Source organism: Paenibacillus sp. Paensp111 (assembly GCF_059492195.1).
Genome location: NZ_CP168527.1, coordinates 3,156,807 through 3,213,808 on the forward strand (window position 1 = coordinate 3,156,807; position 57,002 = coordinate 3,213,808).

The window sequence follows — 57,002 nt, forward strand, 5'->3', positions numbered from 1 at the left end:
CATCTTCATTCATCTGCTAAGTTCTATTGACCGAAAAATACGGAGATTTCCCGTTCTGCACTCTCCGGGCAGTCTGAACCGTGAATCACATTGGCCTCAACAGAGGTACCGAAGTCTCCCCTAATCGTGCCCGGTGAGGCTTCAGCTGGATTAGTAGGTCCGATCATACTTCTCGAGAGCTGCACAGCATTCTCAGCTTCCCAGACCATAGCGAACACCGGCCCTGATGTTATATAGTCGACCAGTTCCTGAAAGAACGGCTTTGCACTCAAGTGGGAGTAATGCTGTTCAGCCATAGCACCGCTCATTACCAACTGCTTCGCATGAATTAGCTTGAATCCTCTGTGCTCGAACCGGCTCATAATATCGCCCACGATTCCCCGCTTGGTACCATCCGGCTTCACCATTACAAATGTCTGTGTTACTGCCATATGCTCATCTCCTTCGGATACTTTCTCATTTTAGTTCGTCTAAAACCCCTCATCTGTGCGCTAGGTCACAGCTTCTTCAGCATTCGGCTGGGGTGCCAGCGCACGGCAAGCTGACGCCCCATTCGAGTGAATCCGCCCAGATCCGGCTCAATTAACCACTTCGTTAATCGCCGGGTCTGTGGCATAGCAAGAATGACCGTTATGGACAGAATTGCTATGGCTAAAATGACGAGATCAGCTGGCTGACGAACATATTCATAAAGCCCTAAACGGATCCCGCTTCGTACGAACAAGCCGTGAAGCAGGAAGACATAGAGGGTTCTGGAACCCAAATTTGTAACTATCGAACGCTTCTGTGGAATGAGAGCAAGGAAAGTCAGGCTTCCAGCGGCTTGGAGCAAATACCAGCCGATTCTGGATAGAGCAGCAGCCGGGCCTCCTATGCCCATCTCGGCATAGGTGAATTTCCCGTACAGCCAGTCCGGTGTTCCATGCCATGCCAGCAGGGAGACCACGACAAGGAGAAAGATAGACAGTCCCCCCTGTATAAGACGGCTGGATCCGCTGCAGAAGGCCAGCAGCTTTCTTGGATGCACGGCATAACCGGCAGCGAAGAAAGGCAGAAATACAAACAAACGGGATAAACTGAGCCAGGAACCGTCACCGCCCAAATAACCGGCCAACACTCCCAGGGCTAAGGACATTAGAACAGGATGCTTGATCTTCAAAGCACACATAATCCGAAGCAGAACCCGCCAGCCGATATGGGCAACAAGGAACCACAGCATCAGGTAAGGGATAAAAAAGGAATGCTTCTGCTGAGGAACCTGAAAGAATACAACATCAAGCGTAGAGTATAAAGTCTGAAATATTACGTACTGGACGGCAATAGAGCATAGGGAAGCCCATCCATTTCGTCCAAGCAAATTATGCCTAGAGAAATACCCTGTCACAAACGCGAAGAGCGGGATATGGAAGATAAAAATCCAGGCATGCAGGTTCTCCATCATGCCAAACCGCCCCATAACAGGTTCAATTCCTGTGGCAATCACGACCAATAGAATCAGAATAAATCTTAGATTGAGCATCCAGGTATCATAATGGACCTCTGATAAGCTGCTGTCTTTCTCTTCTTGAATATCCATTTGGCATGTCTCCGTTTCTCTTCCTGGAAGAGGATTATCTCTGTATCTCTTCTTCCAAGCCTCCTATACCCGGAGTGTAACAAACGCCGAAGACCCGCAATATGATTGAAGTCACAGCCCGCCTGTGACCAACCTCATAGCTTTATCAGGGGATTTCTGAATAAAGATCAGTGGTTTCCCTGATAACGTTAAATTGATGATCAGGATATGATGTATTCAGACGAAACACAAGGAGGACGAACGGATGATGACCAAACAATTAGGAAGAGAAGCAGCAAGCCAAGATCAGGCGCAGGGGATTCGGCAGTTTTTTTCGGAGGAGAATTTCGCTAGATTGACAGGCATCATGTATCCCAAGAATGTTCACAAAGGTTCCAATCTTTTCTGGGAAGGGGATGCTGCAGATTACCTGTATTATGTTCGCAGCGGCCGTATCAAAGTAACCAAATCGGCGGACGACGGTAAAGAATTCACACTGTACCTTCATAACAAAGGTGATCTCATCGGTTATGGGGATGTATTGTCGGAATCCGTACATCTGCTCAGCGCGGAAGCTCTTGAGAATTGTGAACTCGGTGTTATTCAGCGCAAAGACCTTGAAGTACTGCTCTGGCAGCACGGGGATCTGGCAGTGGAATTCATGCGCTGGCAGGGGATGACTCACCTGCTCACCCAGACGAAGATGCGCGACCTTCTGATGTTCGGAAAGACTGGAGCTCTGTGCTCCCTGCTCATCCGTCTGAACAACTCGTATGGCCAAGCTCACGGCAAGCACCGCCGCCTGTCCATCAAGATCAACAACACCGAAATGTCGGATATGATTGGGGCTACTCGTGAGAGTGTGAACCGTATGCTTAGCGATCTGAAGAAAGACGGTATCATCGATATCGAGGAAGGCCATATCGTAATCTACGACCTAGAACATCTTCGTGACGTGTGTCACTGTGATAACTGTCCGGCACATATCTGCCGGGTGTAGTCCAGATCCGCCCTAACCTGGAAGTTCGGTCTCATCCAAAGTTCGTTCGTCTGCGAATACCTGTTCATAGCTATACCAAAAAGCACCTTCAACTTCGAGTTGGAGGTGCTTTTTGGTATTTGGTAGGGTATCACTCAGGCTACGCCCTGATATTCAGGTGCCGCAAAAGGTCCGGTAAGGCCGGTTCGAGGGCTCCGGCAGAGTGGTGTAATCAAGCTGTTCAGAAGAATAGGAGTACGGATCCGCAAGAACCTCAAGAAGCCGCTCCATCACACTGTAGTCTCCCCCAGTCACCGCGGCCTGAAGGGCTTCCTCTACCCGGTGGTTGCGCGGAATCACGGCTGGATTGCTGCTGCGCATCAGTGCCTGGGAGGAAGCGCTGTCTCCCGGCTGTCTGCCCAGTCTTGCCTGCCACTTCTCTTCCCATCCGGCATATCCCTCCAACCCGTACAGAGGATTCTCCTCCTGCTTGCCTAGAGTTAAAGCCCGGAATGTATTGGTGTAATCGGCACGATACTGCTTCATCATATCAAGAAGCTCCTGGATTAGTGCTTCATCTCCGGGCTCTTCGTTAGAGATCCCGAGCTTGCCCCTCATTCCAGCCATCCAGTGACCATGATACAACTCTCTAAAATTATATATCTCGGCTTCAGCCATCCGTACCGCTTCCTCCCTGTCGCTGTGCAGCAGCAGGAGCAATGTTTCGGCAAATCTAGCGAGGTTCCAGGCAGCAATCTGCGGCTGGTTACCATAGGCGTAGCGCCCTTGCTGGTCAATCGAACTGAATACGGTCTCCGGGTCATAAGAATCCATGAAGGCACACGGTCCAAAGTCGATGCTTTCGCCGCTGAGTGCCATGTTATCCGTATTCATTACTCCATGAATAAAGCCGACAAGCTGCCACCTTGCAATCAGCTCAGCCTGCCTCTTAACTACTTCCTGGAGCAGGCTCAAATAACGATGATCATCCGAACTCACTTCCGGGTAGTGTCGCTCCAAGGTATAGTCAGCCAAAGCTTGAAGCTCGTCTGATGTTCCCCATGCTGCAGCATACTGAAAGGTACCTACCCGCAGATGACTCGCAGCAACGCGGGTCAAAATGGCACCCGGTTGCTCCGTCTCCCTGAACACAGGCTCACCTGTTGTCACTACCGCAAGGCTTCGGGTAGTTGGAATTCCAAGCGCATGCATGGCCTCACTAATTATGTACTCCCTCAGCATCGGCCCAAGAGCGGCCCGTCCGTCTCCTCGGCGGGAGTAGGGCGTTCTGCCTGAGCCCTTGAGCTGAATATCGTAACGCTCACCGGCTGGGGTGATCTGTTCACCAAGCAGCACGGCCCGCCCATCGCCGAGCTTCGTGAAATGCCCGAATTGATGTCCTGCATAAGCCTCAGCAATCGGCATAGCCCCATCCGGAATCCGGTTACCGGCGAGTACCTCGATCTCTTCTTCTCCCCGAAGGGCTCGAATATTCAGCCCCAAGGCATCAGCAAGCGGGCCATTGACTGCAACTAATTTGGGCGCTTGAACAGGTGTAGGGTTAACTACCGTGAATAGAGATTCCGGCAGACGAGCATAACTGTTATCCAGATTCCATCCTGCTTCCGGTATCGCATTCTTTTCTGTCATGTGTATCTCCTTTTCCAGGCATTCTAATATAGTCGCTCTCTATACTCAAGAATACTAATAGGCCCTTGTAGTGTGATCTTCTGCTTATATATTATACCCGCTACCTTGGTGAAGGCTAACGCCTCCCCTGATTTTTAAATGGGTAATAAGAGATGAACGAACCAGCAATTGACTATAAGGAGGAAGACTTCATGAACAATCGAACCATCCTGCAGCACAACGATCATCGTCCAATTCCGTTCCCTGACGGGCCCTGGGTCATGAAGCAAGTATGGAGGAATCTGTTGTTCGCTCACTGGCCAGTACAGGAAGATGATCTTCTTCCCTTTATTCCATCGGGCCTTAATCTTCAGCTTTTTGAAGGAAGGCCGTGGATAAGTGTATCTCCATTTCTCATAGATCCGCTCCGGTTAAGAGGGCTGCCTCCCATCCCGCTAACCCGCCGCCTGCTTGAGTTAAATGTTCGTACTTATACCGAATATCAAGGCAAACCCGGTGTCTTGTTCTTCACGCTTGAAGCCTCCAACCCCTTAGCCGTCGGCGCCGCTCGTGCTGCCCACCTGCCGTATCACCATGCCAAGATGCATGCCAGCTTTGACGATAGCTCTGTAACTTATCAGAGTAAAAGACAATTATCCGGACATGAGGCTGAATTCAAAGCCCTATATGGTCCGGCTTCTCCTTCTATCTTTCATGCCCAGCCAGGTTCACTTACACACTGGTTAACCGAGAGATACTGCTTATACACTTCTGATGCAAAAGGACAGCTTTACAGCGCAGATATCCACCACCTTCCATGGCCACTACAGGAGGCCCGGCTTGAGCTCCAGACCAATACTTTAACCCCTGCCCTTGGACTTAAGCATGCTTCTGAACCATCTGTGGTTACTTTCACAGAGCGGCTTGATGTCCTTATCTGGCCGATAAGGAAGCTCTAACAGCCTTCTAATGAAGAAGCCCATTAATAGGCCAGAAAGATTATTCTTGAATATACCTATTAGGTATATTACACTTGAATTACTTTCCAATCAGGAGGGAATACAAGATGGTCTATGTCATTCTGGGACTCTTGATGATTCGAAGGCTGTCCCAATATGATATCCGAAATGTGCTTAAGCAGAAGGTGTCGCCTTTTTTCAGCGCTAGTCTTGGAAGCATTCAGGCCGCTCTGAAGAAGCTGGAGGACCAGGATCATATTGAATGCCATGAAGTAACCGAGAATGGGCGAAGAAAGAAGATCTACTCCATCACCGAGTCCGGGACACAGTACTTCATGGAATGGATGTTGTCCGGGGTTGCGCCAAGCCGTCTGGAGCAGGATGTGACTACCCGGCTGTTCTTCCTGGGGTTAATTCCCCATGCAGATCGTCTAATCGTTCTGAACAAAGTCATTGACCAGCTTAAATCGTCTGTTCATGAGTTTGAGGCCGCCTTTGTGGAGGCTAGGCAGAAGGTCATCCCCGTACATCTCGAAGAGATTGCTACCTATCAACTCAAAACATTGGAGCTCGGGCTTTATTATCACCAGAGTATGCTGGCATGGTTCACGAAATTGGCCAAAGAATTGGAGGCTTCGCCAAATGGAGAACACGAAAGAAACACGTAAGCTGAATTTCAAGGATACGGAGTATTCCTATCTTTGGTTCCCGGCCGAGGGAAAAGAAACCATGGTGCTGCTGCATCCAGCCTTTGCCGACCATACGATCTTCGAGCAGCAGATCGCCCATTTCAAGATGAGCTATCAGCTGATTGTTCTTGACCTCCCGGGCCATGGCAGACATTCACTCCCAAGCTCCAAGATCACCATGCAGGATGTGCCGGAGCTTCTGCACCAAATCCTGTCCGCCCATCACATCCGTGATGGCCACCTAATGGGGGTGTCCATGGGATCACTTGTCGCCCAGGCCTTTGCTGATCGTTACCCGGATAAGGTCAAGTCGGTAATTATAGTCGGCGGTTACTCCATACATAAAGCGAACGGGGATATATTAAAGGGACAACGACGAGAAGGCCTAAAGTGGCTGCTCTACATGCTGCAGCCCATGAGGAAGTTCAGGGAATATGTGACTGACGTGTCCTGTTATACCGCTGAATGCAGGGCCTTGTTTGCGCAAGGGAGTCAGCATTTTAACAGGCGGTCTTTCCGGGCCATGGCCGGGATGAACACTTTTTTCGTTAACAAAGATACGCCTGTGCCTTATCCCCTGCTCATTGTCGTTGGTGAACATGATCTCCCCCTTATTCTGAGCGCTTCACAAGAGCTTCACCAATTAGAAATGCATTCCAAGCTCGTGCTTCTTCAGGGAGCAGGACACTGTGCGAATGCGGATACGCCCTATGAATTTAACAAGGCGGTTGAACTCTTCTTATCGGAGCTTCATTAGTCCTATCAGAGTTCCGCTTTCCGCGGCCCCTCTATGGCTTTCCTCATCTTGCGGTCCCTGCGCTTGTCGCTTAGGAGTGCAAATAGAATTCCCGGCACAACCATATAACTTGCGGCTGCAAAAGTACGCTTAAAGGCTTGGACGGATACGTCCTGCATACGGCTTGCGGCTTCCGTTAACACCCTTTCGATCTCCTTCATCTGGCCTTGACGATCACCGTCAAAGGCTTTTTGTTCCTCGGGCTTAAGCTCAGAGATCGCAAGCTTCATATTCTGTTCGGCGGCCTCTTGGACGTCAGTCCTAACCTTACTGGTACCACTCTCCTCCGCGCTGCCTTGGCTCTGAAGCTTGTTCAAGATGCTGAACAGAACCTCACGGCTGGCTGGCAGCAGCTTGTGATCTTCCTGAATGGTTTCACTTATGCGAACTTTGGCGGATTCCGCCTGATCCCTGATATTTTGCTGGAACAAGGTGACTATGATGGCTACGCCAAGTACACTTCCGAATGCCTTGGTCATATTGATGACTCCTGATGCTATCCCGACCTTGTCTTCAGGAACATGGCGGATTGCCGAAGACATCACCGGCGCCATGGTAAGGCCCACCCCAATTCCTGCTGCCGCAAGCCGGATCAGCACATCGCCTACGGTAGAAGCTGCACCAAGATGACCCATAGAATAGACAGATCCGCCTATTACGAGAACCCCTGCGGCTGCGAACCAGCGACTGCCATATTTCCCCGACAGACCTCCCGAGACTGCCGAGCTTACTATAGATCCCACTGCCAGCATAGACAAGACCAGCCCGGCCTTTAGCTCAGTCATTCCAAGTACGCTTGTCAGGTAGAAAGAGGTCAACAGCGCGATATTGGACAAGGCAGCGCCTACGATCAGCAGGGTGAGTGAGGAGCCGTTAAACGCCGAGATTCTAAGCAGCATAAGAGGAAGCATGGGCTCCTTCGCTTTCCACTGGATGTAGATGAACACCAGCAGACAGATCAGTCCGGCACCTATCAAGCTGTAGATCAAGCCGGAATTCCATCCGTAATCCTTTGCCTCAATCAAGGCGTACGTAAGTAAAAGCATCCCCCCGGTTATTCCGAGCATCCCTCCGTAATCGATCGACCTGCCTGCAGAATCATCTCTGGATTCTTTGATGAACAGCAGGGTTAACAGGATACTTAACAACCCCAAAGGCACATTTACGAAGAAAATCCATGCCCAGCTCAGCTTCTCCGTAATCATTCCACCGAGTGAGGGGCCGCATGCGGCAGCCAGTCCAGCAATGGCCCCCCATACGCCGATAATCACCCCATGCGTTTCTTTGGGAAAAGACGTCGTCGTTAAGGGGATGGTTAAGGGGACTATAACAGCGCCGGCCAGCCCCTGGATCACTCTGAAGACGATCAGCATCCCAAGGCTCGTTGAGAGACCAGCAAGCAGAGAGGCAAGCGTAAATAGAGCGACACCGATAATAAATACTTTCTTTCGTCCAAATTGGTCTGCCAGCCTAGATGCAGTCAGAATCAGGGCAGCAAAAGCTAAATTGTACCCGTTCATGACCCAGGAAATCCCTGACACCGTCCCTCCGAAATGCCGAGTCATCTCCGGCAAAGCAATATTAATAATTGTCGTATCCAGCAGAGCCATGAAATATCCGAGCACAATCGCTGTAAAAATAAACACCCTTCTGAGTCCCATACTCATTCGTTAACCCTCCTATAATGTGAACTTCAGTTCATGTTTGTAATTATATGAACTATAGTTCATATTTGTCAATTTAAAAATTGAACTTAAGTTCAGCTTTCGTTGACAGCCAAAAATCTCTCCTCTACAATCGAACTACAGAGGGGGCGCGAACGTAATGAGTGAGGTTGAAGATAAAGTAAGAACTCCGCAGCAGGAGCGGAGTATCAAGACCAAGGAAGCTATTATTCAAGCGGCCATGAAGCTTTTCTCCGAGAAAGGCTATCATAATACGAACACGAAGCAGATCTCGGCCCAGGCCGGTGTATCGACCGGAAGCTTCTATTCCTATTTCACGGATAAACGGGCTGTATTCATAGATTCGTTGAGGCTTTATAACGAGAGTCTGTTAGCGCGGGTGGATGCTTCTCTTGGGGAAGTAGACTTCGCCAGCATAGACAAGCACGCGGCCATTACTCATATGGTGGACAGCCTTCTGGAATCACACCGGGTCTACTCGGAGTTCCATAAGGAACTGGCAGTCATGTACAACTCGGATAAAGAGATTCAGTCGCTTATGGATGAGCAGTTCGACCTCGGCCGCCGCAAGACTTTGACGTACCTCCAGCAGGGGCAGGAGGACCTTAAGGTGGACGATCTGGAGGCTGCCTCCTGGGTCGTATTTGAGGCCCTGAACAGCATTGTCGATATGATAGTGTTCTCCCCGAGGAGTGTATCGTCGGACCGCCTGAAAAATGAGCTCGTCTGCATGATTGTAGGTTATTTGTACAAATAGGAACGACCAGATACACGAAAAGCCGTGCAGTCACAAGGAAACCTTGTATTCTGCACGGCTTTATATTGGACTGCTATTCGGCCTGCTCGTGTTTATGAGCGGCACATCCTGTTCAGCGCAAGATCAGCGGAGAGACTGTCTCGCAAATTCAATGAAGGCGCCAGCCTTCTCCCAGTCCGGGAACCCGGCTTGGGCCAGCTTGTCACTGCCCCCGCCTTTTCCCTCAAATGCTCCCAGGTTCGCTTTGAAGAACGCCCCGCAGGAAGGGTCCTGATTCCCGCTATGGGCAAGTACAACCTTGAAGTCCTGCTTGGAAGCAAGCAGCACATACCGCCCTCCGCCCTCACTCAGCTTGACCGCAAGCGTCTGCATATCTTTCATCGACTTATTCTCAAAGAGATGCACAATTAGATCCCCTTCCGCTTGGGCTAGAAGCTCCTGTATGAAATAGCTGTCATTCTCTGCTTTTACCGCTGCCAGTTCTTGTTGAACCTGCTTATGTTCAAGCTCCCACTTCTCCAACCGATCCAGAATTTCATCCCTGCCCGTATTGAATTTGGAGGATAGACTCGCGAGAATCTGCATGCTTGTATTGAACTCTTCCAGTGCCCGGTACCCACATTTGAAATAGATCCGGGTATTCCCCTTCTGCTTCTCCGACTTCAGCAGCTTGATGATGCCGATCTCACCTGTCGAAGTGACATGGGTCCCTCCGCAGGCGTTATATTCCACACCGGCAATCTCCACAATCCGAATGTTCTCAGTCACTTTAGGCTGCTTCACCAGGGGGAGAAGCGCTGCTTCTTCCTCAGTAATGAAATAATTGGAGATGCTGCGGTTCAGATAAATCAGGCGGTTAGCTTCATGCTCGGCAGCGGTTAACTGTTCATTCGTCAGATCCAGCTTGTCGATATCAATCGTCGCATAGTCATGACCCAAGTGAAAGCTGACAGTCAAGGCCCCAAGCAGCTTAAGGCATACCGCCGAGAGCAAATGCTGACCGCTGTGATGCTGCATATGGTCGAACCTTCGCTTCCAGTCGATCCGGCAGCTAACCCTGTTCCCTTCTGGCCTCCGTTCAAGCTTATGAAGAACCTCATTCCCTTCCAGAATCACGTCCTGAACAGGAATATCGTTAATCCATCCCAGGTCACAGGGCTGTCCGCCGCCATGGGGATAGAAAGCCGTCCCCTCCAAAGTAACATAGAGCCCGTCCTCCCTTTCGAGAACCTGATTGATATCTGTCTGCCATTCGGTCATGTAGGCGGAATCATAGTAAAGCTTCTTGGTCATTATCCAGTTCAGTTCCTTTCCTAGTTCAGAACAATTTCGGGTTATCCTACAAGCTTACTATAACTCCACCTTTAGGCCAATGGCACACTGCTGAATGAGAGAGCAACAAATTGAAACTCCCCTTGTGATAGAACTGTAGATGAGACAATCAAAAGGAGATGAGTATATGAATAAGTTACAAGGTAAAACAGCGCTGGTCACAGGGGCCAGCCGCGGGATTGGGCGTTCCATTGCCCTGCGTCTAGCTCAGGAGGGAGCGCTCGTTGCTGTACATTATGCCAGGAACCAAGCCGCAGCGGATCAGGTCGTTCAGGAGATCAAGAATGGTGGAGGCACAGCATTCGCGATCGGTACAGAATTCAGCACATTTAATAGTATTGAGGAGTTTTTAATTCAGCTGGATGCTCAGCTTACAGAACATACCGGAAGGCCAGAGTTCGATATCCTGGTCAATAATGCCGGGATTGGCCAAGTGTTATCGATTGAAGAATTGACAGAGGAAGCCTTCGATGACGTCCTGAATGTGAATGTTAAGGTTCCCCTCTTCCTAACCCAGCAGGCGCTCCCGCGGCTGAGAGATGGCGGACGAATCATCAATCTATCCTCCGTCGTGACAAGGGCTGCATATCCTGTAGTCTTCGGTTACAGCATGACCAAGGGCGCGATCAACACCTTCACGCTGGCTTTGGCCAAGCATCTCGGTCCGCGAAATATTACGGTTAATGCCATACAGCCGGGAATTACCAACACGGACATGAATGCCGGAACACTACAGGATCCTGATGGAGAAAAGTTCGTAGCGAGCCTCTCCGCCTTCAACCGGGTAGGGCAGCCCGCAGACATTGCGGACATCGCAGCTTTTCTGGCTTCGTCGGACAGCCGGTGGGTAACGGCTCAGCTTATCGATGCTACTGGGGGCGCACACTTGTAAGCCAGGAATGTGTTTATAAAAGGAGAGGTTGATCATGGCGGATCAGCCTCTCTTTGGTGCCTGCGCGCTAATCAATCTGATCGGTGCAGCTTATATTATTTTGTTGCAAATGCAATAAAATTAGGTTACATTCATCGGAGGAAGATTTCACACGACTGCCTCATGTATGGATTAATAGTTCATCTTTATAGAAGGAGATAATATGAAAGAAATTCTTCGTGAAATCGGCATGATCGCAAGGGCATTAGATTCCATTAGCAATATAGAATTCAAGGAATATGACCTCTCAAAAGGGCAGTATTTGTACCTTGTACGGATATGTGAAAGCCCCGGCATCATTCAAGAAAAGTTGGCTGAGATGATAAAAGTAGATCGAACCACAGCAGCTCGTGCTATCCAGAAACTCGAAGTTAATGGATTTATCGAGAAGAAAGAAGATCAACAAAACAAAAAAATCAAATTGCTCTTTCCCACAGAGAAAGGGCAAAAGGTCTATCCTTTTATAAAAAAAGAAAATGACTATTCCAACCTGGTTGCTTTAGAGGGATTATCGGAAGGTGACGCAGACACGCTCTTCCATCTTCTCCAAACCGTAAGAAGCAATGTGGAAAAGGATTGGGAATTTGTAAAAAAGGGAAACAGGAGAACTTATTAATTGCATAAAGGGCGGAAATTTATATGAATATCGAAATAAAAAAGTGTACACTCGAGGATTTACACATGCTTCAGGAAATTAGTTATGAAACATTTAATGAGACCTTCAAGCATCAGAATTCTCCCGAGAATATGAATGCCTATTTGGAAAGAGCGTTTAACTTGGAACAATTAGAGAAAGAATTGTCCCATACTTCTTCGCAATTCTTTCTACTCTATTTGAATCATGAACTCGCTGGTTATTTAAAAGTTAATTACAATGATGCCCAGTCTGAGGAAATGGGTGATGAATCACTTGAAATCGAGAGAATTTATATCAAGCTCCAATTTCAAAAACATGGGCTTGGTAAATATCTTCTCAATAAAGCGATGGAAGTTGCAAGGGAGTGTCACAAGAAGAAAGTCTGGTTGGGTGTTTGGGAAAAGAACGCGAACGCGATCGCCTTTTATGAGAAAATGGGGTTCGTCCACACTGGAACCCACCCCTTTCATATGGGTGATGAAGAACAGGTAGATTTGATCATGACCAGAACCATGATATAGCGTTTATTCCGGCTTAACTTACCTGAATGACTACACTGCCCTTCTTATGGCCTTTCTCGACATATCTATGAGCTTCAGGAATTTGCTCCAGCGGGTAGGCGCGGTCTATGACCGACCTTAAATCCCCCTGCTCCATAAGCTCCTTGATGAACAGAAGATCTCGAGGACGTACCTTGGCAATTCCCTGCCCATCAACGGTAACGTAAGACCCGCCGGGGGTTAGTGCAGTCTTGCATCTGGATTTGGAACATTTCCCGACCGCATCGAAGATCAGATCATAGTGCTCATTTTGACTCGTAAAATCTTGTTTCGTATAATCAATGACCTTGTCGGCTCCCAAGGACTTCACCATTTCCAGATTCGCACCACTGCAGACCCCGGTAACCTCGGCTCCATAGTACTTCGCAAGCTGAACCGCCGCAGTTCCTACGGCCCCAGAAGCACCATAGATCAGAACCTTCTGGCCCTGCTGAATCTTCCCTTTTCCAAGAAAATAGATCGCTGTAGTTGCTCCGAATAGAATAGATCCCGATTCTTCATAGGACATATTACCCGGCATGATCTCCATCAAGCTAGTCTCAGAAAGGCAGGCATACTCGGCGTGGCCGCCGAATTTCATTCCGGTTAATGCAAACACCGAATCGCCTATCTTGAATCTTGTGACACTCTTGCCTGCAGCTTCAACAACACCGGATAACTCGACTCCGAGAACAGGTATTCTTGGCTTGCGAAGACCCAGAACAAGACGCATGGGAATCCACAGCAAGAGAGGGCTTTGAAAAGCACGAACCCGGATGTCTCCCGCGGTTACGGTTGTTGCATGAACCTTGATCCGTACTTCATTATCTTTTGGAATAACCTGATCTACTTCCCTCAGCTTGAGCACATCGGCTGTTCCGTACTGTGTGCATACAATCGCCTTCATAAGTTTGCCTCCAACTCTGATTTTGCAACTAGTATATTCGCAGCACGGTATGATCATATAGCTACTAAAGTATGGTTTTACAAAATAAAGTCCCTCATCCCATTCGTGAGGATCACAACAACCCCAGTGCTCGGGCACGCGCTACCGCTTCGGTGCGCCGGGATACCTGAAGCTTGTCAAATATAATCCGGTTATGTCCCTTAACCGTAGTCAAGGCAATATGCAGCCGCCCGCTGATCTCAAGATTCGAGAGGCCCTCTGCAATGAGGCGAAGAACCTCAAGCTCCCGTCCGCTGAGCGGCTCGATCAGGGTTTCGGCCTGGGCGGCAGGTGCCGGGGAATCTGCAGGAGTGAACGCAATCAGCAGCCTATCGATATAATCCCCCGCTACTCCTTGAGTACGGACTTCGCGAAGCAGGCGTTCGATACAGGCTCCCTCATCGACAAAAGTCCGGATGAAGCCGCTCGGCTCAGCTATCATCAAAGCATCCACCAGCACTTTCACTGCTGCTGATTTATCCCCGTGATTAAACAAGGCTGCAGCTTGTAATATCCTTACCTTGAGGTGTTCATCCTTAAGTTCCTTGGCCTCTGCCTCTTCCCTCAGCGGCGTAAGCACCGATAGGGCCGCGCCCGTATCACCCTGTGCCAGATACGCGCGGGCCAGGTCTAGATGAAGCTCATGCTTCGATGCTAATTCAGCGGCTGCCTCGAGCTCACCTTGGCGCAGCAGGACGGATACATTTGCGGCTGCAATATGGGGAATCTGGTGCTCGAAGTTATGCTGCCTGGTAGACTGCTCGGCCTTGGCCAGTATCAAGGCAGCGCTGCTTACCTCTCCACGCGCGAGCTTTAGCCGGGCCAGGAACACTTCTCCTGCAATCACTCTATCCGCCTGGTCGAACTGCTGTGCCAGTTCTATACTCCGCTGTCCGTACTCCTGAGCACCCTCCAGGTCGTTCCATTCATAACATAACCGGACTAGGCCCAGATACGCTTCACAAGCAGCCGGCAGCGGCGGGTCCCCTGCCAGTTCAAGAACAAGCCGGTAGGTCTCAGCTGCGGCATGAAGCAGATTGTCAGCTTCCTGGATGATTCCAAGGCCCATCGTAGCCATAATTGTGATCATCACATGCCCGATCCTCTGACTATTCGATAACGCTTCAGCGTAAGCTTTACCGGCTGCGGCTCGATTCCCGAGGAGCTGGTACGCATAGCCGAGCGTCCAGACGGTCGCCGTACGGACTGGCAGGTTGTCAGGATGCAGATATTCCAGAGCCCGAAGGGATTCGGCCATAATGACTTCGGCCTTGTGCCTGCTGACGGCCAATGTGGCGCGTATAGAGGCGATATGTCCAATTAAATCACGGACTTTATCGTCCTGTGATGCCGTTAGCAGCATCTTCTCAGCAGCAGTCAGCTTCTGCTCCACACCCGACATCTGGCCCCGCATTAACAATCCGGAGGCATACATCACCAAGAGTGTGGGTCTGGCCTCCACCTCCTCTCTGGGCAGGGATTCAAGCCAGTTCATGACCGGAGCCACCGCTCCGCGGAACAGCAGCGGCATTCCATTCCCCTCTGCCAGGTGAGCGGCCCGGTCTATATCTCGGCCCGCTGCGGCGTGGCGAAACGCTTCAGCAGCAAGCCCCTGGTGTTCATACCAACTGCTCGCTCGAAGATGGTAGGAAATCTGGCTGTGTTCGGGCAGCCGTTGTCTCAGGAAATCGGCAAACAAATGATGATAGCGGTACCAGCAGCGTTCATGGTCCAGCGGAACGAGGAAGAGATTCGCCCGTTCAAGGTACTCGAGGATTTCTTGTCCTGAAGATAGCCCGGCAGGTGCTGCCCCGGCCTCCCTGCTAAGTACAGCATCACACAGAGGTCCGCATAACCGGTCCAGGATAGATGTGCCCAACAGAAAGTCCTGAACATGTTCGGGCGGCTGCGCCAAGACTTCTTCCATAAGGTAGTCCGTAACGAAGCGATGACTTCCGGTGAAGGACTCAATAAAGCTGTCGATGTTGTTAGACCCCTGCATGGAGATCGCAGCTAATTGAAGGCCGGCAGCCCAGCCCTCCGTCCGGTTCTCCAAGGCGGTGATATTCTCAGCTGTAAGAGCCATGCCCGTCTCCCTGCTCAGAAATTCAGCCGCTTCAGAGTAAGTGAAGCGCAAATCCGATGCACGCAGTTCTGTTAATTGTCCCCGGACGCGCAGGCGGGCCAGCGACAGGCGCGGTTCCGCACGAGTAGCCATGACCAGGTGCATGTGCGGGGGCATATGTTCAATCAGATAGCTGAGCACATGATCAATCTGCCTGTCATGAATCACGTGATAGTCGTCCAGAACAAGGACGAACGGGTCTGTAATCATCGTGGTTCCCTGAATCAGAGCGGGTAGAATGGTATCGATCAGGGGCGGCTGCGGGGAGTTAAGCAGTCCGATCAGCCTTTCATCGATGCTCGCCCCGACTGACTGCAGCGCAGCGAAGAGATAAGTCAAAAAGCGGATAGAATCGTTATCCGCTTCATCCAGCGATAACCAGGCGACTTGTCGATCGCAGCTTGTAAGCCAATGGCTGACCAGTGTAGTCTTGCCAAAGCCCGCTGAAGCAGAGATTAACGTCAGCTTGCCGGGCAGCCCCTTATTCAGCCTCTCGATCAGACGTGGCCGGGCAACAAGACTTGGCCGAAGCGGGGGAATATATAGTTTGGTATACAGGATTGGAGTAGTTGTCATACCCTGATTATAATAAGGAAAATCATGGGCCTTCAACAAAAAGTTCAACCGAATACTGCGGTATGGACTCAAGTGCTAGATGTTTTTATAATGGAATTCACAGGAAATATATTCCTAAGGGCGAGGTGATCGAAGCAGAATGCTTGAAGATACTATCAGAACAAGAGACTATACTCCGGTATGGAAAATCCTATTGGGCTCAAAACTGCTCATGGATGTAACGTTATCCGGGGTCTTCTATTTCCAGAATTCGCTCACCCTCTTTTGGAGACTGAGTTTTGTATTGATGTCATTAACGGTGTTTCTATTCATCAATTTCTATTACTTCACCAAGAAAGACAAGAAGAACTGGCTGATCCATGTCCTCATCCTTGATTTCCTTCTATCTGCTTCTTACGGTTATGTCTATATCGCCGGAGATTTCCCCAACCATTTATTTATTGGAATTACAGCCTTGGCCATCCTGATGTTAATCCGGAGCACTCGCATGCAGATCGTGACCTGCATCCTCTTACTGATTGGGTATCTGGTTACGATGGGGAGCTTTGACTGGTATTTATATCAACGGCTTGATCAAGTTAGTTACTTTACTTCTTGTTCATTTATTATTTTCGCTGGCATGGTGAGCATTCTCATCCAAAATTATCAGCGCGGGCGCCGGGAGACAATCCAGCTGTATTCCCAGCTGATGGATTCCCACGAGCAGCTTCAGAACTATGCTCTCAAAGCGGAGGAATGGGCTGCAGCAAGAGAACGAGTCCGAATTGCCCGGGAAATTCATGATACCGTAGGCCATAAGCTGACCGCATTGTTGGTGCAAATGCAAGTGGCCCGCAAACTGAGTCCTGTAGATCCAGCACGCAGTGAACAGACCTATCTGGAGTGTGAGGATCTTGTCCGTTCCTCTCTGCAGGAGGTCCGGCTGTCGGTTCGTACGATTCGGGATGAGCCATTCAAGTCAACTTCACTAAATGATAGTCTTAGACAATTAGCTGAGGATTTCACTAAATTTGCCGAGGTTCACACCGTCGTTGAAGTTAGCGGGAACCCCATGCCCATGCCTGCCAATCTGCAATTAACAGCCTATCGGATAACACAGGAGTCGCTTACGAATGCTCAAAGGCACGGTCAGGCGAAGCATGCCAAAATCTCACTAACCTACTCTGCGAATGGACTGTCCCTATCTATATACAACGACGGTGAGATCCCTGCGGAGCTGCAGCCTGGGTTTGGATTAATCAATTTACAGGAAAGAGTGAAGGAGTGGAACGGAGACGTGCGTTTTTGTATGGATAGCCATGAAGGCTTTGCTGTCGAGGTACAGCTCCCTTACTCTTCAACGGAAATGGAGCGTGTGCTGAATTGAGAATTCTGATCGTAGACGATCAACGGCTCATGAGAGAAGGCCTCGCGACTCTCATCGGCTTGGAACCTGATATCGAAGTCGTTGGAACCGCTGTGGATGGAATAGATGCCTATTCCCAAGCGCTTGAACTGAGGCCTGATGTGATCTTGATGGACATCAGGATGCCGGGGATGGACGGTGTCGAAGGCTCGGAGCTCATTCTCAAGCATTTACCTGAGACCAAGATCCTCATTCTAACCACCTTTGATGATGCAGAATTAATCTTGCGGGCTTTGGACACGGGCGTCCATGGATATCTGCTAAAAGATATGCCGTCTGAAGCCATCGTCAGCGCAGTCCAAACCGTATATAATGGCGGAACTGTGCTTCAACCGTTAATTCCGGCGATGCTGCTTAAAGAGCTCAGAAGTTTAACTGAATCCAATCCGGTTGAATCTAATCCTTCAAGTCTAAGTGAGCCTCAAGAGCTCATGCTTCTTACAGATCGGGAGAGAGAAGTACTCGCTGTGCTCGGTCAAGGGCTGAATAATAAGGAGATTGCAGATCTGCTTCATATCACCGAAGGTACTGTGAAGAATCATGTCTCGAATCTTATAGCCAAGCTTGGGATGCGTGACCGGACACAAGCCGCTATATTCTCGGTTCGTCACCAACTTCAAGCATAAAATACAAGGGCATGACTTTTGGCATAAAGTATGCAAATCTGCATATTTCAGCGACCAGACGTTCTGCCCTTTTTGCTCGGAATCCATTACTTTTCACAGATTTGCTTACACACCGTTCTGATTACAATCAAAGTGTAAGAAATTTGAGGAGGAGTTATGAAGATGAGAAAAATACAAATAGCCTACTGGATTGTCACGGCGAGCACCCTGATAGGGTTCCTGCTCAGTGCCGTCAATGAGATCATCCGATCTCCGGACACCCTGATTTCAACTACACAGCTGCTGGGTTACCCTGCTTACTTCCTGACCCTTCTGGGCGTGGCAAAAGTTATAGGGATTGGGGTACTCGTTATTCCCAAATATTTCAGACTCAAGGAATGGGCCTATGCCGGCTTCACGATTGATTGCATATCCGCCTTCTGGTCAGAAATAGCTGTTGGCAATCCTAAAGGCAGTATTAAGTCAGTCGTAGTCTTATCGTTTGTGCTACTCTCCTATTACCTGCTCCGTAGAATGCAGAAAGGTGCAGATCTACAAGTGGGCCAAGAATCCAAGCGTGTCCATACTGTATAACGAGAATCAAGAGCTGCGGACGCAAAGTTCCGGGCTGCCTCCCGAATTGCAGGTTTGAATTATGGAAATATTGGGTATAAGAAGCCTGAATCCTGGCATCCGTATAATTCCAATTCTGCGAAGGAGCGAGAGTCATGAATATGAAGCAGTTAGATCGAATCCGTACGGGAAAAGGCTTTATTGCGGCCCTGGACCAAAGCGGCGGAAGCACGCCCAAAGCTCTGCTGCATTACGGGATTGAAGATACCCAGTATACGAACGAAGATGAGATGTATGAATTGGTTCATGAGATGAGAACCCGGATTATCAAGAGCTCGGCCTTTGATTCCCGGTATATTCTTGGAGCTATTCTTTTTGAGAATACGATGGATCGCGAGATTGACGGACAGCTTACCGCCGATTATCTCTGGGAGAAGAAAGGGATTGTGCCTTTCCTGAAGATTGATAAAGGGCTCGCTGATATCGAAGACGGAGTTCAGCTTATGAAGCCCAATCCGGGTCTCGAAGATCTGCTGAAGCGGGCGACATCACGCGGCATCTTCGGAACGAAAATGCGCTCTGTTATTCACGAAGCGAATCCTGCCGGGATCAAGAAGGTTGTTCAGCAGCAGTTCGCCACAGCCCAACAGATCATGGACATGGGACTTGTCCCGATTATTGAGCCCGAAGTCGATATTACCCGCCCGGACAAAGCGGAATCGGAAAAGCTGCTAAGAGCCGAGCTAACCCAGCATCTATCGACCCTGGACCCGGAAGATCAGGTCATGCTTAAACTATCCATACCGTGTGAAGACAATTTCTATAGTGAGCTAATGAAGGACCCTCATGTCGTAAGAATTGTGGCCTTGTCAGGCGGCTACTCGCAGACGGAAGCGAACGAGAAGCTCGCCCGTAACCACGGCTTGATCGCCAGCTTCTCGCGCGCCTTATCCGAGGGGCTCAGCGCCGGACAGAGCAATGAAGAATTCGACGCCATGCTGTCCAGGTCCATTCAGAGCATTTATGAGGCCTCGATCAAATAAATAACAAATTGAGGATTCAGCTTCACTGATTAGCAAGGCTGTAACGCCCCCGGACTTGGGACAAGTTCGGGGGCTTTTTCTCAATATAATGCCCGGAAACGGGATAACCTATGGGAACCAAGTCGCTTGTATAAGGAATTGCAGCAACTGCATACTCCCTGTTGCAAATTCAAAAAAGACATGATATATTGATTGAGCCGTCAATTATTGATACGTCAATCATTGAGGTGTCCAGTAATTGATTAAGCAATGGCATCCCCCATTGTTCATGTCCAGATTCACCCGGGAGGTCTAGTCATGACATGTAATGTTACCAAAGAAGAGCAGATTATTAATCTGCTGAACGCATTGGGCAACAAAATTAGTCCCAAGTTCGAACGATGTACAGGGATCAGTTCATCCCGCTTCGAGATTCTTCATCAGCTGGATCAGGTTGACGAGATCAATCAGTCCATGCTGCAGAAGGCCATTAATATTGATAGTGCTGCCATCACCCGCCATCTGAAGCAGCTTGAAGCCGATGGCATGGTCAGCAGACGCAAAAATCCGGAAGATAACCGTGTCACGTTTGTGCGTCTTACAGAGGATGGCCGGAAACATATCGAAGGCTACAAAATCGAGAAGCTCAGCTTCATAAATCAGCTTTTCAAGGATTTCAGCAAGGAAGAAATTCTTTCTTTGGCGGACTTCCTGGAACGTATGCAGAATAACTACTTTTGAATTATAGACAAAGGAGAGAATCATCATGACAACAACTATTCAAAGAACCAACGACTTCAAAGAAATTACTTTTGGCCGCCGTTCAGTCAAGGCTTATGATCCTGATACCAAGATCAGCCGTGAGGAAATGACAGAGATTCTGGCTGAAGCTTCCCGTGCCCCATCTTCTGTTAACATGCAGCCTTGGCGTTTCCTCGTTGTGGATACAGCTGAAGGCAAAGAGAAGCTGGCCCCACTTTCCAAGTTCAACCAGACGCAGGTGCTCACCTCATCCGCCGTCATTGCGGTGTTCATTGACATGAACAATGGAGAGTATATGGAAGAGATTTTCGGCAAAGCTGTAGAGCTCGGATATATGCCGCAAGAGATCAAAGAAATGCAGATGAACGCCTTCAAGCCTTATTATGAGAACATTTCCACCGCGGATCTTCGTGATGTGAACCTGATTGATGCCGGGCTTGTATCCATGCAACTGATGCTTGTGGCTCGTGCACACGGCTATGATACCAATCCAATTGGCGGTTACGAGAAAGACCAAATTGCCGAAGCTTTCGGTATGGACAAAGAGCGTTATCAGCCGGTCATGCTGATCTCGATCGGGAAATCTGCCAAAGAAGGACATCCTTCCTACCGTCTGCCTGTTGAGACAATTACAACCTGGGCGTAAGGTCAGGAAGATTCGGGTACAATTCCATTAAGCTTACTTACCCTATGGAGGTTGAATACATGATTATCATTCACGCACATCTGCAAATCAAACCGGATCAGGAGGTCTCTTTTCTGGATGCTGCCAAACAACTGATCGCCTCAACACGAAATGAAGAAGGCAATATCAGCTATGATCTTGTCAAAAGCACGGAGCGCGAGCATCACTATACGATGATTGAGCTTTGGAAGGATGAAGCCGCTACGGCTGCTCATAATACCAGCGCGCACTTCCAGGCTTTTGTTAAGCAGGCTCCCGAATTTATGGCCGCTCCGATGAACGTAGCCGTATTTGCAGGAGAAGCTGTTCAGCGCTAAGGCGCCTCTGGCTGCATCTCTAGTCAGCAAACTTCCCTCGATCTGATTACTATACAAAAAAATCCATCCAGGCTCATAAACGGGGACAGGACAGTCCCTAGTGATATGAGCTCAGATGGATTTTTTATTAGACAGGCGTACACGCCTGGATTGAACCCCTCGGATTAGACCCTATCCAATCTAGGTCCGGCGCATATAAGCACGTACTGTCAGGGGTGCGAAGACGGCCACAATGACAGCAACCCCGATGAGGGAGATGGTCAGATCCGCTCCGACTGTTCCATGATTGGCCAGATCCCGGACAGCTGTAACCAGATGCGAGATCGGATTGATGTTCACGAACCACTGGAGCCATCCGGGCATCGTATCGACAGGTACGAAAGCGTTGGACAGAAAGGTAAGCGGGAATAACACAATCATGGAGATCCCTTGAACGCTTGAAGCTGTTCGCGCAATCACACCGAAGAAGGCGAAGATCCAGCTGATCGCCCAGGAACATACAATGACCAGAACTCCAGCCAGAGCGACATTTCCCAGCCCTCCACCAGGACGGTAGCCCATAATATACCCCATGGTTAGCGTAAGTACCGTGGCTATCGTATACCTGATGGTATCTGCCAGCAGGGCTCCGGCCAAAGGTGAAATGCGGGCGATAGGCAGCGACTTGAACCGGTCAAATACCCCTTTATCCATATCCTCACGCAGCTGGACACCGGTGACAATCGAGGTCGTGATGACAGTCTGCACAAGGATACCTGGAATAATAACTGGCAGGTAATTGATTACGTTCCCTGATATAGCCCCGCCAAAAATATACGTGAACATGAGCGTGAAGATGATCGGCTGGAACGTAACATCGAACAACTGCTCCGGAGTGCGCTTAATTCGCAGCAGTCCCCGATAGGCCATCGTAAGTGAGTTCCGGATGGACTGAGCAAGGCTCGTGTGATTTTTCAATTGGCGTTCGGAAGCCGGCTTTATGGATGCACTGTTCATACGCTCACCTCCGTAGTTACGTTCAAGTGTTCGGATCCTTGCGATTCGTTCTCCTGCAGATCCTTGCCGGTGATCGTCAAGAACACCTCGTCCAGAGTAGGCTTCTGTACACTGATCTCGGCCAAATGGATTCCTCCGCTGCGAAGGGCGATCAGCAGATCAGTGACACGGTCCGCTTCTGCCATCGGCGCAGTAATTCTTCCGGCCTCTGCCGACACATTGGAACGGGTCTTGAGCACCTGTTCCACAATCCGGCGTGCTTCCTGAGTATCCTCGGTATCCTGGACTCTCAAATGCAGGGACGAGCTTCCGACGGAAGACTTCAGTTCATCTGCCGTTCCCTCGGCAACGACCCGGCCGTGATCAATCACCGCGATGCGGTCAGCCAGCTGATCAGCCTCATCAAGATACTGCGTGGTCAGTAGTACGGTTGACCCCGTGTCCACGAGCCGGCGGATCGTCTCCCACATCTGTGCACGCGTGCGCGGATCTAGCCCCGTTGTAGGCTCATCCAGGAAGATGAGCGGAGGCTGCGCAATAAGGCTTGCCGCCAAATCCAGCCGGCGGCGCATGCCTCCGGAGAAATTTTTGAGTGGACGGCTTGCCGCCTCAGTCAGCCCGAATTCTTCAAGCAGGTCAGCTGCCTTGCGGCGAGCCTCACTTCGATTCAGTCCGAGCAGCCGGGAGAAAATAATCAGATTCTCCGTCGCACTGAGTGACTCGTCAACCGACGCGTACTGACCGGTTACTCCGATTAGTTGACGTACAATTTGTGACTCCTTTACCACATCATGCCCGAAGATTCGCGCCGAGCCTCCGTCCGGCCTCAATAAAGTCGCGAGCATCCGAATGGTTGTGGTCTTGCCTGCTCCATTCGGACCAAGCACCCCGTAGATCGAACCGGTGCGTACATTCAAATCTACCCCGTCCACAGCACGGTTGCTGCCAAATTTTTTAATGAGTCCATGAGCTTCTACAGCCCACTCCCCAGGTTCTGAGCCTGCTTGCCTGCGTTGATTAACCACTCCATCTCCTCCTTGTTCACTCACTGATAACATCAGGAGCTTATCTCGCGATAATAAATAGAATTTAAACTGTAATTCCTATCATCTTATTGCATTGTAAGAAATTCCATTCAGTTAATACACTGGCGGGAGAATGAATTCTAGATCGGTCTCTGGTCGGAGAACAAGTCTGCTTGTCATGCCAACAACACAAAAACCCCCCGCAAGGCGGAGGGCGATCTAGCTGATGTACGATGGATGACGAATATGTACGTCCTTATCGGGATCTACTAAAGAACAAGTTGACTACAAAGTGAAGCGACAGAAGGACAAACAGCACCATATTGAATATTATGGACACACTCCCAGACACGAAGAAAGCCATATAAATCATCCCAAGCACCATATAAAGGTTGGACTCATTTATCGCCAAATACTTTTCTATACGCACACTAACCGATACCTTTAAAGACATGGGTTACTAACTGCTCTACATAGTCTTCGTCAATCCGATCACCGGTAACCAGCAGACGGTAGAAAATAGGGCCATAGAGAAGGTCGGTTAATAGTGCGATGTCGAGACTCTTCTCTAGTTCTCCGCGCTGAACAGCCCGGTCCAGCATATCACGAACCTCCTGCCGCCGAGGCTGGATATAGCGGGTCCGAAAAGCCTCAGCCAGTGCAGAATCAACCTGCCCTTCGCCTATAATCTCCAGTAAAATCGAGCCTTCACGACTTGTCATAAACCGGGCCATATTTGTGGCATGTTCCAGAATATCCTGAAATACTGTGCCTGTATCCGGTACAGGCAGTCTAGCAGCCGCAGCGGATAGGAAACCGTCCATCACTACAGCGGCCTTGTTAGGCCACCATTTATAGATCGTAGCCTTACTTACCTGGGCACGTTCAGCGATTTTCTCTACCGTAACAGTTCCGAAGCCGCTTTCCAACAACAACTCATAGGAAGCGGCGAGGATGGAACTGTGCGTTTCTAGATTGCGCGGCCGTCCTCTTTTACCCTGCATGTAACAAATCCTCCTTTTGCGTTACTTTCGTTTCGAACGCTAATAAACTATACGTTTAGTATACAAAATACATATCTCAGAAAAAAGTCTATTTACAAAACGATACGTTCAGTATATCATTTGAATCATGAATTACAAAACTAAACGTTCAGTATTTAATTGAGGAGGGTATTTATGCTAAATGAACAAGGTACGCAAGAAAGCCGTATATCAAGCTGGATGATGTTCCTGCTCGCCGCCGCGTGTGGACTTATCGTTGCCAATCTTTATTACGCCCAAACCTTGGTAGGGCCGATCCGTGATGCGATTGGCCTTACTTCTACAACAGCCGGTTTCATTGTTACTGTGACCCAAATTGGTTATGTAGCCGGGCTGCTGTTCATCGTACCGCTAAGCGACATTGTTGAAAATCGGCGTCTCACCGTTATCATGCTTATAATTGCTGTTGGCGCACTGCTAACTGCTGCATTCGCTCCGAATGCGCCGTTGTTTTTGTCCGCATCTTTTATTATAGGAATTGGATCCGTAGTAGCCCAGATTCTAGTGCCCTTCGCCGCCTATTTATCGTCTGAAGAACAGCGCGGCCGCGTGGTCGGCAATGTAATGAGCGGACTCCTGCTCGGCATAATGTTAGCCCGGCCGCTTGCAAGCTTTGTAACCAGTCTTTGGGGCTGGAGAGCCATATTTATTTTGTCTGCAATTGTTATCTCTTTATTGACTGGACTGCTATCCTTCGCCCTTCCGGTGCGAAAGCCAACTCCAACAGTTCGCTACGGTAAGCTTATCCTATCCTTAAGCGATATATTACGGCACACGCCAGCCTTAAGACGCCGTGCGCTGTATCAAGCTTGTTTATTTGGAGCTTTCAGTTTATTTTGGACGGTTGTGCCGTTACACTTAGCTGATAATTTCGGGATGTCTCAGATAGGTATTGCATGGTTTGCGCTAGTTGGAGTGGGCGGGGCCATAGCTGCGCCGATTGCCGGAAGATTAGCGGATCGGGGCTGGAGTAAAGTGTTAACAGGTACGGCCATGATTGTAGCCGTATTGTCCTTCTTGCTCATCCATCTGATCGAGAGCTCCTCAACCCTTGCTCTGATTCTGCTCTTTGTATCCGCGGTTACACTCGACATGGCTGTGTCGGGGAATCTGGTGGTTAGTCAGCGTGTAATTTATTCACTCGGGAATGAAGCGAGGGGGCGCCTGAACGGACTGTTCATGGCTATCTTCTTCCTGGGCGGAGCCATCGGCTCATCCTTGGGGGGCTGGTCTTATACCCAGGGAGGCTGGAACCTCACCTCTCTTATTGGAACGATCCTGCCGATCTTGGCTTTGCTCTACTTTCTCACTGAGAAAAAAACATCTAAAACCGGTTGATTGATCTGACGATAGAAGAGATCTTCGAGCTTATTGACGCTCCATCTCGTATACCTTATGAAGGGCTTTATAGAACAGATCTGGCTGGTCCATCATCGTCATATGTCCGGCATCAGGAATCATGTAGAGCCCTTTATTAGGGGCCTGCCAGTCGTTCCCGCCCAATAGGTAATAGACAGGCACTTGATATACTGTCTTTATTCCAGAATTCTGGTCTGTTCAGAAAGAATCACTCAAATTTATCGTCAAGCTATCTTGGAGAAATAAAAAAACGCTACCTCAATCAGGTCGCGTTTAATGTGGGATAGATTAATCAGCTTCTATTATCACTAAGTTAGCAGATATATTTGCGTTTCATATTGATCCACATATACAAATTTGCTGTCTTCAGAGGCAGAATATGACTCTTTTCCAGTCCGATAGATCAATTTACTATGCTGGTTCAATGGATTGAAGATTTCTGATTCTTCCTCAAAGCGAACATGCAAAGGATTATCCGAGAGGCTGACAACAACTAAATACTTCTCTGTCTCAAAGCTCCTAATATAAGACAAAACCTTATCTTCTGAATTCCGAACAAATTTCAACTCACCCTTCCAAAATGCTGCTGACAGGGTTCTCAGATTGATTAGATATTTGTAATGCTCAAACATGTCAGTGTCAAATTGACTCCAATCGAGTTGATATTCATTAAATAAAGAAGTCCAGGTATTTAAAGTGGGCTCATTAAACTCTTGTCCCATCATGACCATAGGAACACCCTCAACCGTCATAAGAATAGAGGCGGCAGCCATGGCTAGTTTTTCCCCAAAGATTGCGGTGATTCTTGACTGCTCTTTCTCTTCGAGCCATCTCATGCGTAAAGCGCCTTTAGGAAAGCTGTACTTGAAAGAATTGTAGCTTTGTATCAGGCCGCTCTGCGTCAACTTGTCTTCAGCCATTTCCTGAATGAATAAGCGCAAACTTCCATCATACGTCAAGTCACATGCATCCATATGATGATATTCGTCATAAGACTGGGAGATGAGCACGACGTCCTTCTTAACACTTCTTAGCTCATGTCCGATATCCTCTAAAAAGTCCACCGGTGTGATATCCGAGTCGTCCAGTCGGAACCCGTCGAAGTCGAACTCGGCTATCCAATGCTTCATCGCTTCGATGACACGCTGTCTCATTTCCCTATTATCAAAGTTCAAGCCTGCGAAATAGTCCCTGTTCGGAACTTCGTAGTACACTTCGCCCTTGTCGTTGCGGGTAAAATAGTCAGGATGACTGCGTGTCCATACATGATCCACGCTTCCGCGGTTCATCACCCAGTCCATAATGATCTTCATACCATATGTATGTGCTGTACGAACGAAAGCCTTTACATCCTCTGCATCTCCAAAGCTTGTATCCATAGAATAAAAATCCTGTACGGCATAAGGATCACCATATGTACCTAATCTTAATTGCTGTCCGACCTGCTGGAACGGCATGATCCATAATGTATTGACGCCTAGTTCCTTCAAGTAATCCAGCTTTTCCGTGAGCCCTTTGAATCCATGCTCATTAAACGCCCGGATGTGAAGCTCATAGATAACTGATTTTCTCAACCATTCCGGACTATCTAATGCTGTAAAGTTCTGATAAATCAAGTTGGGGTGCTGTGCGGAAATGTCTGTTGTTCGGATCAGAACCTCTCCGTCCTCGGTTACGGTAATGGCAGAATTATTTTGACAGTCCTCTGAAATACTCGGATTGAGAGGGTCCAGAATCCACTCTGTATCATCAAGGACGATTTTGTAGAGATGTCTTCCTTTCGGGATGCTCAGCTCAATCTCCCACACATTCCCTTCCTTGTTCACCATGTCGCCGCGCTGATAATTCCAGTTGTTAAAAGTCCCTCCTACCGAGACACGATTAACGTCCTTTTCCGCAAAATAAACAAACCTAACTCCATTCTTCCCTTTTGTCGGCATCATGCAATTCTCCTTATTTAGTTTATGCAAGCTTAACATAGATCCCCGCCTTATTGATTAGTTATTGACCCGGCCATACAATTTATAGTGTATACTAAACCCAAAAATGGAGGTGAAGTTAATAGTGAAGATCGTAAAATTAGAAGGACTTACACTGCTGGCTGACGATGTTGCACACTTGGCCCGGTTTTACCAAGAAGTCTTGGGATTTGAAATCGTTATTCAAGAAGATCATTACGTAGAGTTTAACAATTCAGGGGTGAGATTGGCCATTTGCTCCAGATCACTCATGTCCGAGAATACCAACAGCTATTCTTCTTACAGGGAAATTCGCAATGGACAAGCCGTCGAGCTTAACTTCCAATGTGATTCACCTGAACAAGTATACGCCTTGTACGATGAGTTCGTGTCGAAGGGAGCCCTTGACGTCACAGCCCCACAAGTCAAGTCTTGGGGTCATACTACGGGGTTCTTCGGCGATCCTGAGGGAAATGTTCATTCCATATTTGCGGTGAATCCTGCGTAATCCACTCCATCTTCATCCATTGCGTTCTCGCGGGCGATTCCTTTGGGTTCGCCCCTGTTATGGATCCGCCCATACAAAAAAACACCGGCCTAGTAAGGTCGATGTTTCTTCCGCTCCGGTTCGTCTTGACTCATGATTTAGTCGAGTTTATTTAACGAATCGGTCAAACGCCTCAAATGATTCAACAAGCTGCTTTTTTCATCAGGGGTCCAATCCCCCAATGCTTCTTGCATGAGCCGCTGACGGGTGGAACTGATCATTGAATAGATTTCCTTCCCGTAACTGCTGAGTTCGGACAAGCGGATACGTGAATCTTCGCCTGATGGATAGGTGTGCACCAATCCAGCCGTCTCCAGCTTATCGATTTGGCGGCTAACACTCGAGTAATTCTTCCCCATCATGTTGGCCAAATCGCCTACACTTGTCGATTGAAGATGAGCGATGCCCACAAATACCCGAAAGGCCGCTGCCTCCATATCAACGCCGGCACTGGCAATCATTTTCTTATCCCGATCCGTCCGGTTAATAATAGTGACTAAATCAATGACCGCTTTAAAAATTAGTTCTTCCATGAAGCATATTATACCCTTACAACGGGTCTCGGCGTCAAGGGTGCATTCCAGGCAGCTTCGATATCTTGTAAGGCAAACTCTGCTGCTGCAATTGTGATCTTCCCCTCGGCAGCCATTTCAAAAACGCTTCTCGCAGCTGACCTCATATCCGCCTGAGACACGCTTCTCCCGCCGCTTCCTAGCAGTTCAATTGTTGAGGCGCGAAGGATGGATGAGGGGATATTGACTGCCTCTTGTCCTGACGATGTTCCGATACTTACAAAACGGGTTGTCTGATTTGTGCCCATCTTGGCGATAGCTGACATGATAGCCAAGGCGCTATCACCCCACAAATAGTCCAATATAACGTCAATACCCCCGGCAATAGCTGGCTTTAAGGCTTTTTCAAATTCTGTATTGCCGTCCTTGGCGTTCATATCGAATGCAACAACTTCGTCAGCTGCAAGCAATCTCAATTTGGCTTCATTACGTCCGGTCACAATAATTTTCTTAGCTCCCAGATACCTGGCTATCTGAACGGCTAAGCTGCCCGATGACCCAGTTGCGCCATTAATCAGAACAGTCTGCCCAGGTTTGAAGTGAGCCCGATATACCAAAGCAGCCCATGACGACGTAGCCGGATTAGCGATAGCGGCGGCGGTGACATCATCAAGGCCATCCGGTAATGGGATAATCATTTCCTTCTTAACCAAGGTTTGCTCTGCTAGACTGCCATAAGGTGCGGTAGGTAACGCAAAGTATACACGAGTGCCGTCTTCCAAGGTACCCACTCCGTCTGCACCTGCTATGAGTGGAAAGTTAACCTCTGATGAGTAGTGCATTCCCATGGAACGGAACTTGCTAAGTCCACTTAAGGCTGCCGTCGAAACGTTAACCAAGACATGCCCGTCTGCGGCAACGGGTGAATCACACTGACCCAACACAGGGGTTGCCCCCAATTCCTTTACGATGGCTGCCTTCACAGTTAATCAGCACCTCTTTCATTTAATTTATGTGCATTTTGCACTTAATTCAAAATACCATAATTATGTGTGTTTTGCACATAATTTAAAAAAGGCTTGTACTTTAACGGACGAAGGTTGTATAAGAACGGCGCTGTGTGTGAAGTCAAGCCTAAGTGCGCACTCCAGCGAGGCGCACAAAAAGAAACACCGCAACTTAAAGTTGCGGTGCTTCTGTATTATGGAGCCTAGGGGGATCGAACCCCTGACCTCATCGCTGCCAGCGTTAAATATTAGATACCATGCTCCTGTCCCTCGATAACACCTTAAGAATGCTAATTTTTCTTGTATACTAATCGTTGTAAAAGTCGTTCTAACGGCCCCTGTATGTTGTTTATTTCTAAAATGGTAGCCAATAATACAGAACTGATCCAAATACCAATTGCAATCAGAGCTGCAGCACCGTTACTCACGTGCCCCCCTAAATCAAATGCGACTGGCGATAAATATAAAACCAGCAGCGCTTCATTCCAAACAAAGAAGGTCAGCGAACGCTTCCCTACAGCGACGAGTGAAAGAGTGATTTTTCCTAACTTATCCATTTTGGCGCCTATGATACCGAAAATCGCTGCATAAGCTACACCTCCCGCCATCCCCGTTAAAATGTGCACTCCGCTTAAAAAGCCTACTGTATGTGATTCAGGAGTCCACAGGTCACCAATAAGACATACAGGCAATGCTCCTAACAATGAGATTGTTAAGCCGATAATAGATATAGAGCGAAGCCTTGTTAAACGCCGTTCAGGTCTGGTCAATAATTGATGCCTAGCCATCCACATGCCAAGCAGAACGGAAGGCAAGATGGGAAATAGTATATGTGTCACCAACGGATTCATGGGGAATAAAATTAGATTAGTAATTACTACATCAAGATAGTTGTCATTTGCTGACAAAGCAGAATGAGGAATGTTTCCGCCCATAGACCCCCATAAAATAGGAACTATCAAAGTATAAATGGCTGTAATTAATACAAGATAACGGATTAAGGTTTTGTTCTCGCGCGTTACTAACCTGCTTACGATAAGTCCCGCTACTCCGTAAGCCATCAATATATCTTGACCTCCAATAAAGATGGTTAATGCCATTCCAAAAACAAATAAATACCAAGAACGTCGCCGTATTATCTTTAAGGCATCTGCTTCATTTTTTCTTTTTTTAATTTGACTGTTATAAATTAAAATGAGACCATACCCAAATAATACCGCAAACATAGGTCTGGCACGGTTATCAATCGCAAGTAACCCCAGTATATTCACGAAGTGATCAAAGAAGGTAATGCCTTCTACCTTAAACATGATACCAGGTTTGTTGTTGTACAAATAATGCGGGGCATGAGCAAGAGCAATGAGGAGCAGCATAGCGCCCCGAGCAAGATCTAATGAAATAGCACGTTTTGGAATATTTACTGTCCCAGTGGCTGGCGTGTTAGACATTACGATTTCTCACCTCTACTACGTTTCCGTTTTCCGATTAACCTCTAAAATATCTAGAAAGAATATAAATATAGGGATTCCCAAAATTAATCCCCATACGCCGATATAATGTTCCGAGAACAATAACACCACGAGCGTATAAAACATGGGCAGGTCCATTTTCGAGGACATCAGTTTGGGATTTAAAAAGTAGCCTTCAACAAAATGCAATACAGCAATCAGAACCAGTACATAGAAAACCATGTTTATTCCACCGATATTGTAGCCTATTATGCATAGTGGAATGAGCGATATCAAAAAGCCGACAACGGGAATTAAACTAAGCAAGAAAATCATAATGGACAGAGCAAACAAATAAGGATAGCCCAGCAGCAGCAGACCTAATACCGAGAATACGGTGTTTAACAAAGCGATTAGAATCTGCGCTTCAATTACTTTGCCAAATGAAGATACAAACTTTCTCCCAAGGTATGTGACTTCCGTATAGAACCAAGCGAGCTTACTGCTTTCCAACTTAGAAGTAAAAGTGACAATACGATTTTTTTCAAGTATAAAGATAAAACTTAATATGATGGATAATACAAAGCTCGAGCCCCAATTGCTTATCTTCAACACGTATTCCATGCCATTCTTAAGATAGGTTTGATAATTTAGACTATTGATGGAATCCAATAAATAGAGCGTAATTTCATTCTGTGGTAGATCATTAGGACTTAAGTTCGTCAAGAAAGTAGTCAGTTGCATTATTTGTTCATAGATTTTAGGGAGATATTTCACCAACGAAGCAACAATGAGAGTAATCAATAGGAAATACAGTAAAATAACAATTACTTTACTATTAATTCTCATAAACTTACTGATTCGTTTGTGAAGCTGTACTTGAATACTGTTCATAATAAAAGCGATCAAGAATGTTAAGAGCACTACATTAAGCATTCCTTTAATGAAGTACAGCAGTAACCCAATTAATGCTAAAATCATGAATCGTCGACTGTTTATGTCTGAGAAGAACCTTTTAATAGACCCCATATTAACCGTCCATCCTTATCATTAAAATAGTTGTCATGGATTTGATCTTTCTCGAACGCGCCGCAATTCTCTCTTATTAGGAACCATCCTAATGAAGTATAGTAAGACATTTTAGTACTTTCGTTGAAAAAAGAGTGTGTCTTAAGCAACTTGTCTGTTTTGTTCAATCCCAAATCGAAACGTAGATTTAAATCCTCAATTCATACTGCTCCACCCACTGCATATCCAATTGTTATAAAAATAAGACACCATATCAAAGCACCTATGCTTGAAATAATGAAATACTTCCTGAAATTAATCCCGCTGATACCTGAGACATAGCATGTCAGATGACGTATGCCTGGAATGTAGTATCCAAAAACAATTGTCCAACCCGCATACCGTTCAAATAACTTTTCTACTTTCTCTAACTTTTTCGGAGTGAGGAAAAGGTATTTCCCAAACCGGAGTAAAAGCGGTTTCCCAAAACTTCGACCAATCCAATAACTCACCGTCATTCCGGTGACTGTTCCTAAAAAGCCGAAGAGCACTGAGAGTGGATAGCTTAATACATGTAGTGAAGAAAGATATCCTAGGGTCACCATCATAATTTCGTCTGGGATCGGGAGACCGACAATCCCAATTGCCAACAGTAAATAGATGGCCCCATAACCATACTGTCCAATTACCTCTACAACCCAATCCATAAAGCGTCCTTCTTTCTAAAATCTGATCATTTCAACCATTTCTTCAAACTCGGAAAACGAACTCGACTGACCATAAGAATACTTAGTAGAATGACAACGACTACGGTAAGACTGGTTTTTGATTGCGAGGCAAATAGAGAGTAAATAGACAAAAGCCCGCCAGCAAATGTAATAGGGACGCCGAGGAAGTCATTCATCTGGCCTGCCTGTATATTGAAGCGTGCCAAACGAATTGCACCGCATATAATAAATAATGTGACAAGTAAAACACCTGTCATGTTCAGATGATGAAGTGTTTCAACGTAGATTATTAATGCTGGAGCAACGCCAAACGTCACAATGTCACACAATGAGTCAAGCTCTTGCCCAAACAAACTTTCTGCATGCAACTTTCGAGCAGCAAATCCATCCAGTAGATCGAATATCATTCCTATGATGATTAGTAATACCGCAACTTCTCTATCCCACCACAACATCAAGATTGCGAAGATCCCACAACTCAAGTTCCCAAGGGTAATAAATGATGGTAACCATTTAATTAATTTCTTTGTATTGGAAATGGTTATTTGCCCCCTTAATTGAAATGGTCTTTATGAGGATTGTTTTATTCCTTGGCGAAGCCTCAGCCCAAAAAGACAAATGAGAAATGTTGCGCCAGCAGCTATATAGGGCAGCGAGAACGATACATCGAATAAGATCCCAGCTGCCACCGAACCCATTATTGTTCCAATACTTGTAAATGTTGAATTCAATCCCGCCACATACCCCTGTCTTTCTCCAGCAGCTTTTGACAGCAGACTGCTAGCTGCAGGTCTAGTCAGATCAAAAGAAGCAAAGATGAGCGTCGTAACAATGGTAATAGCCCAATAGGAGTGAACGAAAAGTATAATAAATATCGAGGCCCCACCAAGTGCAAGGCTTAGATACATGACTTTCATCTCACCAAATTGTTTAACAAGCACATCTAACAAACCAACTTGGATAACTACACCCACAATAGAGCCGATTGTCAAAATGAGTGCGATATCATTAGGACCTAATTGATGCTTGGCATCCAAATACAGTCCAAAAACAGTTTCGACGTTCGAAAGTCCAAATCCAAGTACAAGTAATACGACTAATGTTGCAAAGTACGGTGCATTTCGACTCTGCCATATTTGGCGGAGGAGACCTTCCTTCTCCAAAGGCAAATGAGATTCAAGAGGATAGGCCTTTTTCATCGATTCTGGTAAGACAACCAACGACAGAAGAGCCACAAATCCTACCACGGCTGCAGCAACATAAAAAGGAACTCTAACGCCATACTCTGCTAAAAACCCGCCTAATCCCGGGCCGATAATGAAACCAGTCGACATCGCTGCCGATAAATAGCCGATCCCTTTGGCGCGTTCATTTTCGGTGGTTATGTCTGCTGTAAATGCCATAACTCCTGGAAAAATGAGGGCGACCCCTGCCCCGCCTAGCAGTCTGGACAGAATTAGCATGTATACGGAAGAGGAAAAACCAAAAATGGCTTCCGCAATAGCCAGCATGGCTAAACCAATAACAATTATTTTTTTCTGCCCATGGTGTCACTAAGTTTTCCACCCCATGGTGAGAATAATAATTGTGTGACTGCATAAGCTGCCGTTAAATACCCAACGCTAGCCCCGTTTAATCCTAGGTTCCGCATTAGAGTCGGCATCACAGGAACAACTAACCCGTAAGCTGCCATGGCAAGAAAAATATTAACCATCAGTAAACCCAGGGCTCCATTGTTTCTGAACATAAGATTCATTTATCATCTCTCCACTCAAATTGTTGGACTTACATCCTAATTACCTATTTTGAACGTTTGTTATAAATCATTATGAAACTGAGACTTCCTCTTTATAAACCAAACGACGAATTACAGCTCGCACTTCAATTCATTCAACATATTTGAACGATCGTCCGATATATTGCAAAAAACTGTTTTCTTAATCATTACGAAAACCACCTTTCGAAAGCACTTATTCGGACGATCGTCCGAGTACTTCTAAAAAAAAGCCCTCAATCATCATGCCATCATTATAAAATTATTCGGACGTTTGGTCAAATTTCTTTTGTAACAAATTTATTTTTGTAATACTATAAGTGTGAAGACACATTAACTTACGACAAGGGTGAGACAATTTGGCTAGACCTATTGGTGGGAAAAGTAATGAAACCAAGAAATTGATTCTGGATAAAGCAACAAAAATTTTTGAATACAAAGGGTACGCCGCTACAACCATGGAGGACATAAGATCAGAAACCAACCTTAGTAAAGGAACTGTGTATTATCACTTTAAAAATAAGGAGGACCTCTACTTATATTGCATTAGTCAAGCCTCTATTTCATTCGTTGAAAAATGGAACAAACTCTCCATTCATGAAGTAAGTGCAATAGATAAATTGCATTTATGGGGCCAGTTATATGGGATTGAGGTGCAGCAACCATTAACGAAAACCATCCCAGAATATGTTGCTTCTACAAAGGAAGTACCTCTTGCCAAATCAATACTAGATTTGTTCGAACCGGAGTTTAACATCATCCGATTATTACTTATAGAAGGTAAAGAAAGCGGAGAATTCTCCAAAGACATGAATATCGATAATGTCAGCGTTATTCTCTATAATCTCGTTTCCAATCTAAGTATCTCCCCTATTTTCGGCTATGATTCAGAGGATCTACAGATACTATTTAAAGATGCTATAAATGTTGCTTTACATGGTATAAAGGCCTAAGTACATTCGTTTAGAACCGCCAAATGATTCTTTTCGACGCTCGTGGTGCACCATTTGCACAAACGCTATTTCCGAAAAACACTCACAAAAATCTTTACACAATAATTCCGATTCATTTTATAGTCAATCAATTTATACAACGGGGGAAACATCTATGAAAGCATTTCGTAATTTAAAAATAGGTCAAAAGCTATCCCTGCTTATCAGTATTTCACTACTAGGTTTTATGATGCTAGGGGTACTTTCTTTGTATCAACAATACGATGCGCAGAATAAGCTGGAGGACATGTATTCGCAAAAGCTCCTTCCGACTTCTGCCCTAATCACCATTAAGGCCAATGAACAGAAGGTCAAGTCGAAGTTAATTGAACTGATGCTTACAACTGACGTTTCTGAAAATCAGACGTTAAAAAAAGAAATTGGTGAAATTACAAATGAAACAACCGCTATTCGCCAGGAGTTTCAAACAGATAATTCCGAAGAATTAAAGAAAATGACTGCACTCGATCAAATGACTAAGGAATACATAGGAAATCGAGAACAGCTTATACAACTTGCAGTAGAAAATAAAAATAACGAAGCTTATCAGTATTACGAAGAAGGTGTTCTACCCAGTCTATCAAAAATGGAAGTACTCATTGACGACCTTGTCTTGCTTCACATAACAGACGCAAAAATGGTGTATGAGAACAACAAAGCAGATAATCAACAAATGACATCCATCGTTATCACCGTCATTGCCGGAGGACTGCTTCTATCCTTGCTGGTGGGATATTTCATTACCCAAAGCGTAACGAGACCCTTACAGGAAGTCAAACATCTGATGAGGCAAGCATCCGAAGGACTACTGACGGTCACTGGGACGTATACGTCTAGAGATGAGCTGGGCGTTTTGACCTCTTCGTTCAATCAAATGATGAAAGCTCTACGTGAGCTGATCGGTACCGTGAGCGATACTTCTCGGAAGGTCGCTGCTTCCTCCAGCGAACTTAATCTAAGCTCGGAGCAAAGTAGTCAGGCATCTGAATACATTGCTCAAACCACGCAAGAGCTTTCGGTTGGTGCGGAAAATCAAGCACAAAGCGCGCAGCGCAGTTCTACTATCATGAATGAGATGGCCCAAAAAACGCAGTATATCGCGAATGTCGCCAAAACGGTTTCCGCTACTTCCGCAACAGCCTCCATGCGTTCCGAAGAAGGGGCTTCCTCCATTTCGAACGCTATTCAGCAAATGAATGCGATTAATACGCGAGTAACGAATCTTTATCATGCGATCACCGAACTCGGAGAGCGTTCCATGCAGGTCGAGATCATTTCGAAATCAATTAGCGATATTTCGAATCAGACCAATCTCCTGGCCTTGAATGCGGCAATCGAAGCTGCCCGGGCAGGTGAGCATGGACGAGGTTTTGCCGTTGTTGCCGATGAGGTGCGTCAGTTGGCTGAAGAATCATCGTTATCAGCAATACAAATTTCGGAATTGATAGGGCTAATTCAAAGCGAAATGCAGACGGTTGTCCAAAGCATGGTCCTGACCACACAAGAAGTCAACAATGGCATCGATGTTGTAAATGGTGCAGGTCGGGCATTTGGGGAAATTCAGGACGCAATACGAGTCGTATCCAATCAAATCGATGAAGTGGCATTTGCTGTTGAGCAGCTGTCAACCGGCGCGGAATCTGTAGCCGAAGCGATTCAAGAAGTAAGTCAAGTATCCGTAGATACAGCAAACGGTACACAGCATGTCTCGGCAGCAACCGAAGAACAATTAGCATCCATGGTCGAGATCAATGCTTCTGCCTCCAAGTTATCGAATATTGCAGTTGAACTAAAAGAAGTTGTCGCCAAGTTTAAGATTGAGGAAAATAAAGATTGAGTGCTGAATTAACTAATAGAGGTGTCAAAAAGAGTTGAAATAGTATCTTTTAAACCTTGGGATCTTCCAATAAAGCTCGGAATGGCGTCACAGTATCCCTGTGGCGCCGTTTTTCAGAAAGCAACATATTATGAACACGAACACTAGAAAACCTCAAATCCATCTATTAATGAGTCTTTCAATTTCAAGGTAACTCAACTCATATAAGCTTGAAAGGACTTTTGCGGGGAATAACAGCAGCTGAGCTATGGTGCCAAGTAAAAAAATTGAAAATTCGCAGGGATGCACTACCAATGAGATGCCCTAACTAGGCCATGCAGTTTTTTCGTCCCCTATCCATCCCCATTTCCCAAAGTTCATATTTTTCGGCTCATAAAGTTGACGAAGAGAAAATAAAAAACCCTTGATTAACAAGGGTTTGAAGGTTCTTATTTATGGTGGAGCCTAGGGGGATCGAACCCCTGACCTCATCGCTGCCAGCGATGCGCTCTCCCAGCTGAGCTAAGGCCCCGTATTTTAATTTTCCCGACCAGATTAATATAGCATATCATTACATTGTCCTGCAACCCTATCTGCCCAAGAATTTACCGAATTCGACCCAAGCAAAGGAGTCCCCCGGACTCCCTTAAGCTTAGGCATGCATGATCTTGTAACTGTTTCTCTTAACAAGAGTCGAATTCTTCTTAATAGAGCTTGTCCGCTTACAGCACGCGGCGAGCCGTCACGTAAGTTCTGTCCCAGGTGCTTCCCTTGAACGTAGAAATAGTGACACCGATTCCTACCCGGTAAGTATGGAGCAGCTTTCCATTCCCAATGTAAATGCTTACGTGATTAATCAGACCATCACGGTTCGTATCGGAGAACACTAGATCTCCTGGCTTAAGCTGACTTTTGGATACATACTTGCCAGCCTTGGATTGGTCCCTGGAAGAGCGTGGAAGGCGGATGCCAACCTGCTTGTAGAGATACTGGGTAAAAGAAGAACAATCAAAGCTGCTGGTTACTCCGCCTTGAGCCCCGAACTGATACGGGGTTCCCAGGAACTGTTCACCAGAGGCAATAATACGATTTGCTGCTGTGCTATTGACAGCGGTTGCACTTGCAGCCGCATGTGCTGATTCAGAGGGTAATAAGACACTTCCGGACATAGATACCACAAGACTCAGACTGATTCCTACGATGGTTTTACCAATACGTCTAATGTTCGTGTTGTTCATGATGTACTCCCTTGTGTTCGTATTGGTGGCGTGAACCACCTACCCCAAAGTAACATATTTGAAACTTCCATTATGTACCTCAGTACTCGCAAACTCCCACCTGTTCAAGGTTTACCCTACTTTATTAAAAATCGATTAAAATTCCATCCGAAATTTTTCTTGACAATCCTAGTAGACCTATCCACTTTCCCCCATCTCTGCATAGTAAAGGAAAAGACACGAGCAGCTTATAAATCAATCTCCTCGTGCCTTCGGCTAACCTTTTCATAGTTTAATTTATCTAATCTCTATCTTACAAGCGTTCTAAGCCGTCTGAGCATCCTCCGCAGAGGTTGGACTCACCTTCGTATACTTCCTGCTCTTCCGCCCATCAATACTGACAGGGACATCCCCTTCAATAGTCACTCTGCGAACCACCCGGTGCTGATCCCCGTAGTCATTAACGGCATAATGCTGTGTAGCCCGGTTATCCCAGATCACAACGTCCCCAACGGACCAGCGCCAGCGGACCGTGTTCTCGAGGCTGGTGATGTGGGACTGAAGCAGTGAGATCAGCTGTGCAGAATCGTTCGCGGAGAGACCTATAATTTTCTTCGCAAAATGTCCTAGCAGCAGCGTCCGTTCCCCGGTCTCCGGGTGCACACGCACAAGCGGGTGCTCGGTCTCATACAGGGTGGAGACGAACACTTCCTTGTGATGGCGAGCCGCTTCCTCCGAAATCTGCTCGCGGTGGGCTGCATAATCATATTGATTTGTGTGCACGGCCCACAGCCGGTCCACTAGATTCCTTAGTTCCTCTGGAAGGTGATCATACGCCGCGGCGGTATTGGCCCAGACGGTATCTCCCCCTGCTTCAGGTATCACCACGGAACGGAGAATCGAAGCCTGAGGATAAGCATCTACAAAGGTCACATCCGTGTGCCACGAATCCGCCCGGCCTCCGTGAGCCGAGTCCAGCTCAAGCACATATTCTGTTCCATTCTTAATCGGCACTGTTGGATGGGCAACCGGAGCCCCGAATATACCCGCAAGAGCTTCCTGTCCTGCATCATCCAGATGCTCCTGTCCGCGGAAGAAGATTACTTTGTGCTTCAGCAAAGCCTGACGGATCTCGGCAATTGTCCCTGCATCCAGATCTGCACCAAGCCGAACTCCGTGAATCTCTGCTCCAATTCGGCCCGAGATCGGCTGTACCTGAATACCCTTGATAACTTCCTTGTTCACCAGATTGCTCATCATGAGTTCCTCCTTTTATTTGGATCCTTTTAACAGGATTTGGTACCGTTAAGAGTTAACCGCCAAGAACCAGAAAAATGCTTTAGTTGGCACTGTACAGCACGGCTTCATCTTCATAGGCGGCAGGATGCACCGGCCGCTTCAATTCGAGATGATCCCGCAGGGTTGTACCTGAGTACTCGGTACGGAATAATCCCCGCTTCTGAAGCTCGGGCACAACCAGATCCACGAATTCTTCAAGCCCTCCCGGCAAGTACGGCGGCATAATATTGAATCCGTCTGCCGCTCCGCTTAGGAACCACTCTTCTAATTGATCCGCAATTTGTACGGGAGTTCCGAGTATCTCACGGTGACCACGTGCCCCGGCAATCCGCTCATACAACTGGCGAATCGTCAAATTCTCCCGCTCTGCCAGGTCCTTCAGCAGAGTGAACCGGGTCTTGCCTCCATTAATTTGATCCAGTTCCGGAAGATCCGGGAGCGATCCATCCACCGGATATGGCGATAGATCGAAGCTGATCAGCTGGGACAGCAGACTTATCCCCGCCTCCTTAGGAATCAACTGCTCCAGAAGCGCTTTTTTCTCTTTCGCCTCCTCTTCCGTTCTTCCGATAATCGGGAATACCCCCGGCATAATCTTCAGGTCCTCCGGCGAGCGTCCATACTTGGCTAGTCGCCCCTTCACATCACTATAGAAGCGCTGGGCTTCTTCCAGCGTCTGCCACGCTGTGAATATCACCTCGGCTGTGCGTGCGGCAAGCTCCTTGCCGGGCTCGGATGAACCGGCTTGTATGATCACCGGATACCCCTGAACCGGACGGGCTACATTCAGCGGCCCCTTAACCGAGAACCACTCCCCTTTGTGATGGAGGGTATGCAGCTTACTTCTATCGGCAAAAGCCGCATTGTCCTTATCAAATAAGAAGGCATCGTCCTCCCAGCTGTCCCACAAACCCGTAACTACGTTAAGGAATTCTTCCGCCCGCTCGTAGCGAAGGGAGTGAAGCAGATGGCTCTCCTTGTTGAAATTGAGCGCTTCATCCGGGTTCGCAGAGGTAACCACGTTCCATGCCGCGCGCCCGCTGCTCAAATGATCCAGTGAGGCGAACTTTCTGGCCACATGATAAGGCTCGTTATAAGTAGTCGATACGGTTCCAGCAAGTCCAACGTGGTCCGTTACGGCAGCCAAGGCGGACAGCAAAGTAATCGGCTCAGGACGTACGGTTACGGTCTGGGCTACCGCCTCAGCATACTTCTCGGAGACCGAGTACCCGTCCGCCAGAAACAGCATATCGAATTTGCCCCGCTCTGCGGTCTGGGCCAGCTTCTTGTAGAATTTCAGATTCAGCACTTCCGAAGCCTCCGCTCCGGGGAATCGCCAAGCTGCCACGTGATGGCCGGGTGTCATCAGAAAAGCTCCAAGTTTCATTTGCCGTGTACTCTTGCTCATAGGGTTTCCTCCTCATAATGGGCGTGGTATTTACTGTATAAGTTGAAAAGATCGATTTACACGTCCTACTCGTTCGAGACCTGCTTCCAAGCGGTCAATTTCTTCTCCAAAGTCACGAGCGCGTAATTCAGAATGACCCCAAAGATCGAGATCGTAATGATCCCTGCGTACATCTCCGTAATCTGAAAGCTGAACTGCGTGTACTGAATGAAATACCCGAGTCCCGACTTGGCTCCTGCCATTTCGGCAGCGACGAGGACCAGGATGGAGGCCGATCCGGCTTGGCGGATGCCCACAAATATGGTAGGAACAGAAGCGGGCAGTACCACCTTCCGGAACAGCTGGATGGGAGATAGCCCCATTGATCTGGCGGATCGGATCAGCAGAGGATCCACATTTCTGACCCCGCTGATCGTATTGAGCAGCAGTGGAAATACGCAGGCATAGAAGATAATGGCGATCTTGGAGGTCTCTCCGAGACCGAGCAGCATAATAAATACCGGAAGCAGCGCGAGTACCGCTGTATTACGGAATAACTCAAGCAGCGGGCTTAGATACTGCGCTACGCTCTTCCACCAGCCGATAGCCAGACCCAGCGGAACACTTACCACCAGGGCCAAGGCAAACCCTCCAATAGAACGAACCAGACTGACCTCCATATGTTCAGCCAGATCCCCCGAGAGGAGCAGGCTCCACCATGTCTTCAGCACTTCGCTTAGAGGGGGCAGAAAGGTTGCATTGGTCCAGCCGAGACGCGGAGCCACTTCCCACAGAACCATAAATGCAATAATGACAATAGATGACCTGAAAGCCAGATGCAGCTTCTCTATGGCCCAGTCCAGTGCTTTTCTCTGGGTTCTCTCCACCTTCTTCTGCTCCAATCTGACAAGCACTTCTCCCGCTCCTGCTCCCGTATTAGCCATGGGTAGCAGCCCCCTTCCCGGATATTTTGCCGCTGCCCGACTTCAGACTGCGGTCCTTCTCCTGCTCCTGGGCAAGCTTGACTTCATCCTTCAGCAAATCCCAGATTTGGTGCCGTAATCTGACAAAGTCCGGATGCGCACGCAGATCCTCCTCTGACGTTCTTGCCTCGAACGGAATCTCAATGACTTCCTTAATCCTTCCGGGCCTTGAGGTCATGACAGCAACACGCTGGCCCAAATAGACGGCCTCCTCAATCCCGTGAGTAATGAAGATAATCGTCTTCTTCGTCGCCTCCCAGATCCGCAGAAGTTCACTTTGCAGCGACTCCCGGGTCTGGGCATCCAGCGCGGCGAAAGGTTCATCCATCAGCAGCACATCCGGATCGTAGGCCAGGCTTCTGGCGATGGCGATCCGCTGCTTCATCCCGCCGGACAGTTCATGGGGGTAACGGTGCTCGAAACCGGCAAGGCCTACAAGCTCGATGTATTCCTGAGCGATAGCGCGCCGCTCCTTACGCGGAACCCCCTTCGTCTCGAGGCCGAACTCCACATTGGCCAGCGCCGTCTTCCAAGGGAACAAGGCATACTGCTGGAACACAATTCCCCGGTCCAGATTCGGACCTGTTATCGGCTTGCCATCCAGAAGGATCTGTCCGCTGGTAGGCTTGGTCAGACCTGCGAGAAGATCGAGCAGAGAGGACTTTCCGCACCCCGATGGGCCTACAATTACCATGAATTCGCCCGGTCTCACGTCCAGATTAATATGGTCCAGTGCCTTTACAGACTGATTGCTGCCTTTCAAGTCTCCGGGTCTTCGCCGGACGTGAAAAGCCTTGTTCACCTGCTGAATGCTGATTTTAGCGGAATCGACACTCATCATGAACACCCCTTTTCTGATTATGATGTGAGTTACTTTGCCTCTTTTAAGTAAGGATTGAACTCATTGGTATACAGCTCCTTCGGATTCAGCTCTCCCTGCTTGATCGTGCCTTCCTTAACCAGCCAATCAACCCACGTGCTGAATTCCTTCTCGGAAATAAGTCCTCCCTTCCCCGCAACCCCTGTACTCTTCCAGTACTTGATCGCCTTGGTATCCTCCTTGCGGCCGCGGTTCTTGATAATCTTCTCGTACCTGGCCACAACCTCCTCACGCGGAGTCGTTCTTGCCCATTCAATCGCTTTGGCTGTGGCCTCCACGAATTTCCGCGCCGCCTTTGGATTATTCTTGATAAATTCCTTGGTTAACACGTAACTGCCTGCGCTGAACGTTCCGAACAGCTCCTTGTCTGTGAAAAGGGGATGAATTCCTCCGCGCTCCAGCGCTTTGTCCCTCAGGATCCCGCCAAGAGTTGCTACATCCACCTGGTTGGCCCGCAGCGTCTGTTCCGTTGTAACCGGCGGCACAACAACCAGCGTAACCTGGTTGATCTCATCCTGAGTCAGGCCCTGCCTGTGAAGGTACTCTTTAATCACGAATTCGTGATGGGCTCCTAACGTGTTAACGGCGATTCTTTTGCCAATAAGATCCCGGGCTGTCTTAATAGCACTCCCGTCCAGCACGTAATATCCGCTCCAGGTGTTATCATCAACCCCGTAGTAAGCAATGACCGGAGTAATCGGGGCTTTGGCAGCAAGCAGCTTGACAATCGCACCGTTAAAGGCTCCTCCGAAGTCGGTATCTCCAGTAACCACAGACTGGATATCCTGAGGTCCGCTGATTGTGTTACCGATAAACTTCAATTTGAGCGGAGCCAGATAACCGAGGTCTTCAGCAAGCTCGGGATAGGTAACCGCACCCACGCTTCCCTGATAACGAAGCTCGGCGACCTCGAGGCCATTCTGGCCGGCTGCACTTGCCGATGGGGTTTTGTCTTCGCTGCAACCGGACAACGCCAGCGAGGATACAAGCAGCAGGGCCATAGCCGTACCGGCAATTTTAGAAATAGGATTCATGAGAACAACCTCCATCTGCAATTTGATATGGGCTTTTAGAGCGGATGAACTGGCCTTATACATTTGCTGCAGCAAAAAAAGACACATTCATCTCCAAGATGATCGTGTCTCCGGTGGTCCGGTCGATTCAAACATAAAACCAATCGACTTACTATGATTTGAATGTTATATTACATTTTGCCTCAGCTATAGTCAATACCTTTTATGGAAATAAATATTATTTTTGCACTTTCGCTTTTCAACTGTCTATTATAGTCCATAGATGAGCATTCAATATAAGAGCAGTCTTTTCAAGGAGGAGTCAATATGTGCCCCAGAAATGTGGAACGTGATCTAAGAGTCAGAGATGAACGAATTCAGCTTATCCTGGATTCGGCCATAACCGTTATTTCTACTAAAGGATTCGGATCGGCAAGCATTAGCGACATCGCCAAAGCAGCCGGAATCAGCATCGGTACAATGTATCACTACTTCAGATCAAAGGATGAAATTTTTGCCGAGGTGCTGAAACGGGGCCAGCTGGATTATGGAAAGAGAGTGTCGGAGCTGGCTGAGGAGCAAGGGACCTCTGCACTTGTCAAGCTGCATGATTTTGCCGCGGGCTGGCTTGCCAATCCAATTAACTGGGCCTATACGATCATGCTCCAGACCGCCAGAACTACGGATACGGTGCCGCTGGAGATCAGACAAGCCGTAACCGATAGATTCACGGCGAACCTTCAGCCTCTCGCCCGCATTATGGAGGAAGGGCAGCAGCAAGGGACTATCACTCAAGGCGATCCGCTGAAGCTGGCCTTTTATCTGGTCAGTCTGATTCAAGGCTTGACGCTTCAGCAGGCACCGGGATTCGAGATTCCCATATCCATTGAAGTCGATGGATTGATACGGCTGTTCCAGGCGTAAGATCTATTGAACGGCATAGACATTTAATTCCCGAGTTAACTCATAGGAAAAAAATGATTGACACCCTCAAACCTCCCCTGATAGAATGCTCATAACAAACCGAATACATATTCAAGTTGTGGTTTTATCAAATTTGCAATGATCATTATCACATTATCGACCAGACAGCTGGAGATTTGGCAATAGGCATACTAGCGCGCATGAATTATGCCGTCCTGTATCCCTTGCCTTCTCTTTTGTTCATAAAACCAATTAAACAGGTTTGTTTAATAAACTTTAGGAGGCACGGTTATGTCTGAGCATTCATTGGTCATCGAACATCTCCATCGTACTTTCGCTTCTCCCGCGGGTCCTGTCCATGCTCTCTCGAATATTCAGCTCAAGGTCAAGCAGGGAGAGTTCATTACCCTCATCGGCCCCAGCGGTTGTGGCAAGAGCACCCTGCTCAAGATCGTAGGAGGTCTGGACACCGGGTACGAAGGCAAGGCCGAGCTGAACGGCAGACCGATCACCGGTCCTGGCATTGAGAAAGGGGTAATCTTCCAGGAACCGCGCCTGTTCCCCTGGCTGACTGTAGAGAAGAACATCGCTGCCAACCTGTCCCTTAAGCAACCGGCCGTCCGCCGCAGGGTCGATGAACTAATCGAGCTCGTTAGGCTCAAAGGATTCGAGAAAGCCTATCCCCGTGAGCTGTCGGGAGGCATGGCCCAGCGTGTTGCCATTGCAAGAGCGCTGCTGCGCAGTCCTGATGTGCTTCTGCTCGACGAGCCCTTTGGCGCGCTGGATGCTTTTACAAGAGCCCACATGCAGGAAGTGCTGCTCGATATTTGGCAGAACAACAAGACAACAATGCTATTCGTCACCCATGATCTCGATGAGGCCGTTTTTCTCGGGGAGAAGGTTGTCATCATGAATCCCAGACCGGGTCATATTCGCGAAATTCTGCCGATTGACCTGCCATTCCCCCGTTCAAGAACCGGAGCTTCCTTCCAGGAACTGCGCCGCCTGGTTCTCCAGGCTTTCGAGAAAGGCGAAGAACCCGCGCTTGATCTGGGAGCAGGGATTTAAGCCCATGCAGTGCATCATTAATCTATAAAATTTGAAGTTACTAGAGGAGAGAATGATATGAAGAAGCGGATATTTGCTGTGCTGATGCTGTTGGTTGTACTCACTACTGCAGGATGCGCATCCAAAGACCAAGGCGCAGCTACGACAGCGGACGGCAAGAAGAATTATCAGGGGCTCACCCTTAAGCTGGGTGTTCAAGGAAGCGGCGGCTTATATGGCAAGGCGAGAGAAGAGAAATGGTATGAGCAGGCCTTCGAGAAGCTGGGCGTCAAAGTGGAATGGGCGGAATTCCAGAGCGGACCGCCGATGACAGAGGCCATGGCTTCTGACAAGCTGGATTTCGCAGCCCTCGGGAATATGCCTGTGATCGCTGCCCAAGCGGCGGGGATCAAGTTCGAGATTATCTCCCAGATTCTTGACGGGAAGCAGAACACGGCGATCATTGTACCGGCGAACAGCACGCTCAAGGATATTAAGGATTTGAAAGGCAAAAGGGTTGCCGTTACCAAGGGAAGCAATGCCTATAACCTCTTGACGCGTGGACTGCATGATGCCGGAATTGAAGCGTCGGAGGTGCAGATCATCCAGCTTCAGCCAAATGAGGCTCAGCCTGCTTTTGACTCGGGGAAGGTTGATGCCTGGGCGACCTGGGATCCTTTTATCACCATTAACACGCTTACCGGAAAAGGAAAAGTGCTGGCGGAAGGCGAGTCTCTTGGCGTTCTTGCCCCGTCCTTTGTGATTGTTCGTAAAGAGATCGCCGATAAATATCCGGAGCTTGTCACCACTTATTTATCCGTGCTGGAGAAATCCCGGCTGTGGGAAGAGCAGAATTCAGCTGAGGCCACCAAGAAATATGCGGCAGACTACAAAATTCCTGAGGCTATTGTCGGAGGCATGTTGAAGCGGTCCAAGTCCATCAACATTCCGGTCAGTCAGGATATTATTACAGAACTTCAGAAGACCGCGGATTTCCAGAAGTCGATTGGAACCATCCGCAGGCAGATTGATGTATCGGAAGTCGTAAATAACAAGTTCATTGAAGAAGCACTCAAATCCGCGTCATCCACTAAATAGCATTTCGAAATGAGGCGCTGTCCATGTTCCCTGCAAGCACCCGAAACAAGACACTTCAAGGCGGGCTTCACAGCCCGCCGCAAATCCGGAAAGCACGCCAAAGGTCCGTTCGCTTGACGAACAGATGGATCGGACTACTGCTGCCGCTCACGCTTCTCGTAGTCTGGCAGGCTGCCGGCTCTGCTGAGCTTCTCAATCCCATACTGCTGCCGGCTCCCTTCGATATTTGGGAGGAATTCAGGTCCATGCTCCTTAGCGGAGAGCTCCTCAGCAATCTCGGGATTTCGACATGGAGAGTCCTGTTCGGCTTCTTGATAGGGGGCGGACTCGGACTTGCCGCAGGTCTATGGGTTGGCTTCTCCCATAAAGCCGAGAGACTGCTCAACCCGTCTCTGCAAATGCTGCGGACACTCCCCCATCTGGCCATTGCACCTCTGTTCATCCTATGGTTCGGATTCGGGGAGGAATCCAAGTTGCTGTTGATTGCCAAGGGATCCTTCTTCCCGCTCTATATTAATACATTTCTTGGCATCCGCAGCGTGGATAACAAGCTGTTCGATGTCGCCAGAGTTCTTGAATTCAGCCGCATGCAAATGATTATGAAATTAATTCTGCCAGCTTCGCTGCCTAATATTCTGCTTGGAACCCGCCTTTCCCTTGGGATTGCCTGGATTGGTCTTGTGGTTGCAGAAATGATGGGATCTACATCGGGAATCGGCTTCATGATCAATGATGCCCGGTCGATGTCGTTGACGACAGTCATGTTCGTCGGGATTGTGGTCTTCGCCATCGTAGGCAAGCTTTCAGATTCACTTGTTCTGCTGGTGGAGCGCAGGCTGCTCCGCTGGAGAGACAGCTTTCAGGGGGAGGGAGGTCAATAATGGCACAGCTTATCCATCAAGAAGCCCGGGTAAATCCGGGCGCCTCTACAGTGAAGACATCTCCAAAATTCAGGAAGGAGCTTGGCTGGCTTAACCGGGTTCCCTCATGGCTTCACGGGCTGCTTGTTCCTATCTTCCTGCTAATTGCATGGCAGATCGCCGGGGATACCGGACTCGTGACCAAGGAACAGCTGCCCACGCCTTTAGCCATTATGAAGAGATTCATAGAGCTTGGGGCAAGCGGTGAGCTCTATCATCATCTTGGAATAAGCGCCCTCCGGGCCTTAAGCGGCTTCATGCTGGGTTCGGTCATCGGTCTGCTGGTCGGAATGTTCATCGGGATTGGCAAAATCATCGAACGAACGCTCGACCCTTCCCTGCAAATGCTGCGGACTATACCGCTGCTCGCTCTGATTCCCCTATTCATTCTCTGGTTCGGAATCGGCGAGTTCAGTAAAGTTTTGATGATTTCACTAGGGGCCTTCTTCCCGGTCTATCTGAATACATTTCTCGGGATCCGTAGTGTGGACACCAAGCTGTATGACGTGAGCCGGATACTCGGATATTCACGCTGGCATCAGCTGACCAAGCTCATTCTTCCTTCTGCACTGCCGAATATTCTGCTCGGTCTGCGCCTGGCGATGAGCACTTCCTGGCTCGTTCTCGTCTTCGCCGAGCTGATGGGAACAAGTGCCGGTATTGGCTATATGATCGAGGATGCGCGCACGTATTCCCATACGGACATTGTCTTTGTGGGGATTATCCTGTTCGCGCTGGTAGGGTCTTTATCCGATATTGCCGTTCACGCTCTAGAGAAGCGCTGGCTAAGCTGGCAGGATACATTTAAGGGTTAATCATAATTTCTCTCATTAAAAAGGAGGCTTGAGGCAGCATGACCAAACGTACAGATCAGCTTCACCTGGGGGCATTCATTTATTATGCCGGCCATCATCACGCCGGATGGCGGCATCCGGATTCCGGAGTCGAAGGCATGTATGACTTCGATCTTTACCGTTCCATTGCCGAGACGGCGGAACGCGGCAAGTTCGACATGATCTTTTTCGCGGATCTGTTATATGTACAGAATGTAGATATGGCCGCATCGGGCATGCTTGATCCGATCACGCTTCTGTCTGCGCTGTCTGCGGTAACCACCCGGATTGGTCTGACGGCTACCGTCTCCACGACCTACAATCATCCGTATAATGTGGCCCGCAAATTCGCTTCCCTGGATTATCTCAGCAAAGGCAGAGCAGGCTGGAATATTGTCACATCCCAGCTGGACATCGAAGCCCATAATTACGGGCTGCCCAAGCATCCCGATCATGCCCTTCGCTACGAGATGGCCGAAGAGTTCGTTGAAGCCGTGACTAAGCTGTGGGACAGCTGGGATGATGATGCGCTTGTCCTCGACCGCAAGAGTGGTATCTACGCTGATCCCGGCAAGGTCAATGCCATTGACTACAAGGGACAATGGTTCTCGAGCAAAGGCCCACTTAACCTCCCCCGGCCTCCGCAAGGGAATCCCGTGCTCATCCAAGCCGGTTCATCCCCGCAGGGTCAGCAGTTCGCCTCCAGATATGGCGAGGTCATCTTCACGGCCCAGCAGTCGCTGGAAGCTGCCAAAGCCTTCTATGAAAGTGTGAACAGCAAGCTGATCGAAGCTGGAAGACAGCCGGGAAGCCTGAAGATTATGCCAGGCATCTCACCGATCCTCGGAGACACCGTAGAAGAAGCTAGGCGTAAAGAACAGGAGCTCATGGAACTGATTCCTGCCGAGCTTGCTGTGGCTGCTCTATCCGGTATGGTAAGTTATGATCTCTCTGCCTACCCAGCAGACGGGCCTCTGCCCGAGATCCCGGATCCAGTTGAGAAATCCAACGGAATGAAGAGCCGGATTCAGCTCATCATGGACACCGCCCGTTCACAGAACTTGTCCATCCTTGAGCTTGGCCGTAGAATTCTCGGGGCCCGCGGTCACCTGCAGTTCGTCGGCACACCTGAGCAGCTCGCAGACCTTATGGAACAATGGTTCCAGGAGCGGGCATGCGACGGGTTCAATGTCATGGGGCCTGTGCTTCCAGGGGATCTGGAGATATTTACAGACAAGGTGATCCCGATTCTGCAGCGAAGAGGTCTGTTCCGCAAGGAATACACCGGAACTACACTTCGTGAGCATTTAGGCCTGGATAGACCCGAATCCGGTCACTTCAGCCGTGGCCGCGCTGAGGAATCCACGGTCAGCTAAATGGACCTTGTAGAGCACCGTAGCTGAGGCTTGTCCGCAGCAACAAAAACCCGTGAGGGCTATAGCCCCACGGGTGCTTTACGATATATGCATAGGCTGGATAACAGTAATTAACTGTTTCTGCAGCTCCAGTTCTCTTTGAATCATCTCCACAGATTTCTGAAGCGAAGAATCCCAGCACATCGAATCTTGTTTGATATAGTGTAGAACTTCACCACAGCTATGAATGAACCTCTGTCTCTCGCTGCTCGAACTATGCATACCTTGACACACTTCATCGATGATCCCGGAGTAATCCGCGATCAGCTTTATCTGAATTTCCTGCCCTGCAAGCGCAAGCTCTGACCATACATAGGCACCGCCATCTACAACTTCTACCGAACCATCAACATATTTCAGACTAGAGTGGCAGACGATAAATTTCCGAATCTGTTCTTCAAGGACTTGGTAGCGTTCCCAAATAGTGTGTACATTGTTCATAAATCGCCCCAATCTCACTCCTGAATGCGAAAGAGCTTCCCTATAGACATTAACTAATCGGGAAGCCCTTCATCTAACGACCGCAAACAGTAAGTTAATTCCAGTATACCCTATATCGACAAGAAAGTATATGGAAATGAAAAACTGTATCCTTATTCTGCAGCTTCCTTATACTTGATATCCAGTAGTTCTCCGGTATCTTCATTGAATTGTACACTCACATAGACGCCAAATTGTTTGGAAGGCTGCTTCACAATTAACTTGAATTGCTCCTCATAAATATGATCTCTAACCGTCTTCCGCCCAATATGCTTATAGTCTGTAATCTCGGCATCGTATTTCTTCTTCGCCTCCAGGACAGCTACCCTGCCCCATTCGGCATAGGAAGGCTCCGCCATAGCCAAGCTTTCCGCACCCAGCATACTTATAATCCAAGCTGTGAATAATGTAATCACCCATGTTCTTGCAGCTCGCATGAGATCTACACTCCTGTCTTTGAAATTTAGGTCTTATTATTCAAAGCAGAAGTGAAAATTATACAGATGGTCCAGGATCTAGCCGCTCTACCTATAGGCTCCGGTTATGTCCTTGATCTTGATCCACTGCCACTCCTCACCCAGCTGCAGCTTGATCTCACGGCTGTGTGTGTGAATGGAAGTAACTACTCCCCGCAGCTCCGTGTCTTCATATTCACCCCAGATCCTGACCGTAACCGCCCCGCGGCTTCTTAGCGATTCACTCAACGCGCGCTCGATTAGCTCCAGCTCCTGGGCATCTACCATCGGCTTGGTACGGCGATCCCTCTCGCGTCCCGCCCGAATAATCGCTTCCTTATGCTCCGGCAGCATCATCCTTGACGATTCCCACAATCCATTCGCTTCCAGCTTTCCTGCCATAACCTTTCCTCCCGCCCTTGTGTAATTCGAATCATTCCTAACTATTATATGCGAACACCTGTTTGTATTATATCCAGTTAACCCATTCTAAATCAATGTAAATAAAATCCTTCCGGCAGGAATTGAACAGGCTGTGCAAGAATATAAGTGGTCACAGTCAACATTCGAACCAAGGAGGTATAGCTATGAAAAGAAAGACTCCGTTCATTCTGATCCTGCCTGCGCTGCTGTTAACCCTGCTGCCTGCTGTGCTGCTGAGTCCCACCCTGTCTGATCTCACTAAAGGAGTGGTTATAGGAGTATTTGCCGGGCTAACAGTCTTGAGCCTAGTGGTTACGGTACTGTCGGCGAAAGGCATAGCTTTAAGTCAGACCCGGCTTGGAAAATTTAAGAGAAGCTTGTTCAGGATGAAATAACAAGCTGTGGAGGATAACAGAACAATTATGCCCAGTATTCGTTTAGCAGAGAAGACAGAGTTTAAGACATTGACGCGTATTTGGCTGAAAGCCACATTGACCGCTCATTCTTTTGTGGATCGGGAGTACTGGGAAGCAGGCGTCCCCGATATGGAGAATAAGTGGCTTCCTATGGCGGAGAACTATATTATCGAATTAGAGAACCCTGCTAGGATTGCAGGGTTCATCTCACTCGTCGATCATTATCTAGCTGCTATATTTATTGATCCTCAGGATCAAGGCAGGGGAATCGGTGCAGAACTACTGAATAAGGCTAAACAGCTTAGAGACAGCTTGACGTTGAAAGTCTATCAGAAGAACGAGCCTGCACTACGATTTTACCTAAAGCACGATTTCGTTATTGACCAGGAAGAATTAGACAGCTCCACTGGTGAGAAGGAATATCTGATGAAGTGGCACAAATAAAAGGCTACATAAAACGCAGTTAAAAAAATTGACATACAGGGGAGACGGACAGCGTCCGAAAGTCCAAGCATTCCTCGTAGTTACGACCGTTCCCAAAAATGTGAACATTTTAACCTGCTTCTCATATAGTCCCTTACCCCTTGAGATTTCAAGGGGCTTTTTGTCGTTCGGGTGCACACCCGGAATATTTTGCATAAGTTCAGGGGAAATTACCGGTAAATCATCCAGGAAAGTCGAGCGACCTGATCATGAATAACTCAGCTAAGACCGTATCTAGCTCCTTGGATAAGAGTCTTGAATATATCGAAAATGCCCTGAATCATTCCCATGACCTCAAAAAGAGGAATCAGAATTACAAGGGATCAACGGGAGTCCTCGTCTACCTGGAATCGATGGCAGATCCCGCTCTGATTGAACGCAACATCCTTAAGCCCCTTAGCCAAAATGAAGACAAGGAGCTCGAGGAGCTCTTCACCTCCCTGCATTCCACAGAGGAAACGGATTTGTCTAAAGGGGCCCAGAGCCTGATCCAGGGAAGCACTCTTTATTTCCTTGATGGATTATCCAGGTTCTATATCTTGACCACACCGGCTAAACATGACCGAAGCATCACGGAACCTGAGAATGAAGGGATTATTCGGGGTTCTCATAATGGATTTATCGAGGATATGACGGTGAACTTATACCTGATTCGCCAGCTGATCAGTATCCCGGACCTCACCGTGCATTATTTCAACATCGGTAACACTGCGCCAAGGAAAGTAGCTGTTGTATACGTACAGAGTCTTGCTGAACAAGAGGTAGTGGAGAAGGTGGAAGGCAGAATAGAGCGGATATCCCTGGATTCTGTCATGTCCACAGGGTTCATTCAAGAATTATTAGAGGATAATCCCTACTCCATCTTCCCCCAGCATTTGAATACAGAGCGCCCCGACCATACCAGCTCTTACCTGCTCGACGGACGGGTGGCTATACTTCTCGATGGGGACCCGACGGCTCTTATCGTGCCGGCCAGCTTTTTTGCCTTTTACCAGACTCCTGATGATTATAACAACCGCTGGCTGATCGCTTCATTTGTGAGACTTATTCGTCTGATTAGCTTTGTTACGGCATTTCAGCTGCCAGCCATCTATATCGCTACTGTTTCTTTTCACTCCAACGTGCTGCCCCTTCAGCTGTTCTATACGGTTCAAGGCTCGCTGACCCGGGTTCCATTCCCTCCACTCATTGAGGCTATGCTGCTCGAACTCATATTCGAGCTGCTCCGAGAGGCCGGACTTCGTCTTCCGAGCCGGGTTGGACAGACGATTGGGATCGTAGGCGGTTTGGTCATCGGGGACGCCATCGTGAAGGCGGGAATGGTATCCTACACCATGATTATTGTGGTAGCACTGACGGCTATATCCTCCTTTCTCATCCCTTCCAATGAGATGAGCTCTGCCATTCGTATCCTTCGTTTCCCCCTGATGATCGCCGCTTCCTTGTTCGGGTATATTGGCATCTCATTCGGGCTGACTCTATTGTTCATACATCTATGCAAGCTTGAATCTTTCGGAAAGCCTTACTTTACTCCGCTCGCTCCACTGAGAATCAAAGGTTTGAAAGATACATTTTTACGCTTCCCTATATGGACTATCCGCAAGAATAGAGAATGAATATACAGCGATTTCAACCTGAAAGGAAGGAGAATAAGATGGCTCAGAAAGAAAAAATGATCACAAGGAATCAGCTCTTCCTGTTCATTATTCAAGCCCAAATCGGGGTCGGTATCCTCTCCCTTCCTCACAAGCTCAATGAAACCGCCAAAGGAGGAGGCGGCCTCTCGGTGCTGATTGCAGGAATCATCACCCAAACGCTTATCTTGATGTTATGGCTTCTACTGAAGAAGTTCCCTGGTCTTAACCTGTTCAATATCTGCCTTAAGCTTGGCGGCCGGATTATGGGCCGGATTCTGATCGCTTGTTATATCGGATACTTCATACTACTTGGCTCCAATATTATGCTGGATGCCTTGATCGTGCTGCATCGGTGGATGCTCCAATCTACGCCCAGATGGGCTTTGTTGAGCCTTTTCTCAATCATGACCCTTTATCTGGCAAGGGAGAAGCTGACTGTGCTCGCCAGATTCTATACCCTGTCCTCCTTCCTGTTCATCCCCTTAATCATATTTGTCAGCTATGGCTTAACGGAAGCTCATCTGGAATATATGTTCCCGATTCTGGAGGCTGGCTGGTGGAATGTAATCAAGGGAGCAAAGGATACTACAATATCCATGTACGGGTTCGAATTAATGTTAATTATCTATCCATTTACAGAAGGAACAAACAAACAGCGATTACTCACGATTAGCTTGGCCAATCTCTTTGTCACCTTGTTCTATACCTTTGTAGTTTCGACCTGTCTAATGGTATTCAGCTCTGAGCAGATTAAGATGATTCCGGGACCCGTTATCTTCCTCATAAAATCTCTTAACTTCTATATCGTGGATCGGGCAGACATATTATTTTTGTCGATCTGGTCCATTACGTTGGTATGCTCGATTGTAAGTTATAGTTACGCGGCCTCAATCGGACTTTCGGTTTTATTTAAGAAGCAGGATCACAAGATATTTGCCCCTTTTGTCAAAATCATGTCTTTCATGATTGTGCTTGCACCCATAACTCCAGCTGCTATTCTTAAGCTCAATCGAGCGGCTGAATACATGGCCTACCTGTTTATTGGCGGAGTCCCTCTGGTACTCCTCATCCTGTCCCTCCTATTCAAAAAAAAGGCGGGGAGCCTGGCATGAAAATCTTTCGAATTATTGCGCTCTTCGTTCTCATCTCCTTCTGTCTGACCGGATGCTGGGACCAAGATTATTTGAAGGATATACAGCTGGCCTACAGCGCAGGCTTTGACCTCACTGAAGAGAGCAAGATTAAAGAAACGGTTGAAATTATAATCCCACCCAAAACCGAACAGAACGCTACCGGAAACGAAATCCATACCAGTATTGGTGAGACTATGCGGAATTCAAGTATTGAAATGCGGCATAAAGTCCGGGGGAACATGAGATTTACCAAAAACGGATTTATTCTGATTGGAAAGAAATTGGCCGAGCATGGGCTGTTACCTGCACTGGATGTCAATTTTAGGGATCCGAGTAATCCAACATCCAATGTAAGGGTAATTATTTCAGAGCATGAGGCAGCCGATATCCTTAGCCAAAAGATGGTAGGAGAGCTTAAGATTGGGGAGTTCATTACAGAGAAAATTATTAGTCTTGAGAAATTGAGCGTATTCTTTCCAAGCGAAACTTTGGACACCGTGTTCCGTTCCCTTAAGGATCCCGGACAAGACTTCGCGCTTCCTTATCTCGGACAGCAGGGGAGTGAGGTCGTCGCCAAGGGAGTGGCTCTCTTCCATGATCAGTATTTCAGCGGAATGCTGGATGCCAACGATTCCACCCTGCTTGTGCTGCTTAAGGGACAAAACGGGGGCAATGCCCGCTTCACCAAAAAAATTGAAGAAGGGTATTCAGACCGCACACAGGGATCGATCAGTATCAACGTCGGTAGGAAAAAAGTAAAACGAAAGTTTAAAGTATCTGTTTCAGAGGAAGGTAGGATCGAGGTGGACTTAAGCTTGAAGCTTCAGGCCATAGTTGATGAATATACCGGCAAGCAGTCACTTGAGGGCGAAGAAATTACAAAAGCCAATCAAAAGCTCTCCGAGATGCTGACAAAGGATGCCGAGGAGATAATCCGGGTATTACAACGGGCAAATTGTGATATCTTCGGTGTGGGCAGACACTTGATTGCTTATCATAACAAGACTTGGAAGACCAAGAATTGGGATGAAGATTACCGGAAAGTACAATTCCATCCTAAGGTAGAGGTTGAAATTGTAGATACCGGTATTCTTCAATAAGATTACAGCTTAACAAGCTGCTTCAAATAAGGCATAAGCAGCGGATATAATTCCTCCTGGCTAAGTCCAATCTCCAGGGTCGCTTGAATATAGCCGAACTTGTCGCCGATATCATATCTCTTGCCGGCGAGTTCAAGGGCGA

Annotated in this window: 58 protein-coding genes, 1 tRNA gene and 1 pseudogene (1 of these 60 only partly in view); 30 read left to right on the forward strand and 30 right to left on the reverse strand. The window is 48.0% G+C overall.

Going from position 1 to position 57,002, the window contains the following annotated elements:
* Window positions 1-23: 23 nt before the first annotated feature.
* Both ndk and ACEN86_RS14740 read right to left on the reverse strand, forming a co-directional pair.
* A complete protein-coding gene (gene ndk / locus ACEN86_RS14735) occupies window positions 24-431 on the reverse strand; it encodes a nucleoside-diphosphate kinase (RefSeq protein WP_495631357.1) in 408 nt (135 codons plus the stop codon).
* A 65-nt stretch (window positions 432-496) separates the two neighbouring features.
* On the reverse strand, window positions 497-1,576 hold the full coding sequence (locus ACEN86_RS14740; protein ID WP_495631358.1) for an acyltransferase family protein: 1,080 nt from the start codon (window positions 1,574-1,576) through the stop codon (window positions 497-499).
* Between the two features lie 247 nt (window positions 1,577-1,823).
* Here ACEN86_RS14740 and ACEN86_RS14745 point away from each other — a divergent pair, with 247 nt between their 5' ends.
* Window positions 1,824-2,555: a Crp/Fnr family transcriptional regulator gene (locus ACEN86_RS14745; protein ID WP_495634313.1), complete on the forward strand. Its 732-nt coding sequence runs from the start codon at window positions 1,824-1,826 to the stop codon at window positions 2,553-2,555.
* Window positions 2,556-2,708: 153 nt separating this feature from the next.
* Here ACEN86_RS14745 and ACEN86_RS14750 read toward each other — a convergent pair whose 3' ends face one another.
* Window positions 2,709-4,184, reverse strand: a complete 1,476-nt coding sequence (locus ACEN86_RS14750) for a protein adenylyltransferase SelO (RefSeq protein WP_495631359.1) — start codon at window positions 4,182-4,184, stop codon at window positions 2,709-2,711.
* Between the two features lie 191 nt (window positions 4,185-4,375).
* Here ACEN86_RS14750 and ACEN86_RS14755 point away from each other — a divergent pair, with 191 nt between their 5' ends.
* The 3 genes from ACEN86_RS14755 to ACEN86_RS14765 all read left to right on the forward strand — a co-directional run bounded on the left by ACEN86_RS14755 (window position 4,376) and on the right by ACEN86_RS14765 (window position 6,568).
* Window positions 4,376-5,122 (forward strand): YqjF family protein, encoded by a 747-nt coding sequence (locus ACEN86_RS14755; protein WP_495631360.1) that lies wholly within the window; start codon window positions 4,376-4,378, stop codon window positions 5,120-5,122.
* A 107-nt stretch (window positions 5,123-5,229) separates the two neighbouring features.
* Window positions 5,230-5,790, forward strand: coding sequence for a PadR family transcriptional regulator (locus ACEN86_RS14760; protein WP_495631361.1), 561 nt, complete (start codon window positions 5,230-5,232; stop codon window positions 5,788-5,790).
* Window positions 5,765-6,568: an alpha/beta fold hydrolase gene (locus ACEN86_RS14765; RefSeq protein ID WP_495631362.1), complete on the forward strand. Its 804-nt coding sequence runs from the start codon at window positions 5,765-5,767 to the stop codon at window positions 6,566-6,568. The genes ACEN86_RS14760 and ACEN86_RS14765 overlap by 26 nt, the downstream gene beginning before the upstream one ends.
* A 5-nt stretch (window positions 6,569-6,573) precedes the next feature.
* Here ACEN86_RS14765 and ACEN86_RS14770 read toward each other — a convergent pair whose 3' ends face one another.
* Window positions 6,574-8,274: an MFS transporter gene (locus tag ACEN86_RS14770; RefSeq protein ID WP_495631363.1), complete on the reverse strand. Its 1,701-nt coding sequence runs from the start codon at window positions 8,272-8,274 to the stop codon at window positions 6,574-6,576.
* Between the two features lie 157 nt (window positions 8,275-8,431).
* Between ACEN86_RS14770 and ACEN86_RS14775 the strand changes: the two genes are divergently transcribed.
* Entirely contained in the window at window positions 8,432-9,049 is a 618-nt protein-coding gene (locus ACEN86_RS14775; RefSeq protein WP_495631364.1) for a TetR/AcrR family transcriptional regulator, read from the forward strand.
* Window positions 9,050-9,172: 123 nt separating this feature from the next.
* Here the strand turns inward: ACEN86_RS14775 and ACEN86_RS14780 are convergent, their stop codons facing one another.
* On the reverse strand, window positions 9,173-10,342 hold the full coding sequence (locus tag ACEN86_RS14780) for an alanyl-tRNA editing protein (protein WP_495631365.1): 1,170 nt from the start codon (window positions 10,340-10,342) through the stop codon (window positions 9,173-9,175).
* A gap of 166 nt (window positions 10,343-10,508) precedes the next feature.
* On the opposite strand from ACEN86_RS14780, the gene ACEN86_RS14785 reads away from it, so the two are divergent.
* The 3 genes from ACEN86_RS14785 (at window position 10,509) to paiA (ending at window position 12,470) form a co-directional block, all read left to right on the forward strand.
* Entirely contained in the window at window positions 10,509-11,273 is a 765-nt protein-coding gene (locus ACEN86_RS14785; RefSeq protein ID WP_495631366.1) for an SDR family NAD(P)-dependent oxidoreductase, read from the forward strand.
* A gap of 202 nt (window positions 11,274-11,475) precedes the next feature.
* Complete coding sequence (locus ACEN86_RS14790) at window positions 11,476-11,928, forward strand: MarR family winged helix-turn-helix transcriptional regulator (RefSeq protein ID WP_495631367.1); 453 nt, start codon at window positions 11,476-11,478, stop codon at window positions 11,926-11,928.
* A gap of 23 nt (window positions 11,929-11,951) precedes the next feature.
* Window positions 11,952-12,470 (forward strand): spermidine/spermine N(1)-acetyltransferase, encoded by a 519-nt coding sequence (gene paiA / locus ACEN86_RS14795; RefSeq protein WP_495631368.1) that lies wholly within the window; start codon window positions 11,952-11,954, stop codon window positions 12,468-12,470.
* 13 nt (window positions 12,471-12,483) lie between these two features.
* Here paiA and ACEN86_RS14800 read toward each other — a convergent pair whose 3' ends face one another.
* Window positions 12,484-13,395, reverse strand: coding sequence for an NAD(P)-dependent alcohol dehydrogenase (locus tag ACEN86_RS14800; protein ID WP_495631369.1), 912 nt, complete (start codon window positions 13,393-13,395; stop codon window positions 12,484-12,486).
* 112 nt (window positions 13,396-13,507) lie between these two features.
* Window positions 13,508-16,183, reverse strand: coding sequence for a winged helix-turn-helix domain-containing protein (locus tag ACEN86_RS14805; RefSeq protein WP_495631370.1), 2,676 nt, complete (start codon window positions 16,181-16,183; stop codon window positions 13,508-13,510).
* Window positions 16,184-16,274: 91 nt separating this feature from the next.
* On the opposite strand from ACEN86_RS14805, the gene ACEN86_RS14810 reads away from it, so the two are divergent.
* The 7 genes from ACEN86_RS14810 (at window position 16,275) to ACEN86_RS14840 (ending at window position 21,504) form a co-directional block, all read left to right on the forward strand.
* Window positions 16,275-17,501: a sensor histidine kinase gene (locus tag ACEN86_RS14810; RefSeq protein WP_495631371.1), complete on the forward strand. Its 1,227-nt coding sequence runs from the start codon at window positions 16,275-16,277 to the stop codon at window positions 17,499-17,501.
* The gene (locus tag ACEN86_RS14815; protein WP_495631372.1) at window positions 17,498-18,166 is read left to right on the forward strand and encodes a response regulator; all 669 of its coding nucleotides are present in this window, start codon (window positions 17,498-17,500) and stop codon (window positions 18,164-18,166) included. Before ACEN86_RS14810 ends, ACEN86_RS14815 begins: the two co-directional genes overlap by 4 nt.
* Window positions 18,167-18,328: 162 nt before the next feature.
* Window positions 18,329-18,739 (forward strand): DoxX family protein, encoded by a 411-nt coding sequence (locus tag ACEN86_RS14820; protein WP_495631373.1) that lies wholly within the window; start codon window positions 18,329-18,331, stop codon window positions 18,737-18,739.
* A gap of 134 nt (window positions 18,740-18,873) precedes the next feature.
* The gene (locus ACEN86_RS14825) at window positions 18,874-19,761 is read left to right on the forward strand and encodes a fructose bisphosphate aldolase (RefSeq protein ID WP_495631374.1); all 888 of its coding nucleotides are present in this window, start codon (window positions 18,874-18,876) and stop codon (window positions 19,759-19,761) included.
* A gap of 297 nt (window positions 19,762-20,058) precedes the next feature.
* Window positions 20,059-20,481: a MarR family winged helix-turn-helix transcriptional regulator gene (locus tag ACEN86_RS14830; RefSeq protein ID WP_495631375.1), complete on the forward strand. Its 423-nt coding sequence runs from the start codon at window positions 20,059-20,061 to the stop codon at window positions 20,479-20,481.
* 25 nt (window positions 20,482-20,506) lie between these two features.
* Window positions 20,507-21,148 (forward strand): nitroreductase family protein, encoded by a 642-nt coding sequence (locus ACEN86_RS14835; RefSeq protein ID WP_495631376.1) that lies wholly within the window; start codon window positions 20,507-20,509, stop codon window positions 21,146-21,148.
* 59 nt (window positions 21,149-21,207) lie between these two features.
* Complete coding sequence (locus ACEN86_RS14840; RefSeq protein WP_495631377.1) at window positions 21,208-21,504, forward strand: putative quinol monooxygenase; 297 nt, start codon at window positions 21,208-21,210, stop codon at window positions 21,502-21,504.
* Window positions 21,505-21,684: 180 nt separating this feature from the next.
* Here the strand turns inward: ACEN86_RS14840 and ACEN86_RS14845 are convergent, their stop codons facing one another.
* From ACEN86_RS14845 to ACEN86_RS14855, 3 genes are all read right to left on the reverse strand, one after another.
* Entirely contained in the window at window positions 21,685-22,500 is an 816-nt protein-coding gene (locus ACEN86_RS14845) for an ABC transporter permease (protein WP_495631378.1), read from the reverse strand.
* Window positions 22,497-23,525 (reverse strand): ATP-binding cassette domain-containing protein, encoded by a 1,029-nt coding sequence (locus ACEN86_RS14850; RefSeq protein ID WP_495631379.1) that lies wholly within the window; start codon window positions 23,523-23,525, stop codon window positions 22,497-22,499. The genes ACEN86_RS14845 and ACEN86_RS14850 overlap by 4 nt, the downstream gene beginning before the upstream one ends.
* A gap of 431 nt (window positions 23,526-23,956) precedes the next feature.
* Window positions 23,957-24,529 carry a TetR/AcrR family transcriptional regulator gene (locus ACEN86_RS14855; RefSeq protein WP_495631380.1) on the reverse strand — a complete coding sequence of 191 codons (573 nt, stop codon included), beginning with the start codon at window positions 24,527-24,529 and terminating at the stop codon, window positions 23,957-23,959.
* Window positions 24,530-24,703: 174 nt separating this feature from the next.
* On the opposite strand from ACEN86_RS14855, the gene ACEN86_RS14860 reads away from it, so the two are divergent.
* On the forward strand, window positions 24,704-25,906 hold the full coding sequence (locus ACEN86_RS14860; protein WP_495631381.1) for an MFS transporter: 1,203 nt from the start codon (window positions 24,704-24,706) through the stop codon (window positions 25,904-25,906).
* A 30-nt stretch (window positions 25,907-25,936) separates the two neighbouring features.
* On the opposite strand, the gene ACEN86_RS14865 is transcribed toward ACEN86_RS14860, so the two are convergent.
* Complete coding sequence (locus tag ACEN86_RS14865) at window positions 25,937-26,089, reverse strand: alpha/beta fold hydrolase (RefSeq protein WP_495631382.1); 153 nt, start codon at window positions 26,087-26,089, stop codon at window positions 25,937-25,939.
* Window positions 26,090-26,235: 146 nt separating this feature from the next.
* Window positions 26,236-27,870: an alpha-amylase family glycosyl hydrolase gene (locus tag ACEN86_RS14870; RefSeq protein ID WP_495631383.1), complete on the reverse strand. Its 1,635-nt coding sequence runs from the start codon at window positions 27,868-27,870 to the stop codon at window positions 26,236-26,238.
* Between the two features lie 121 nt (window positions 27,871-27,991).
* Between ACEN86_RS14870 and ACEN86_RS14875 the strand changes: the two genes are divergently transcribed.
* Window positions 27,992-28,393 (forward strand): VOC family protein, encoded by a 402-nt coding sequence (locus ACEN86_RS14875; RefSeq protein ID WP_495631384.1) that lies wholly within the window; start codon window positions 27,992-27,994, stop codon window positions 28,391-28,393.
* 137 nt (window positions 28,394-28,530) lie between these two features.
* Here the strand turns inward: ACEN86_RS14875 and ACEN86_RS14880 are convergent, their stop codons facing one another.
* From ACEN86_RS14880 to ACEN86_RS14910, 7 genes and pseudogenes are all read right to left on the reverse strand, one after another.
* A complete protein-coding gene (locus ACEN86_RS14880) occupies window positions 28,531-28,965 on the reverse strand; it encodes a MarR family winged helix-turn-helix transcriptional regulator (protein ID WP_495631385.1) in 435 nt (144 codons plus the stop codon).
* An 8-nt stretch (window positions 28,966-28,973) separates the two neighbouring features.
* A complete protein-coding gene (locus ACEN86_RS14885) occupies window positions 28,974-29,888 on the reverse strand; it encodes a quinone oxidoreductase family protein (RefSeq protein ID WP_495631386.1) in 915 nt (304 codons plus the stop codon).
* Between the two features lie 353 nt (window positions 29,889-30,241).
* Window positions 30,242-31,399 (reverse strand): DUF418 domain-containing protein, encoded by a 1,158-nt coding sequence (locus ACEN86_RS14890; protein WP_495631387.1) that lies wholly within the window; start codon window positions 31,397-31,399, stop codon window positions 30,242-30,244.
* A gap of 18 nt (window positions 31,400-31,417) precedes the next feature.
* The gene (locus tag ACEN86_RS14895) at window positions 31,418-32,428 is read right to left on the reverse strand and encodes an AI-2E family transporter (RefSeq protein WP_495631388.1); all 1,011 of its coding nucleotides are present in this window, start codon (window positions 32,426-32,428) and stop codon (window positions 31,418-31,420) included.
* A gap of 200 nt (window positions 32,429-32,628) precedes the next feature.
* Window positions 32,629-33,114, reverse strand: coding sequence for a DedA family protein (locus ACEN86_RS14900; protein WP_495631389.1), 486 nt, complete (start codon window positions 33,112-33,114; stop codon window positions 32,629-32,631).
* A 26-nt stretch (window positions 33,115-33,140) separates the two neighbouring features.
* A complete protein-coding gene (gene pssA, locus ACEN86_RS14905; protein ID WP_495634314.1) occupies window positions 33,141-33,680 on the reverse strand; it encodes a CDP-diacylglycerol--serine O-phosphatidyltransferase in 540 nt (179 codons plus the stop codon).
* A gap of 24 nt (window positions 33,681-33,704) precedes the next feature.
* Window positions 33,705-34,891 (reverse strand): annotated as a pseudogene (locus ACEN86_RS14910) (MFS transporter).
* Between the two features lie 377 nt (window positions 34,892-35,268).
* On the opposite strand from ACEN86_RS14910, the gene ACEN86_RS14915 reads away from it, so the two are divergent.
* Both ACEN86_RS14915 and ACEN86_RS14920 read left to right on the forward strand, forming a co-directional pair.
* The gene (locus ACEN86_RS14915; RefSeq protein ID WP_495631390.1) at window positions 35,269-35,862 is read left to right on the forward strand and encodes a TetR/AcrR family transcriptional regulator; all 594 of its coding nucleotides are present in this window, start codon (window positions 35,269-35,271) and stop codon (window positions 35,860-35,862) included.
* Window positions 35,863-36,016: 154 nt separating this feature from the next.
* Entirely contained in the window at window positions 36,017-37,738 is a 1,722-nt protein-coding gene (locus ACEN86_RS14920) for a methyl-accepting chemotaxis protein (RefSeq protein ID WP_495631391.1), read from the forward strand.
* 435 nt (window positions 37,739-38,173) lie between these two features.
* Here ACEN86_RS14920 and ACEN86_RS14925 read toward each other — a convergent pair.
* The 7 genes from ACEN86_RS14925 to ACEN86_RS14955 form a co-directional block, all read right to left on the reverse strand.
* A tRNA-Ala gene (locus ACEN86_RS14925) sits at window positions 38,174-38,249 on the reverse strand.
* A gap of 190 nt (window positions 38,250-38,439) precedes the next feature.
* Window positions 38,440-38,955 (reverse strand): C40 family peptidase, encoded by a 516-nt coding sequence (locus tag ACEN86_RS14930; protein WP_495631392.1) that lies wholly within the window; start codon window positions 38,953-38,955, stop codon window positions 38,440-38,442.
* 303 nt (window positions 38,956-39,258) lie between these two features.
* A complete protein-coding gene (locus tag ACEN86_RS14935; protein ID WP_495634315.1) occupies window positions 39,259-40,191 on the reverse strand; it encodes a TauD/TfdA dioxygenase family protein in 933 nt (310 codons plus the stop codon).
* An 82-nt stretch (window positions 40,192-40,273) separates the two neighbouring features.
* Window positions 40,274-41,641, reverse strand: a complete 1,368-nt coding sequence (locus ACEN86_RS14940; protein WP_495631393.1) for an LLM class flavin-dependent oxidoreductase — start codon at window positions 41,639-41,641, stop codon at window positions 40,274-40,276.
* A 65-nt stretch (window positions 41,642-41,706) separates the two neighbouring features.
* A complete protein-coding gene (locus ACEN86_RS14945) occupies window positions 41,707-42,564 on the reverse strand; it encodes an ABC transporter permease (RefSeq protein ID WP_495631394.1) in 858 nt (285 codons plus the stop codon).
* Entirely contained in the window at window positions 42,557-43,444 is an 888-nt protein-coding gene (locus ACEN86_RS14950; protein ID WP_495631395.1) for an ABC transporter ATP-binding protein, read from the reverse strand. Before ACEN86_RS14950 ends, ACEN86_RS14945 begins: the two co-directional genes overlap by 8 nt.
* A gap of 29 nt (window positions 43,445-43,473) precedes the next feature.
* Complete coding sequence (locus tag ACEN86_RS14955) at window positions 43,474-44,517, reverse strand: ABC transporter substrate-binding protein (protein ID WP_495631396.1); 1,044 nt, start codon at window positions 44,515-44,517, stop codon at window positions 43,474-43,476.
* A 306-nt stretch (window positions 44,518-44,823) separates the two neighbouring features.
* Between ACEN86_RS14955 and ACEN86_RS14960 the strand changes: the two genes are divergently transcribed.
* From ACEN86_RS14960 to ACEN86_RS14985, 6 genes are all read left to right on the forward strand, one after another.
* Window positions 44,824-45,420, forward strand: coding sequence for a TetR/AcrR family transcriptional regulator (locus tag ACEN86_RS14960; protein ID WP_495631397.1), 597 nt, complete (start codon window positions 44,824-44,826; stop codon window positions 45,418-45,420).
* Between the two features lie 291 nt (window positions 45,421-45,711).
* Window positions 45,712-46,488, forward strand: coding sequence for an ABC transporter ATP-binding protein (locus ACEN86_RS14965; RefSeq protein WP_495631398.1), 777 nt, complete (start codon window positions 45,712-45,714; stop codon window positions 46,486-46,488).
* A 57-nt stretch (window positions 46,489-46,545) separates the two neighbouring features.
* Complete coding sequence (locus tag ACEN86_RS14970) at window positions 46,546-47,565, forward strand: aliphatic sulfonate ABC transporter substrate-binding protein (RefSeq protein ID WP_495631399.1); 1,020 nt, start codon at window positions 46,546-46,548, stop codon at window positions 47,563-47,565.
* Between the two features lie 23 nt (window positions 47,566-47,588).
* Complete coding sequence (locus tag ACEN86_RS14975) at window positions 47,589-48,446, forward strand: ABC transporter permease (RefSeq protein WP_495631400.1); 858 nt, start codon at window positions 47,589-47,591, stop codon at window positions 48,444-48,446.
* Window positions 48,446-49,300 (forward strand): ABC transporter permease, encoded by an 855-nt coding sequence (locus tag ACEN86_RS14980; RefSeq protein ID WP_495631401.1) that lies wholly within the window; start codon window positions 48,446-48,448, stop codon window positions 49,298-49,300. The genes ACEN86_RS14975 and ACEN86_RS14980 overlap by 1 nt, the downstream gene beginning before the upstream one ends.
* Window positions 49,301-49,338: 38 nt before the next feature.
* Complete coding sequence (locus tag ACEN86_RS14985; RefSeq protein ID WP_495631402.1) at window positions 49,339-50,694, forward strand: LLM class flavin-dependent oxidoreductase; 1,356 nt, start codon at window positions 49,339-49,341, stop codon at window positions 50,692-50,694.
* Window positions 50,695-50,772: 78 nt separating this feature from the next.
* Here the strand turns inward: ACEN86_RS14985 and ACEN86_RS14990 are convergent, their stop codons facing one another.
* From ACEN86_RS14990 to ACEN86_RS15000, 3 genes are all read right to left on the reverse strand, one after another.
* A complete protein-coding gene (locus ACEN86_RS14990; protein ID WP_495631403.1) occupies window positions 50,773-51,174 on the reverse strand; it encodes a hypothetical protein in 402 nt (133 codons plus the stop codon).
* Window positions 51,175-51,326: 152 nt separating this feature from the next.
* Window positions 51,327-51,650, reverse strand: coding sequence for a DUF3889 domain-containing protein (locus tag ACEN86_RS14995; protein WP_495631404.1), 324 nt, complete (start codon window positions 51,648-51,650; stop codon window positions 51,327-51,329).
* 87 nt (window positions 51,651-51,737) lie between these two features.
* Window positions 51,738-52,070 carry a YolD-like family protein gene (locus ACEN86_RS15000; protein ID WP_495631405.1) on the reverse strand — a complete coding sequence of 111 codons (333 nt, stop codon included), beginning with the start codon at window positions 52,068-52,070 and terminating at the stop codon, window positions 51,738-51,740.
* A 185-nt stretch (window positions 52,071-52,255) separates the two neighbouring features.
* On the opposite strand from ACEN86_RS15000, the gene ACEN86_RS15005 reads away from it, so the two are divergent.
* The 5 genes from ACEN86_RS15005 to ACEN86_RS15025 all read left to right on the forward strand — a co-directional run bounded on the left by ACEN86_RS15005 (window position 52,256) and on the right by ACEN86_RS15025 (window position 56,860).
* Window positions 52,256-52,486, forward strand: a complete 231-nt coding sequence (locus ACEN86_RS15005) for a hypothetical protein (protein ID WP_495631406.1) — start codon at window positions 52,256-52,258, stop codon at window positions 52,484-52,486.
* A 27-nt stretch (window positions 52,487-52,513) separates the two neighbouring features.
* Entirely contained in the window at window positions 52,514-52,951 is a 438-nt protein-coding gene (locus ACEN86_RS15010; RefSeq protein WP_495631407.1) for a GNAT family N-acetyltransferase, read from the forward strand.
* A gap of 248 nt (window positions 52,952-53,199) precedes the next feature.
* Entirely contained in the window at window positions 53,200-54,606 is a 1,407-nt protein-coding gene (locus tag ACEN86_RS15015) for a spore germination protein (RefSeq protein ID WP_495631408.1), read from the forward strand.
* A gap of 38 nt (window positions 54,607-54,644) precedes the next feature.
* Complete coding sequence (locus ACEN86_RS15020) at window positions 54,645-55,739, forward strand: GerAB/ArcD/ProY family transporter (RefSeq protein WP_495631409.1); 1,095 nt, start codon at window positions 54,645-54,647, stop codon at window positions 55,737-55,739.
* On the forward strand, window positions 55,736-56,860 hold the full coding sequence (locus ACEN86_RS15025) for a Ger(x)C family spore germination protein (RefSeq protein WP_495631410.1): 1,125 nt from the start codon (window positions 55,736-55,738) through the stop codon (window positions 56,858-56,860). The genes ACEN86_RS15020 and ACEN86_RS15025 overlap by 4 nt, the downstream gene beginning before the upstream one ends.
* Before the next feature lie 2 nt (window positions 56,861-56,862).
* On the opposite strand, the gene galU is transcribed toward ACEN86_RS15025, so the two are convergent.
* Window positions 56,863-57,002 carry the 3' end of a UTP--glucose-1-phosphate uridylyltransferase GalU gene (galU, locus tag ACEN86_RS15030; RefSeq protein WP_495631411.1) on the reverse strand. Its footprint extends 727 nt past the window's final position, so 140 of the gene's 867 nt are visible here — the last part of the coding sequence; its start codon lies beyond the right edge, outside the window; its stop codon occupies window positions 56,863-56,865.

Excerpts from the sequence above, each read along its gene's own strand:
- ACEN86_RS14935 (WP_495634315.1), bottom strand. The coding sequence starts at position 40,191 with ATGAGCAATCTGGTGAACAAGGAAGTTATCAAGGGTATTCAGGTACAG.
- ACEN86_RS14870 (WP_495631383.1), bottom strand. The coding sequence starts at position 27,870 with ATGATGCCGACAAAAGGGAAGAATGGAGTTAGGTTTGTTTATTTTGCG.
- ACEN86_RS14960 (WP_495631397.1), top strand. The coding sequence starts at position 44,824 with ATGTGCCCCAGAAATGTGGAACGTGATCTAAGAGTCAGAGATGAACGA.
- ACEN86_RS14810 (WP_495631371.1), top strand. The coding sequence starts at position 16,275 with ATGCTTGAAGATACTATCAGAACAAGAGACTATACTCCGGTATGGAAA.
- ACEN86_RS14920 (WP_495631391.1), top strand. The coding sequence starts at position 36,017 with ATGAAAGCATTTCGTAATTTAAAAATAGGTCAAAAGCTATCCCTGCTT.
- ACEN86_RS14755 (WP_495631360.1), top strand. The coding sequence starts at position 4,376 with ATGAACAATCGAACCATCCTGCAGCACAACGATCATCGTCCAATTCCG.
- ACEN86_RS14970 (WP_495631399.1), top strand. The coding sequence starts at position 46,546 with ATGAAGAAGCGGATATTTGCTGTGCTGATGCTGTTGGTTGTACTCACT.
- ACEN86_RS14790 (WP_495631367.1), top strand. The coding sequence starts at position 11,476 with ATGAAAGAAATTCTTCGTGAAATCGGCATGATCGCAAGGGCATTAGAT.
- ACEN86_RS14975 (WP_495631400.1), top strand. The coding sequence starts at position 47,589 with ATGTTCCCTGCAAGCACCCGAAACAAGACACTTCAAGGCGGGCTTCAC.
- ACEN86_RS14980 (WP_495631401.1), top strand. The coding sequence starts at position 48,446 with ATGGCACAGCTTATCCATCAAGAAGCCCGGGTAAATCCGGGCGCCTCT.
- ACEN86_RS15005 (WP_495631406.1), top strand. The coding sequence starts at position 52,256 with ATGAAAAGAAAGACTCCGTTCATTCTGATCCTGCCTGCGCTGCTGTTA.
- ACEN86_RS14985 (WP_495631402.1), top strand. The coding sequence starts at position 49,339 with ATGACCAAACGTACAGATCAGCTTCACCTGGGGGCATTCATTTATTAT.
- ACEN86_RS14800 (WP_495631369.1), bottom strand. The coding sequence starts at position 13,395 with ATGAAGGCGATTGTATGCACACAGTACGGAACAGCCGATGTGCTCAAG.
- ACEN86_RS14965 (WP_495631398.1), top strand. The coding sequence starts at position 45,712 with ATGTCTGAGCATTCATTGGTCATCGAACATCTCCATCGTACTTTCGCT.
- ACEN86_RS14995 (WP_495631404.1), bottom strand. The coding sequence starts at position 51,650 with ATGCGAGCTGCAAGAACATGGGTGATTACATTATTCACAGCTTGGATT.
- ACEN86_RS14780 (WP_495631365.1), bottom strand. The coding sequence starts at position 10,342 with ATGACCAAGAAGCTTTACTATGATTCCGCCTACATGACCGAATGGCAG.
- ACEN86_RS14950 (WP_495631395.1), bottom strand. The coding sequence starts at position 43,444 with ATGATGAGTGTCGATTCCGCTAAAATCAGCATTCAGCAGGTGAACAAG.
- paiA (WP_495631368.1), top strand. The coding sequence starts at position 11,952 with ATGAATATCGAAATAAAAAAGTGTACACTCGAGGATTTACACATGCTT.
- ACEN86_RS14855 (WP_495631380.1), bottom strand. The coding sequence starts at position 24,529 with ATGCAGGGTAAAAGAGGACGGCCGCGCAATCTAGAAACGCACAGTTCC.
- ACEN86_RS14880 (WP_495631385.1), bottom strand. The coding sequence starts at position 28,965 with ATGGAAGAACTAATTTTTAAAGCGGTCATTGATTTAGTCACTATTATT.
- ACEN86_RS14860 (WP_495631381.1), top strand. The coding sequence starts at position 24,704 with ATGCTAAATGAACAAGGTACGCAAGAAAGCCGTATATCAAGCTGGATG.
- ndk (WP_495631357.1), bottom strand. The coding sequence starts at position 431 with ATGGCAGTAACACAGACATTTGTAATGGTGAAGCCGGATGGTACCAAG.
- ACEN86_RS14825 (WP_495631374.1), top strand. The coding sequence starts at position 18,874 with ATGAATATGAAGCAGTTAGATCGAATCCGTACGGGAAAAGGCTTTATT.
- ACEN86_RS14785 (WP_495631366.1), top strand. The coding sequence starts at position 10,509 with ATGAATAAGTTACAAGGTAAAACAGCGCTGGTCACAGGGGCCAGCCGC.
- ACEN86_RS14890 (WP_495631387.1), bottom strand. The coding sequence starts at position 31,399 with ATGTCTAACACGCCAGCCACTGGGACAGTAAATATTCCAAAACGTGCT.
- ACEN86_RS14990 (WP_495631403.1), bottom strand. The coding sequence starts at position 51,174 with ATGAACAATGTACACACTATTTGGGAACGCTACCAAGTCCTTGAAGAA.
- ACEN86_RS14930 (WP_495631392.1), bottom strand. The coding sequence starts at position 38,955 with ATGAACAACACGAACATTAGACGTATTGGTAAAACCATCGTAGGAATC.
- ACEN86_RS14765 (WP_495631362.1), top strand. The coding sequence starts at position 5,765 with ATGGAGAACACGAAAGAAACACGTAAGCTGAATTTCAAGGATACGGAG.
- ACEN86_RS15020 (WP_495631409.1), top strand. The coding sequence starts at position 54,645 with ATGGCTCAGAAAGAAAAAATGATCACAAGGAATCAGCTCTTCCTGTTC.
- ACEN86_RS14760 (WP_495631361.1), top strand. The coding sequence starts at position 5,230 with ATGGTCTATGTCATTCTGGGACTCTTGATGATTCGAAGGCTGTCCCAA.
- ACEN86_RS14820 (WP_495631373.1), top strand. The coding sequence starts at position 18,329 with ATGAGAAAAATACAAATAGCCTACTGGATTGTCACGGCGAGCACCCTG.
- ACEN86_RS14840 (WP_495631377.1), top strand. The coding sequence starts at position 21,208 with ATGATTATCATTCACGCACATCTGCAAATCAAACCGGATCAGGAGGTC.
- ACEN86_RS15025 (WP_495631410.1), top strand. The coding sequence starts at position 55,736 with ATGAAAATCTTTCGAATTATTGCGCTCTTCGTTCTCATCTCCTTCTGT.
- ACEN86_RS14895 (WP_495631388.1), bottom strand. The coding sequence starts at position 32,428 with ATGGGGTCTATTAAAAGGTTCTTCTCAGACATAAACAGTCGACGATTC.
- ACEN86_RS14835 (WP_495631376.1), top strand. The coding sequence starts at position 20,507 with ATGACAACAACTATTCAAAGAACCAACGACTTCAAAGAAATTACTTTT.
- ACEN86_RS14940 (WP_495631393.1), bottom strand. The coding sequence starts at position 41,641 with ATGAGCAAGAGTACACGGCAAATGAAACTTGGAGCTTTTCTGATGACA.
- ACEN86_RS14770 (WP_495631363.1), bottom strand. The coding sequence starts at position 8,274 with ATGAGTATGGGACTCAGAAGGGTGTTTATTTTTACAGCGATTGTGCTC.
- ACEN86_RS14945 (WP_495631394.1), bottom strand. The coding sequence starts at position 42,564 with ATGGCTAATACGGGAGCAGGAGCGGGAGAAGTGCTTGTCAGATTGGAG.
- ACEN86_RS14845 (WP_495631378.1), bottom strand. The coding sequence starts at position 22,500 with ATGAACAGTGCATCCATAAAGCCGGCTTCCGAACGCCAATTGAAAAAT.
- ACEN86_RS15015 (WP_495631408.1), top strand. The coding sequence starts at position 53,200 with ATGAATAACTCAGCTAAGACCGTATCTAGCTCCTTGGATAAGAGTCTT.
- ACEN86_RS14830 (WP_495631375.1), top strand. The coding sequence starts at position 20,059 with ATGACATGTAATGTTACCAAAGAAGAGCAGATTATTAATCTGCTGAAC.
- ACEN86_RS14775 (WP_495631364.1), top strand. The coding sequence starts at position 8,432 with ATGAGTGAGGTTGAAGATAAAGTAAGAACTCCGCAGCAGGAGCGGAGT.
- ACEN86_RS15000 (WP_495631405.1), bottom strand. The coding sequence starts at position 52,070 with ATGGCAGGAAAGCTGGAAGCGAATGGATTGTGGGAATCGTCAAGGATG.
- ACEN86_RS14750 (WP_495631359.1), bottom strand. The coding sequence starts at position 4,184 with ATGACAGAAAAGAATGCGATACCGGAAGCAGGATGGAATCTGGATAAC.
- ACEN86_RS14900 (WP_495631389.1), bottom strand. The coding sequence starts at position 33,114 with ATGGATTGGGTTGTAGAGGTAATTGGACAGTATGGTTATGGGGCCATC.
- ACEN86_RS14740 (WP_495631358.1), bottom strand. The coding sequence starts at position 1,576 with ATGGATATTCAAGAAGAGAAAGACAGCAGCTTATCAGAGGTCCATTAT.
- ACEN86_RS14955 (WP_495631396.1), bottom strand. The coding sequence starts at position 44,517 with ATGAATCCTATTTCTAAAATTGCCGGTACGGCTATGGCCCTGCTGCTT.
- ACEN86_RS14745 (WP_495634313.1), top strand. The coding sequence starts at position 1,824 with ATGACCAAACAATTAGGAAGAGAAGCAGCAAGCCAAGATCAGGCGCAG.
- ACEN86_RS15010 (WP_495631407.1), top strand. The coding sequence starts at position 52,514 with ATGCCCAGTATTCGTTTAGCAGAGAAGACAGAGTTTAAGACATTGACG.